56 protein-coding genes and 1 tRNA gene (1 of these 57 running past the window's edge) are annotated in these 54527 nt (G+C 69.3%); 31 read left to right on the plus strand and 26 right to left on the minus strand.

Annotation, left to right across the window (positions count from 1 at the left end):
- The 4 genes from ACT4N3_RS03185 to ACT4N3_RS03200 all read left to right on the plus strand — a co-directional run.
- A partial coding sequence (locus ACT4N3_RS03185) for a TonB-dependent receptor domain-containing protein (RefSeq protein WP_444853758.1) occupies positions 1–1299 on the plus strand: 1299 nt, incomplete at its 5' end.
- Between the two features lie 11 nt (positions 1300–1310).
- Positions 1311–2198: a hypothetical protein gene (locus ACT4N3_RS03190; protein WP_444853759.1), complete on the plus strand. Its 888-nt coding sequence runs from the start codon at positions 1311–1313 to the stop codon at positions 2196–2198.
- A 136-nt stretch (positions 2199–2334) separates the two neighbouring features.
- Positions 2335–2787 (plus strand): response regulator transcription factor, encoded by a 453-nt coding sequence (locus tag ACT4N3_RS03195; RefSeq protein WP_444853760.1) that lies wholly within the window; start codon positions 2335–2337, stop codon positions 2785–2787.
- A 97-nt stretch (positions 2788–2884) separates the two neighbouring features.
- Positions 2885–3418 carry a DUF4199 domain-containing protein gene (locus tag ACT4N3_RS03200; RefSeq protein WP_444853761.1) on the plus strand — a complete coding sequence of 178 codons (534 nt, stop codon included), beginning with the start codon at positions 2885–2887 and terminating at the stop codon, positions 3416–3418.
- On the opposite strand, the gene ACT4N3_RS03205 is transcribed toward ACT4N3_RS03200, so the two are convergent.
- A complete protein-coding gene (locus tag ACT4N3_RS03205; RefSeq protein WP_444853762.1) occupies positions 3419–5035 on the minus strand; it encodes an amidohydrolase family protein in 1617 nt (538 codons plus the stop codon).
- Between the two features lie 111 nt (positions 5036–5146).
- Here ACT4N3_RS03205 and ACT4N3_RS03210 point away from each other — a divergent pair, with 111 nt between their 5' ends.
- From ACT4N3_RS03210 to ACT4N3_RS03225, 4 genes are all read left to right on the plus strand, one after another.
- On the plus strand, positions 5147–5434 hold the full coding sequence (locus ACT4N3_RS03210; RefSeq protein ID WP_444853763.1) for a PepSY domain-containing protein: 288 nt from the start codon (positions 5147–5149) through the stop codon (positions 5432–5434).
- Between the two features lie 91 nt (positions 5435–5525).
- Positions 5526–6194, plus strand: coding sequence for a response regulator transcription factor (locus tag ACT4N3_RS03215; protein WP_444853764.1), 669 nt, complete (start codon positions 5526–5528; stop codon positions 6192–6194).
- Between the two features lie 189 nt (positions 6195–6383).
- Entirely contained in the window at positions 6384–7688 is a 1305-nt protein-coding gene (locus ACT4N3_RS03220) for a sensor histidine kinase (protein ID WP_444853830.1), read from the plus strand.
- 41 nt (positions 7689–7729) lie between these two features.
- Complete coding sequence (locus ACT4N3_RS03225; RefSeq protein WP_444853765.1) at positions 7730–8740, plus strand: polyprenyl synthetase family protein; 1011 nt, start codon at positions 7730–7732, stop codon at positions 8738–8740.
- On the opposite strand, the gene ACT4N3_RS03230 is transcribed toward ACT4N3_RS03225, so the two are convergent.
- Positions 8737–9681 carry a hypothetical protein gene (locus tag ACT4N3_RS03230; RefSeq protein ID WP_444853766.1) on the minus strand — a complete coding sequence of 315 codons (945 nt, stop codon included), beginning with the start codon at positions 9679–9681 and terminating at the stop codon, positions 8737–8739. The two genes, ACT4N3_RS03225 and ACT4N3_RS03230, sit on opposite strands and share 4 nt — an antisense overlap.
- Before the next feature lie 73 nt (positions 9682–9754).
- Here ACT4N3_RS03230 and hrpB point away from each other — a divergent pair, with 73 nt between their 5' ends.
- The 4 genes from hrpB (at position 9755) to msrA (ending at position 14569) form a co-directional block, all read left to right on the plus strand.
- Positions 9755–12205, plus strand: a complete 2451-nt coding sequence (gene hrpB, locus ACT4N3_RS03235; protein ID WP_444853767.1) for an ATP-dependent helicase HrpB — start codon at positions 9755–9757, stop codon at positions 12203–12205.
- Positions 12206–12334: 129 nt separating this feature from the next.
- On the plus strand, positions 12335–12583 hold the full coding sequence (locus ACT4N3_RS03240; protein WP_444853768.1) for a hypothetical protein: 249 nt from the start codon (positions 12335–12337) through the stop codon (positions 12581–12583).
- A gap of 91 nt (positions 12584–12674) precedes the next feature.
- Positions 12675–13976 carry a hypothetical protein gene (locus ACT4N3_RS03245; RefSeq protein ID WP_444853769.1) on the plus strand — a complete coding sequence of 434 codons (1302 nt, stop codon included), beginning with the start codon at positions 12675–12677 and terminating at the stop codon, positions 13974–13976.
- A gap of 5 nt (positions 13977–13981) precedes the next feature.
- Positions 13982–14569, plus strand: a complete 588-nt coding sequence (gene msrA / locus ACT4N3_RS03250; protein WP_444853770.1) for a peptide-methionine (S)-S-oxide reductase MsrA — start codon at positions 13982–13984, stop codon at positions 14567–14569.
- A 5-nt stretch (positions 14570–14574) separates the two neighbouring features.
- On the opposite strand, the gene ACT4N3_RS03255 is transcribed toward msrA, so the two are convergent.
- A complete protein-coding gene (locus ACT4N3_RS03255) occupies positions 14575–15345 on the minus strand; it encodes a hypothetical protein (protein WP_444853771.1) in 771 nt (256 codons plus the stop codon).
- A gap of 216 nt (positions 15346–15561) precedes the next feature.
- On the opposite strand from ACT4N3_RS03255, the gene ACT4N3_RS03260 reads away from it, so the two are divergent.
- Positions 15562–16269, plus strand: coding sequence for a hypothetical protein (locus ACT4N3_RS03260; protein ID WP_444853772.1), 708 nt, complete (start codon positions 15562–15564; stop codon positions 16267–16269).
- On the opposite strand, the gene ACT4N3_RS03265 is transcribed toward ACT4N3_RS03260, so the two are convergent.
- Entirely contained in the window at positions 16266–17591 is a 1326-nt protein-coding gene (locus ACT4N3_RS03265) for an amidohydrolase (protein WP_444853773.1), read from the minus strand. The genes ACT4N3_RS03260 and ACT4N3_RS03265 overlap by 4 nt on opposite strands.
- Before the next feature lie 10 nt (positions 17592–17601).
- Positions 17602–18261: a DUF4893 domain-containing protein gene (locus ACT4N3_RS03270; protein WP_444853774.1), complete on the minus strand. Its 660-nt coding sequence runs from the start codon at positions 18259–18261 to the stop codon at positions 17602–17604.
- A gap of 133 nt (positions 18262–18394) precedes the next feature.
- Here ACT4N3_RS03270 and ACT4N3_RS03275 point away from each other — a divergent pair, with 133 nt between their 5' ends.
- Positions 18395–18874: a hypothetical protein gene (locus tag ACT4N3_RS03275; RefSeq protein ID WP_444853775.1), complete on the plus strand. Its 480-nt coding sequence runs from the start codon at positions 18395–18397 to the stop codon at positions 18872–18874.
- A 3-nt stretch (positions 18875–18877) separates the two neighbouring features.
- Here ACT4N3_RS03275 and ACT4N3_RS03280 read toward each other — a convergent pair whose 3' ends face one another.
- Positions 18878–19633 (minus strand): 3-hydroxybutyrate dehydrogenase, encoded by a 756-nt coding sequence (locus ACT4N3_RS03280; protein WP_444853776.1) that lies wholly within the window; start codon positions 19631–19633, stop codon positions 18878–18880.
- A gap of 92 nt (positions 19634–19725) precedes the next feature.
- Here ACT4N3_RS03280 and ypfJ point away from each other — a divergent pair, with 92 nt between their 5' ends.
- Both ypfJ and ACT4N3_RS03290 read left to right on the plus strand, forming a co-directional pair.
- Positions 19726–20631, plus strand: a complete 906-nt coding sequence (ypfJ, locus tag ACT4N3_RS03285; RefSeq protein ID WP_444853777.1) for a KPN_02809 family neutral zinc metallopeptidase — start codon at positions 19726–19728, stop codon at positions 20629–20631.
- Between the two features lie 64 nt (positions 20632–20695).
- Positions 20696–21568, plus strand: a complete 873-nt coding sequence (locus tag ACT4N3_RS03290; protein ID WP_444853778.1) for an alpha/beta fold hydrolase — start codon at positions 20696–20698, stop codon at positions 21566–21568.
- Between the two features lie 177 nt (positions 21569–21745).
- Here ACT4N3_RS03290 and ACT4N3_RS03295 read toward each other — a convergent pair whose 3' ends face one another.
- The 7 genes from ACT4N3_RS03295 to ACT4N3_RS03325 form a co-directional block, all read right to left on the minus strand.
- Positions 21746–23782, minus strand: a complete 2037-nt coding sequence (locus ACT4N3_RS03295; protein WP_444853779.1) for a TonB-dependent receptor — start codon at positions 23780–23782, stop codon at positions 21746–21748.
- A gap of 321 nt (positions 23783–24103) precedes the next feature.
- Positions 24104–25456, minus strand: a complete 1353-nt coding sequence (locus tag ACT4N3_RS03300) for a cytochrome P450 (protein ID WP_444853780.1) — start codon at positions 25454–25456, stop codon at positions 24104–24106.
- Entirely contained in the window at positions 25449–26015 is a 567-nt protein-coding gene (locus ACT4N3_RS03305) for a hypothetical protein (RefSeq protein WP_444853781.1), read from the minus strand. Before ACT4N3_RS03305 ends, ACT4N3_RS03300 begins: the two co-directional genes overlap by 8 nt.
- Before the next feature lie 23 nt (positions 26016–26038).
- Positions 26039–29479 (minus strand): chromosome segregation protein SMC, encoded by a 3441-nt coding sequence (gene smc, locus ACT4N3_RS03310; protein WP_444853782.1) that lies wholly within the window; start codon positions 29477–29479, stop codon positions 26039–26041.
- A 29-nt stretch (positions 29480–29508) separates the two neighbouring features.
- Entirely contained in the window at positions 29509–30198 is a 690-nt protein-coding gene (locus tag ACT4N3_RS03315) for a thioredoxin domain-containing protein (RefSeq protein ID WP_444853783.1), read from the minus strand.
- Positions 30198–30965, minus strand: coding sequence for a thioredoxin domain-containing protein (locus tag ACT4N3_RS03320; RefSeq protein ID WP_444853784.1), 768 nt, complete (start codon positions 30963–30965; stop codon positions 30198–30200). Before ACT4N3_RS03320 ends, ACT4N3_RS03315 begins: the two co-directional genes overlap by 1 nt.
- Positions 30962–31573, minus strand: a complete 612-nt coding sequence (locus tag ACT4N3_RS03325) for a DUF721 domain-containing protein (RefSeq protein ID WP_444853785.1) — start codon at positions 31571–31573, stop codon at positions 30962–30964. The genes ACT4N3_RS03320 and ACT4N3_RS03325 overlap by 4 nt, the downstream gene beginning before the upstream one ends.
- Between ACT4N3_RS03325 and mutY the strand changes: the two genes are divergently transcribed.
- Genes mutY through ACT4N3_RS03345 form a run of 4 tightly spaced genes read left to right on the plus strand, consistent with a single transcriptional unit; the run spans position 31572 to position 34733 of the window.
- The gene (gene mutY / locus ACT4N3_RS03330; protein WP_444853786.1) at positions 31572–32570 is read left to right on the plus strand and encodes an A/G-specific adenine glycosylase; all 999 of its coding nucleotides are present in this window, start codon (positions 31572–31574) and stop codon (positions 32568–32570) included. The two genes, ACT4N3_RS03325 and mutY, sit on opposite strands and share 2 nt — an antisense overlap.
- Positions 32567–33373 (plus strand): alpha/beta hydrolase, encoded by an 807-nt coding sequence (locus ACT4N3_RS03335; RefSeq protein ID WP_444853787.1) that lies wholly within the window; start codon positions 32567–32569, stop codon positions 33371–33373. The genes mutY and ACT4N3_RS03335 overlap by 4 nt, the downstream gene beginning before the upstream one ends.
- Complete coding sequence (gene nudC / locus ACT4N3_RS03340) at positions 33370–34236, plus strand: NAD(+) diphosphatase (protein WP_444853788.1); 867 nt, start codon at positions 33370–33372, stop codon at positions 34234–34236. The genes ACT4N3_RS03335 and nudC overlap by 4 nt, the downstream gene beginning before the upstream one ends.
- The gene (locus ACT4N3_RS03345) at positions 34233–34733 is read left to right on the plus strand and encodes a CHRD domain-containing protein (RefSeq protein WP_444853789.1); all 501 of its coding nucleotides are present in this window, start codon (positions 34233–34235) and stop codon (positions 34731–34733) included. Before nudC ends, ACT4N3_RS03345 begins: the two co-directional genes overlap by 4 nt.
- Here ACT4N3_RS03345 and ACT4N3_RS03350 read toward each other — a convergent pair.
- Genes ACT4N3_RS03350 through ACT4N3_RS03365 form a run of 4 tightly spaced genes read right to left on the minus strand, consistent with a single transcriptional unit; the run spans position 34669 to position 38393 of the window.
- Positions 34669–35202: a hypothetical protein gene (locus tag ACT4N3_RS03350; protein WP_444853790.1), complete on the minus strand. Its 534-nt coding sequence runs from the start codon at positions 35200–35202 to the stop codon at positions 34669–34671. The genes ACT4N3_RS03345 and ACT4N3_RS03350 overlap by 65 nt on opposite strands.
- A gap of 11 nt (positions 35203–35213) precedes the next feature.
- Positions 35214–35606, minus strand: coding sequence for a cupredoxin domain-containing protein (locus ACT4N3_RS03355; RefSeq protein ID WP_444853791.1), 393 nt, complete (start codon positions 35604–35606; stop codon positions 35214–35216).
- A 37-nt stretch (positions 35607–35643) separates the two neighbouring features.
- Positions 35644–37221, minus strand: a complete 1578-nt coding sequence (serA, locus tag ACT4N3_RS03360; RefSeq protein ID WP_444853792.1) for a phosphoglycerate dehydrogenase — start codon at positions 37219–37221, stop codon at positions 35644–35646.
- Between the two features lie 2 nt (positions 37222–37223).
- Positions 37224–38393, minus strand: a complete 1170-nt coding sequence (locus ACT4N3_RS03365) for a phosphoserine transaminase (RefSeq protein WP_444853793.1) — start codon at positions 38391–38393, stop codon at positions 37224–37226.
- A gap of 125 nt (positions 38394–38518) precedes the next feature.
- Here ACT4N3_RS03365 and ACT4N3_RS03370 point away from each other — a divergent pair, with 125 nt between their 5' ends.
- The 3 genes from ACT4N3_RS03370 to ACT4N3_RS03380 are packed head-to-tail and all read left to right on the plus strand — an operon-like array spanning position 38519 to position 40840.
- Positions 38519–39274 carry a hypothetical protein gene (locus ACT4N3_RS03370; protein WP_444853794.1) on the plus strand — a complete coding sequence of 252 codons (756 nt, stop codon included), beginning with the start codon at positions 38519–38521 and terminating at the stop codon, positions 39272–39274.
- 30 nt (positions 39275–39304) lie between these two features.
- Entirely contained in the window at positions 39305–39946 is a 642-nt protein-coding gene (locus ACT4N3_RS03375; RefSeq protein ID WP_444853795.1) for an extensin-like domain-containing protein, read from the plus strand.
- 9 nt (positions 39947–39955) lie between these two features.
- Positions 39956–40840, plus strand: coding sequence for an LOG family protein (locus ACT4N3_RS03380; protein ID WP_444853796.1), 885 nt, complete (start codon positions 39956–39958; stop codon positions 40838–40840).
- A 19-nt stretch (positions 40841–40859) separates the two neighbouring features.
- Here ACT4N3_RS03380 and ACT4N3_RS03385 read toward each other — a convergent pair whose 3' ends face one another.
- The gene (locus tag ACT4N3_RS03385) at positions 40860–41522 is read right to left on the minus strand and encodes a c-type cytochrome (protein ID WP_444853797.1); all 663 of its coding nucleotides are present in this window, start codon (positions 41520–41522) and stop codon (positions 40860–40862) included.
- A 705-nt stretch (positions 41523–42227) separates the two neighbouring features.
- On the opposite strand from ACT4N3_RS03385, the gene ACT4N3_RS03390 reads away from it, so the two are divergent.
- The 3 genes from ACT4N3_RS03390 to ACT4N3_RS03400 all read left to right on the plus strand — a co-directional run bounded on the left by ACT4N3_RS03390 (position 42228) and on the right by ACT4N3_RS03400 (position 43408).
- A complete protein-coding gene (locus ACT4N3_RS03390; protein ID WP_444853798.1) occupies positions 42228–42707 on the plus strand; it encodes a bactofilin family protein in 480 nt (159 codons plus the stop codon).
- A 2-nt stretch (positions 42708–42709) separates the two neighbouring features.
- Complete coding sequence (locus ACT4N3_RS03395) at positions 42710–43165, plus strand: OsmC family protein (protein ID WP_444853799.1); 456 nt, start codon at positions 42710–42712, stop codon at positions 43163–43165.
- A gap of 168 nt (positions 43166–43333) precedes the next feature.
- Positions 43334–43408: transfer RNA gene (locus tag ACT4N3_RS03400), tRNA-Thr, on the plus strand.
- 17 nt (positions 43409–43425) lie between these two features.
- Here ACT4N3_RS03400 and ACT4N3_RS03405 read toward each other — a convergent pair.
- The 3 genes from ACT4N3_RS03405 to ACT4N3_RS03415 form a co-directional block, all read right to left on the minus strand.
- Positions 43426–43584: a hypothetical protein gene (locus ACT4N3_RS03405; protein WP_444853800.1), complete on the minus strand. Its 159-nt coding sequence runs from the start codon at positions 43582–43584 to the stop codon at positions 43426–43428.
- Between the two features lie 77 nt (positions 43585–43661).
- On the minus strand, positions 43662–44051 hold the full coding sequence (locus tag ACT4N3_RS03410) for a PilZ domain-containing protein (RefSeq protein ID WP_444853801.1): 390 nt from the start codon (positions 44049–44051) through the stop codon (positions 43662–43664).
- An 11-nt stretch (positions 44052–44062) separates the two neighbouring features.
- The gene (locus ACT4N3_RS03415; protein ID WP_444853802.1) at positions 44063–44497 is read right to left on the minus strand and encodes a PilZ domain-containing protein; all 435 of its coding nucleotides are present in this window, start codon (positions 44495–44497) and stop codon (positions 44063–44065) included.
- Positions 44498–44615: 118 nt separating this feature from the next.
- On the opposite strand from ACT4N3_RS03415, the gene ACT4N3_RS03420 reads away from it, so the two are divergent.
- From ACT4N3_RS03420 to ACT4N3_RS03430, 3 genes are read left to right on the plus strand one after another with little or no spacing between them, the layout of a single operon-like run.
- Complete coding sequence (locus ACT4N3_RS03420) at positions 44616–45620, plus strand: threonine aldolase family protein (protein ID WP_444853803.1); 1005 nt, start codon at positions 44616–44618, stop codon at positions 45618–45620.
- A 49-nt stretch (positions 45621–45669) separates the two neighbouring features.
- A complete protein-coding gene (locus tag ACT4N3_RS03425) occupies positions 45670–46623 on the plus strand; it encodes a DMT family transporter (protein ID WP_444853804.1) in 954 nt (317 codons plus the stop codon).
- Between the two features lie 43 nt (positions 46624–46666).
- A complete protein-coding gene (locus ACT4N3_RS03430) occupies positions 46667–47446 on the plus strand; it encodes a transglutaminase-like domain-containing protein (protein ID WP_444853805.1) in 780 nt (259 codons plus the stop codon).
- Here ACT4N3_RS03430 and ACT4N3_RS03435 read toward each other — a convergent pair.
- Positions 47443–47862 (minus strand): DUF6491 family protein, encoded by a 420-nt coding sequence (locus tag ACT4N3_RS03435; RefSeq protein WP_444853806.1) that lies wholly within the window; start codon positions 47860–47862, stop codon positions 47443–47445. The two genes, ACT4N3_RS03430 and ACT4N3_RS03435, sit on opposite strands and share 4 nt — an antisense overlap.
- A 129-nt stretch (positions 47863–47991) precedes the next feature.
- Here ACT4N3_RS03435 and pepN point away from each other — a divergent pair, with 129 nt between their 5' ends.
- Positions 47992–50568: an aminopeptidase N gene (pepN, locus tag ACT4N3_RS03440; protein ID WP_444853807.1), complete on the plus strand. Its 2577-nt coding sequence runs from the start codon at positions 47992–47994 to the stop codon at positions 50566–50568.
- Here the strand turns inward: pepN and ACT4N3_RS03445 are convergent, their stop codons facing one another.
- Genes ACT4N3_RS03445 through ACT4N3_RS03460 form a run of 4 tightly spaced genes read right to left on the minus strand, consistent with a single transcriptional unit; the run spans position 50569 to position 54045 of the window.
- Positions 50569–51147: an ABC-type transport auxiliary lipoprotein family protein gene (locus ACT4N3_RS03445; protein ID WP_444853808.1), complete on the minus strand. Its 579-nt coding sequence runs from the start codon at positions 51145–51147 to the stop codon at positions 50569–50571.
- The gene (locus ACT4N3_RS03450; protein ID WP_444853809.1) at positions 51147–52145 is read right to left on the minus strand and encodes an MlaD family protein; all 999 of its coding nucleotides are present in this window, start codon (positions 52143–52145) and stop codon (positions 51147–51149) included. The genes ACT4N3_RS03445 and ACT4N3_RS03450 overlap by 1 nt, the downstream gene beginning before the upstream one ends.
- Positions 52145–52945: an ABC transporter ATP-binding protein gene (locus ACT4N3_RS03455; protein ID WP_444853810.1), complete on the minus strand. Its 801-nt coding sequence runs from the start codon at positions 52943–52945 to the stop codon at positions 52145–52147. The genes ACT4N3_RS03450 and ACT4N3_RS03455 overlap by 1 nt, the downstream gene beginning before the upstream one ends.
- A complete protein-coding gene (locus ACT4N3_RS03460) occupies positions 52945–54045 on the minus strand; it encodes an MlaE family lipid ABC transporter permease subunit (RefSeq protein WP_444853811.1) in 1101 nt (366 codons plus the stop codon). Before ACT4N3_RS03460 ends, ACT4N3_RS03455 begins: the two co-directional genes overlap by 1 nt.
- A gap of 45 nt (positions 54046–54090) precedes the next feature.
- On the opposite strand from ACT4N3_RS03460, the gene ACT4N3_RS03465 reads away from it, so the two are divergent.
- Positions 54091–54527, plus strand: the 5' portion of a protein-coding gene (locus ACT4N3_RS03465) for an HAD family hydrolase (protein WP_444853812.1). It continues 286 nt past the right edge of the window; the window shows 437 of its 723 coding nt (coding positions 1–437); the start codon lies at positions 54091–54093; its stop codon lies beyond the right edge, outside the window.

Raw genomic sequence — 54527 nt, forward strand, 5'->3', positions numbered from 1 at the left:
GATACGATCGAGCGCCGTCGGGTCAGCCTCGACTGGCGCTACGAGGGCGAGGGCATGATCGATTTCGCCCAGGCCGCCGTCTATTGGCAGGAGAGCGACAATCGCCAGTCCGCCTTCGAGGACCGCAGCACCGCCGCCGACCGCAGCCGGATCAACACGTTCGACAATCGCGTGATCGGCGCCAGCGCGGAGGCGCGCTCGACCTTCGCGACCGGCGCCTTCCGGCACAATCTCGTCTTCGGCGGCGACATTTCCGAGACCCGGCAGGAGGGCATTCGCGACGGCACCGTGCCGCCGTTCGGCGAGACCTTCCCGGCCCGCGCCTTCCCGGTGACCGATTTCACCCTCGCCGGCCTCTTCGTCGGCGACGAGATCCAGCTGCCCGGCGGCCATGTCACCCTCCACCCGGCGCTGCGCTTCGACCATTACAGCCTCGATCCTGAGAACGAGCCATTGCTGCCCGGCTTTGCCGTCGCGCGCCAGGACGGCTCGCGCCTCACGCCGCGCCTCGGCATCGTCGGCCGGCTCGGCGGCGGCTTCAGCCTCTATGGAAACTACGCCCAGGGTTTCAGGGCGCCCTCGCCGACCCAGGTGAACCAGTTCTTCGCCAACCCGGCGCAGGGCTATACCTCGATCCCGAACTCGGATCTCGGCCCGGAGACGAGCGAGACGTTCGAGGCCGGCATCCGCTTCAACCGTGGCATCGTCTCGGCCCAGCTCACCGGCTTCGTCGGCCGCTACGACGATTTCATCAGCCAGCAGCAGGTCGGCGGCAATTTCACGCCCGGCAATCCGGCGGTCTTCCAGTTCGTCAATCTCGACCGGGTCGAGATCGAGGGGATCGAGGGGCGGCTGGCGATCGTTCTGCCGAACGGCTTCAACGCCGACGCCGCCTTCGCCTGGGCGAGCGGCGACATGATCCAGCCGAACGGCACGGAATCGCCGCTCTCGAGCATCGATCCGCTGCGCCTCGTGGTCGGCGCGGGCTGGCGCGATCCGGCGGGGCGGCTCGGCGCCCAGGCCTATGTCACTCATGCCGCGCGCAAGCCGCTCGATCGGACCACCGGCGTCTGCGGGACGTCCGCCTGCTTCCGGCCCGACGCCTCGACGGTGGTCGATCTCACCGCCTTCTGGCGGATCAGCGAGAATTTCACGCTGCGCGCCGGCCTGTTCAATATTTTCGACGAGAGCTACGCTTATTGGGGCGACGTTGTCGGCCTGCTGGCGACCTCGACCGTCACCGATGCTTACACCCAGCCGGGGCGCAATGTCCGCGCCTCGCTTTCCATCCGTTTCTGAGGAGATTTGGCATGATCCGCTTGATCGGCACGATGCTTGCCGCCCTGCTGTTGTTCGCGGCGCCGGCCGCGGCGCAGCCCCAGGGCGATTTCGGCATCCTCGTCATGGCGCATGGCGGCGGCCCGGCCTGGAACGGCCAGGTCGAGGCGATGCTGGAGCCGGTGCGGCGCGATCATCATCTGGAAATCGCCTTCGGCATGGCCTCGCCGGACACGATCCAGGAGGCGGTGCGGCGGCTCGAGGCGCGGGGCGTGCGGCGGATTGCGGTCGTCCGGCTATTCATCAGCGGCGAAAGCTGGCGCGAGCGCACCGAGCAGATTCTGGGGCTTCGCCCCGGCGCTCCGCCGCGGCCCCAGGGCGATGCCCATGGCGGCCATGGAGGCCACGACATGTCGCTGTGGCGGATCGATTCCAATTCCCGCTTCGCGCTGAGCGACGAAGGCCTGGCGAACGCGGCCGAGATGGGCGCGGTGCTGGTCGAGCGGGTCCGGCCGTTGAGCCGCGATCCGCGACGCGAGACCATATTGGTCCTCGCTCATGGTCCCGAGGACGATGCGGAAAACGAGCGCTGGATTCGCGAGATCGACGCGCGGGCCGCCGCGCTGCGGACCCATGCACCGTTCCGCCGGGTCGTTGTCGAGACGCTGCGCGAGGACTGGCCGGAGCGCCGGGCCGCCTCGGAGGCACGCATTCGCGCGATCGCGGCCGAAGCCGCGCGCGACGGCGGTCAGCTGATCGTGCTGCCTTATCGGGTGACCGGCTTCGGCCCCTATGCCCGCGTGCTGGAGGGCGTCACCTATACCGCCGACCGGCAGGGCCTGCTGCCGAGCCCGCAGGTCGAGCAATGGGTGCGCCGCCAGGCAGAGGCGCTCCGCCCGGCCCTGACACCGACGCCCTGAGCGACTTCGACATATTCGCATTGTCACGGGAGAGACATGCGACCGAGCATCCTGATCGCCATGACGCTTGAGCTGGCCCGGGCGATCGAAGAGGCCCGCCGCCTGATCCGAGAGGCGACCGCGCGGCGTTGACCCGATGCTGGCCGGGCGCGCCCGTTTCTGGCAGCTTCCGGGCATGTGGCGGACGATCCTGATCTATGCGCTGGCCTTGGCGGTCGCGGCCGTGGGGCTGGAATGGCTGCGCTACCGCCATGCGGCGCGGGTGCTGCCGACGGAAATCTATGTCGGGCTGATCGCGCTCGGTTTCATCGCGCTCGGCCTCTGGCTCGGCCGCCGGCTGACCCCCTCGCCGCGGCCGCGCGCGTTCGTCCGCAACGAGGCGGCGATCCGCTCGCTCGGCCTGTCCCCGCGCGAATGCGAGATTCTCGAAATGCTCGCCTCGGGCGCCTCGAACAAGGAGCTGGCGCGGGCGCTGGGCATCTCGCCCAACACGGTGAAGACCCATGTCGCGCGGGTCTATGAAAAGCTCGACGTCGACCGGCGCATCCAGGCGGTCGAGGAGGCGCGGCGGCTGGCGCTGATCCCATGATCCGAACGGGCGAAAGCGACGGAATCACCCATCAGGGCGATAGCCGGGGCCGGTTCGGTCCGCTTAGCTGCGGCGCGCGATCAACGGGAGCGGACCCATGAAATATGCCCTGATCTACGGCCTGCTGTCGGGTCTCGTCATCGTCGGCACGATCACCGCGGGGCTGGCGCTCGGGCCGGAGAACAGCATCTTCAGCACGATGTGGTTCGGCTATCTCGTCATGCTGGTGGCGCTGAGCTTCGTCTTCATGGGCGTGAAGCGCTATCGCGACGTCGAGAAGGGCGGGGCGATCCGCTTCATGCCGGCGCTCGGCATGGGCCTCGGCATCGCCGTGGTGGCGGCGCTGGCCTACATCCTGGTCTGGGAAATCTATCTCGCCGCGACCGGTTATCGCTTCATGGACGAGTTCCTTGCCGCGATGGCGCGCGGGCTCGAGGCGCAGGGCAAATCGGCCAGCGAGGTCGCGGCCGAGATGGCCGAATTTCAGTGGATGCGGGACAACTATGGCAACCCGCTGATCCGCATTCCGGTGACCTTCCTGGAGATTTTCCCGGTCGGCCTGATCGTCGCCTTGTTCTCGGCGGCCGTGCTGCGGAATCCGCGGGTGCTGCCGGCGCGGGTCGCGGGCTGATCAGCGCGCCGCCGCTTCCCGCGCCCGCGCTTCGGCCACCATCCGCTCGACGCTGGCGAGCAGTACGGGGGCGTCGTAGACGATGCCGTCCTTGATCGTCCAGCGGACGCCGCCGATCCGCTCGACCTGCTGCGTCTGGGCGTTCAGCCGCATATGGCCGGTGCCGTAGAGCAGCTTGAGGTTGGCGAGCGGGTTGCCGGGGACGATGACCAGATCGGCGAGCATGCCGGCGCGCACGATGCCGAATTCGGGTTCACGGCCCGTCGGCTCGACGAGCTCGCGGGCGCCGTTGATCGTGGCCGCCTGGATGACCTCCAGCGGCGAGAAGCCCGCTTCCTGCAGCATCTCCAGCTCCTGGACGTAAGAGAAGCCCCAGGTCTGGTAGATATAGCCGGGGTCGGAGCCGACCGTGACCCGCCCGCCCATATTCTTGTAGTCGTTCACCAGCCGCATCCAGGGCGTGTAGAAGCGCCGCCAGGCGATCTCGTCGGCGGTCGTCCAGTCCCAGAAATAAGAGCCGTGATGGACCCGGCTTGGCTGGAAGAAGCGTTGCAGCGACGGCAGCGTATAGCGCTCGTGCCATTCGGCGGTGCGCGCGCGCATCACGTCGCGGCCGGCGGAATAGATGTTGAAGGTCGGCGACATGAAGACGCCCCGCTCGCGCAGCCGCTCGAGATAGGCGCGCCATTCCGGGCTTCCCGGCGTCACGATCTGGTCGGCGAGGCGCGCCACCTGGCCGAACCGCCATTGCTCGTCGGCCATGTTGTAGTCGGGCGGGTAGGAGGGGAGGCGCCGGTCGCGCAGCAGGGATTCGAAATGACCGTAGAAATGGGTGACACCGCCCAGCCCCAGCGCCGCGGCGCGATCGGCATTGACCTCGGCGACGCCGCCCTGGCCGAGATGGGCGACAGTGCCGAGCCGCTGCGCGCGGGCCTCGGCGAGCGCCGCTTCGAGCACCGCCGGCGGCTCGCTGTTGAAGAACTTGATCCCGTCATAGCCGGCCTGCGCGGCCCAGCGGACGAAGGCCCGCGCCCGTTCCGGGCTGTTCACTGGGCCGCCGGTCCAGACATCCCCGATCACGACATAAGCGAACAGGCGGGGCGCGACGATGCTGTTGTCGCGGCTGCGCTGCCGGTCGGCGAGCGACATGTCGCCCGCGCCGCCGTAAAGGCCGACGCCGCGCACCGTGGTGACGCCGTGCGCCAGCCAGAGCCGGTAGCCATAGGTCGCGTTCGGCGCCTTGTCGGGATCGCCATTGTGGCCATGGACGTCGACGAAGCCGGGCAGCACCGTCATGCCGGCGGCGTCGATCTCGCGATCGGCGTCGCCCGGCGGGCGATTCTGCGGCTGCGGCAGGCCGGGGTTTCCGGCGGAGCGGATGCTCTCGATCCGGTTGCCCGCGACGACGATGTCGACGGGGCCCCGCGGCGGCGCCCCGCTGCCGTCGACCAGGGTCGCGTTGCGGATGACGAGGCGGCGGTATGGCCCCTCACCCTCGCCCGGCTGACGGTCCGGCACCCGCTCCATCCGGGCGACATCCTGGGCGAAGCCCGACGGCTGGACCGCGAGCGTCGCCAGCAACAGCGCGGCCCAGCCTGCCAAACGCATCAGACGCATCGCGATCCCCCGATAGGTTAAGCCCAGCCTACCGCCCTATTCATGGCCTATTCAATGGCTTCGGCTATTGTGGCTTGCGATTCTCCCGCGAAAGGCCAAACCGTTCCCGCCATGCGTCCGCTGTTGCTCGTCCTGCTTGTTCTCGCCTGCGCGGCGCCTGCTGTCGCGCAGCGGCTGGGCGCGACGCGCGGCGGCGAACAGGACCAGGCTTATCGAGCGATGAATCAGGGCGAGATCCTGCCGCTCGGCGAAATCCGGGCGCGGATCAACGTGCCGGGTGCGAGGTTCATCGGCGTCGAGTTCGACGGGCGCATCTATCGCCTGAAGTTCATGCGCGGCTCCGAGATGATCTGGATCGACGTCGACGCGCGCACCGGCCGGGTGGTCGGCCGCCAATAGCGCGTCGCGCCCGGCATGGCGCTGGACGGCGCTCGCTGCTATCTCCATCTGAACGGCTTCGCGCCCTCGGGCGCCAGGGAAGGGAATGTCTATGCGGGTGCTGATCGTCGAGGACGAACCCAATCTGGGGCGGCAGCTGCGCGCGACGCTGGAGGGCGCGGGCTATGCGATCGATCTCGCCACCGACGGCGAGGACGGCCACTATCTGGGCTCGACCGAGACCTATGACGCGATCATCCTCGATCTCGGCTTGCCCGAGGTGGACGGGCTCACCGTGCTCGACCGCTGGCGCAAGGAGGGGATGAAGGTCCCGGTTCTTGTCCTGACCGCGCGCGACAGCTGGTCGGACAAGGTGGCGGGGCTCGACGCCGGCGCCGACGATTATCTCGCCAAGCCGTTCCAGACCGAGGAGCTGATCGCGCGGTTGCGCGCCCTGATCCGCCGCGCCTCCGGCAATGCCTCGTCCGAACTGATCGCCGGCGACGTGCGGCTCGACACCCGCTCCGGCAAGGTGACGCTGGACGGCGAGCCGGTGAAGCTGACCGCGCAGGAATATAAGCTCCTGTCCTACCTGATGCACCACAAGGGCAAGGTGGTGAGCCGTACCGAGCTGATCGAGCATATCTACGACCAGGATTTTGATCGGGATTCTAACACCATCGAAGTCTTCGTCACTCGCATCCGCAAGAAGCTCGGCCCCGACGTGATCACCACGATCCGCGGCCTCGGCTATTCGCTCGACGAGCCGCGCGCGTCATGAGGCGTTCAGCCCTTTTTCGTCATTCCCGCGAAGGCGGGAATCCATACTGAGTCCGGCGCGGCTCTCCAGTCGCATGGACTCCCGCTTTCGCGGGAGTGACGGATTGGCATGAAGCTGAAGCTCCCCTCACTCCGCCGCTTCTGGGTCCGCCGCGCCGAGCGGCGCTCGTCGGGCTCGCTCACCCGGCGGATGATCGGCATCGCGGCGCTGTGGATCGGGCTTTTGCTTTCGGTCGGCGCCTATGCGCTCGATCGGTTGCTGACCTCGGCGGTGACCGAGAATTTCGACGCCCAGCTCGAGTTCGTGCTGACCTCGATGATCGCCTCGGCCGAGATCGGCCCGGAAGGCGAGGTGCTGTACGCCCGCGAGCCTGCCGACCAGCGCTTCCTGGAGCCTTATTCCGGCCTCTATTATCAAGTCAGCGGCCAGGGGTTCGAGCCCTTCCGCTCGCGCTCGCTCTGGGACCGGCGGCTGACGCCGCAAGGCCATGACGATGGCGAGGCCCATTATTATGACAGCGCCGAGTTCCCCGGCGAAGCGCTGAGGATCATCGAGCGCGACGTGCGCATGCCCGGGTCGCCGATCCGCTGGCGCTTTCAGGTCGCCCAGAATCGCGAGCTGCTCGACGAGCAGATCGGGGTCATCCGCAACACCCTGATCCAGTCCTTCGGCGTCCTCGGCCTTGGCCTGATCATCCTCGCCGCCCTGCAGGCGATCTACGGGCTATGGCCGCTCCGGAAGATGCGGCGCGCGATCGCGGCGGTGCGATCCGGCCAGAAGTCACGGATCGACGAACGGCTGCCGGCCGAGATTCAGCCTCTTACCGAGGAGCTCAATGAACTGCTCGAGCATAATGAGACGCAGGCGGAGGAAGCGCGGCGCCATGCCGGCAACCTCGCCCATGCGCTGAAGACCCCGCTCACCGTGGTCAACAACGCCGCCACCGCGCACGCGCCCGATCTCGCCGATACGGTGATCCGCGAATCGCGGGTGATGCGGCGCCAGGTCGACCATCATCTCGCTCGGGCGCGGGCGATCGGCCGGCGCTCCAGCGCGCAGGCGCGCAGCGCCGTCTGGCCAAGCCTCGAATCGGTCGAGCGCGCGGTGAGCCGGCTCTACGAGAACGTCACCATCGACATCGCCGGCGACAAGCAAGCGGAGGCGCGGGTCGAGCGGCAGGATCTCGACGAGCTGCTCGGCAATCTGATCGAGAACGCCGCCAAATATGGCCAGGGCCGGGTCTTCGTGACCGTGAACGCCACGCCCGAATGGGCGGAGATCGAGGTCGAGGACGACGGCGCCGGCATTCCGGAAAGCGAGCGCGAGACGATCTTCGATCGCGGCGCCCGGCTCGACTCCGGCAAGCCCGGTACCGGCCTCGGCCTCGCCATCGTCCGCGATGTCGCCCAGATCTACGGCGGCTCGATCGCGCTGGAGGAGAGCGAGGATCTGGGCGGCCTGCTCGCCCGGCTGAAGCTGCCCAAGGCGGCCTGACCCTTGCGTTTGCGCGGCGGGACGCGCATCGGCGCCAACGCATGACCGCGACCGTTCACCCCCTGCGACCTGGTGCCGCGCCGTCCCTCGATCCGATCGTCCAGCTCGTCGCCGCCGACTTGAACAAGGTCAATGCAGTGATCCTGGAGCGGATGCAGAGCGAGGTGGCCTTGATCCCGGAGCTTGCCGGCCACCTCATCGCCGGCGGCGGCAAGCGAATGCGGCCGATGCTGACGCTCGCCTGCGCTGCCCTGGTCGATTACCAGGGCGCGCGGCATCACAGGCTCGCCGCCGCGGTCGAGTTCATCCACACCGCCACCTTGCTCCACGACGACGTGGTCGATGGCTCCGGCCTCAGGCGCGGCCGGCGCACCGCGAACATGATCTGGGGCAATCCGGCGAGCGTGCTGGTCGGCGACTTCCTGTTCAGCCGCGCCTTCGAGTTGATGGTCGAGGATGGTTCGCTGAAGGTGCTCAAGATCCTGTCGCGGGCGTCGAGCGTGATCGCCGAAGGCGAGGTCAGCCAGCTCACCGCCCAGCGCCGGATCGACACCGGCGAGGACCATTATCTTGAGATCATCTCGGCCAAGACGGCGGCCCTGTTCGCCGCCGCCTGCCGGATCGCGGCGGTGGTCGCCGAGCGCGAGGAGGAAGCCGAGGCCGCGCTCGACGCTTATGGCCGCAACCTCGGCATCGCGTTCCAGCTCGTCGACGATGCGATCGACTATTCCTCCGACGCGGCGACGATGGGCAAAAGGGTCGGCGACGACCTCAGGGACGGCAAGGTGACGCTGCCCGTCATCCTCGCTTATGCGCGTGGGAGCGAGACGGACCGCACCTTCTGGCGCGAGGCGATCGCCGGCGGCGCGGCCGAGCCCGACCTCGCCCGCGCGACCGACCTGCTCGAAGAGACGGGCGCGCTCGCCGACACGCTGGAACGGGCGCGCCTGTTCGGCCGGCGGGCAATCGACGCGCTCGGCGCCTTTCCGGCCGGCCGGGCCAAGGCGGCGCTGGTCGAGACGGTCGAGTTCGCGATCCAGCGCGCTTATTAGTCCAGCCGCTGCCCGCTCTCTTCGGCGATGAAGCTCAGCAAGGCGGCCTCAAGCGGATCGAGGTCCGGCTGGGCGGCGAGGCGCGCCCTCAGCCAGTCGGCCTCGGCCGGATCGATCGCCCGCGCGGCAGCCTGAAGCGCGGCGCGATCCGGCTCCGACGGGCCGGCCGCGGCGGCGGCTGAGAAACCCGAAAGCCCCGCGGCGGCCATTCGGCGGAAGAAGCCGCCGATATGCGGCTGGTTGTCGTCCACGAACGCTTCGAGCCGCGCCGCCTCGTCGCGGGCGAGCGGGCGATAGCTGTTATAGGCCATCAGATGGTTGCCGACCGCCTGCACGAACAATTTGTCCCATTCGGGCGCGTTGACCGCGCCGAGCGACAGATCCTTGATACGGAACAGCATGTCGGCCTCGGCGCGGCTGATGCAGGCCGGACCATCCCCGGCCTGGGCAAACAGGATGCGCCGCAACAACCTCGCTTCGGCGGCGTTGACGGAGCCGGGCTCGAGGGCCTCGCCATCGCGCGTCGGCCCCGCGCCGGTCAGCACGGCCGCTTCGATTTGCGACAACGCGTAATCTTTCAGGCCATCGGGCACATTGGTCGCATCTTCGAGGACTTTGACGAGCAATTCGAGCTCGCCAAGGGAATCGACGCGGCCGTCTTGGTCGATCCGCGCGATCAGCCAGCGCGCCTTGGCGTCGTCGACATAGCCGGCCGGCGCCGCCTGGTGAACGACATAGTCGCTCATCGCCTCGACGAAGAATTCGACCCATTCGCGATTCGCTGACTTCAGCCCTTCGTTGAGGTCGAAGATCGCTTCCGCCTCGGCCGGATCGACCCGGCCGTCGGGCCAGCAAATCCGACGCAGCGACAGGATATCGGCGGGCGCGAGAGCGGCCTTCGCCTTGAGCTCGGCAGCGAGCGACAGAAAGGGTGCGGTCATGCGTGTTCCTTGATGCGCGCGGCACCTTAGCAGCGGGGCTTTAACGGCTTCTTACAAAGGCTAAGGAGGCCGCGTGAGCGCGCTCCCCATTGCCTCCGTCCTCCCCGCGCTGCTCGCGGCGCTGCGCGAGGGGTCGAACGCTGTTCTGGTCGCGCCGCCGGGGGCGGGCAAGACGACGGCGGTGGCGCCGGCCCTGCTCGGCGAGCCGTGGTGCACTGGCGAGATCCTGCTGCTCTCGCCGCGCCGACTCGCCGCGCGGGCGGCGGCGGAGCGGATGGCGGAACTGGCTGGCGAAACTGCCGGCGGGCTGATCGGCTATGCGACCCGGCTCGACAGCAAAAGATCGGCGCGGACGCGAATCACGGTGCTGACCGAAGGGATTTTCCTCTCCCGCCTTCAATCCAATCCCGAGCTGAAGGGCGTCTCCGCCGTCTTGTTCGACGAGGCGCACGAGCGCAGCCTCGACGGCGATTTCGGCCTCGCGCTGGCGATCGACGCGCAGTCGGGATTGCGGCCGGACCTCAGGCTTCTCGTCATGTCGGCGACGCTCGACGGTGCCCGCTTCGGAACCCTGATGAACGATGCGCCGGTGGTCGAGAGCGAAGGCAGGGCGCATTCGGTCGAGATCGTCCATCTCGGCCGCGCCGCCGAAGCGCGGATCGAGGCGGCGATGGCGAGCGCGATCCGCCGCGCTTTTGCCGAGCGGCCGGGCGACCTGCTGGCCTTCCTGCCCGGCGTCGCCGAGATCGAGCGGACGGCGGAGCGGCTGAATCTGCCGCCGGACGTGGACTTGCATCGCCTGCACGGGACGCTCGACCCCGCCGCGCAGCGCGCCGCGATCCGCGCCGCGCCGCCCGGCCGGCGCAAGATCGTGCTCGCGACCTCGATCGCCGAGACCAGCCTGACCCTGGACGGGGTGCGGATCGTCGTCGATTCCGGGCTCGCGCGGCGGCCGCGCTACGACCGTGCCGCCGGCCTCACGCGACTGGTGACGGAGCGGGCCAGTCAGGCTGCGGTCGCGCAGCGCGCCGGCCGCGCGGGACGGCAGGCGCCGGGCGCCGTCTATCGCTTGTGGGAAGCGGCCGCGACGGCAAGCCCGCCGCGCTTCGATCCACCGGAAATCCTGGAGGCGGACCTGTCGGCGCTGCTGCTCGATTGCGCGCTCTGGGGCGTCGCCGATCCGCGCGCCCTGCGCTGGCTCGATCCGCCGCCTGAGGCGGCGGTGACGGAGGCGCGCCGGCGGCTGGCCTCGTTGGGCGCGATCGACGAGGCGGGCAGGCCCACAGCGCATGGGCGGGCCATCGCCGCCTTGCCGCTCCCGCCCCGCCTCGCCCATATGATGATCGAAGCCGAAGCGCGGGGCTGGGGCGTGACGGCGGCCGAGGTCGCTGTGCTGCTGTCGGAACGTGGGCTGGGCGGCAGTGACGCCGATCTGGAGCTGCGCCTGCGCCGCTGGCGCGGCGATAAGGGCAGGCGGGCCAAGGCCGCGCGGGGATTGGCGCGCAACTGGCTCAAGCTCACCAGCGCGTCTGCGGCGAAGCTCGTCGCTGCCGGTGGCGAAATCGGCGCCTGCGTCGCGCTCGCCTTCCCGGATCGGGTGGCGAGGCGGCGCGACGCGACCGGCGCGGACTGGCTCAGCGTTGGCGGGCGCGGCTTCCGGCTCGATCCGGCCGATCCGCTCGCCCGCAATGCCTGGCTGGCGGTCGCCGAGGTGAGCGGCGCGGCCGGCGGCGCGCGTATCCTCGCCGCCGCGCCGATCGATCAGGAAGCCGTCGAATCGCTGTTTGTCGTGCGGATCGAGACAGGCGCGAAGGTCGATTTCGATCCCGCCACCGGTGCCGTTCGCGCCAGTCATGGCCGCCGTCTCGGGGCGATCACCCTGTCCGGCGGGCAGGACAGCCGCGCTGAGCCGGCCGCGATCGAGGCGGCATTGCTGGACGGCGTGCGCACGTACGGCGTCGATTTGCTGCCATGGGGCGAGGCGGCGCGGTCGCTGCGCGTTCGGGCCGGCTTCGCGCGGCGGCACGAATCGTCGCTTCCCGATCTCTCCGACCCGGCGTTCATCGCCGATCTCGATCAGTGGCTGCCGCCGCTGCTCGCCGGCCTTCGGCGGCTGGACGGGATCGATGCCGGCGCGCTGACCGCGGCGCTGGAGGCACGGTTGGGCTGGCCCGGCCGGCAAGAGGTGGAGCGCATCGCGCCCAGCCACTTCGAAACCCCGGCCGGCAGCCGCCACCCGATCGACTATGACGCCGAGGCCGGGCCGACCGTCACCGTCCGGGTGCAGGCGCTGTTCGGGATTGCGGAGCATCCGACGGTTGGCGGCGTTCCGCTCGTCCTCTCGCTCACCTCGCCGGCCGGACGGCCGATCCAGACGACGCGCGACCTGCCCGGCTTCTGGCGCGGCAGCTGGGCCATGGTCGCGAAGGAGATGCGCGGCCGTTATCCCAGGCATCCCTGGCCGGACGATCCGGCCGCCGCGCCGCCGACGCTCAGGACCAAACGCGCCGACCAGGCACGCTGACGCAAGGCCGATCAGCGATTCGGCAAGCGCGATCAACAAGTTCGCAGCACCGGTCAGTGCCTCGCGACGTTATATTCTCCTAATACAGCGGAGGCGCCGCTTCGGCGCTTCGTGAAAAGGAGTCCAGGGATGCGCAAGACCATCCTGCTGTCCGTCGCCGGCGCGATCACGCTCGGCCTGTCCGTCCCCGCCAGCGCCAGCGACGACAATGCCCGCGCGGCGCGTGACGCCGCTGTGCCTCAGACCACCGCGTCGAACGATGCCGACCGGCAGATCTGCGTCCGCGCCCAGCTCACCGGCTCCAGACTCTACCGGCGTATCTGCCGCACCGCGCGCGAATGGGAGGCGCTGGAAGGAGGGCTGCCCAACGAGCGCTGAGGCCCGCTGAAAGCCGACGCCCGGCCAGATTCCGGTTCGCCTTCGTGCCTCGCCGCGCTAGAGCGGCGCCGGGCGAAGACGGAGATAAGGGATGCGGCGGCTGGCGGCGCTTGGCCTGATGCTTTTGCTTGGCCTGCTCGGCGCGCCCGCGTCGGCCCAATCCGACGATCTCGACGCCATCGCGCGCGATTATGTCCGGCTCCAGCTCGAGATCGGCGCCCGCGACGACGGTTATATCGACGCATATTACGGCCCGCCCGAAATCCGCGCGGCCGCCACCGCCAATCCGCGCGGCCTCGACGAACTGGCGCGTGCCGTCGAGGGACTGAGAGGTCGGCTCCGGACCGTGCCGCCGAACGGAGGTCTTTCGCAGCGGCGCGGCGCTTTTCTCGAGGCCCAGCTCAACGCCGCCAGTCACCGGCTGCGCATGCTGCGCGGCGAGCGGCTGAGCTTCGCCGAGGAGGCGCGCGGGCTCTATGGCGTTGAGGTGGAAGGGCTGCTCCACCCGCTCACACACTACGACCCGGTCCTCGCCCGGATCGAGCGCCTGGTGCCGGGCACCGGGCCGCTGCCGGAGCGGGTCGAAGACTTGCTCGCCCGCTTCACGATTCCGCGCGAGCGCCTGGAAGCGGTGATGCGCGCCGCGATCGCGGAGTGCCGGCGGCGAACCATTGCCTATCTTCCGCTGCCCCGCGACGAGGCGTTCACGCTGGAGTTCGTCACCAACCAGCCCTGGTCCGGCTACAATTGGTATCAGGGCAATTACCGCAGCCTCATCCAGGTCAACACCGATCAGCCGGCGCGGTTGAGCCGGGCTGTCGATCTTGGGTGCCACGAAGGCTATCCCGGCCATCACGCCTATAACGTGCTGCTGGAGCAGGCTCTCGCGCGCGGCCGCGGCTGGGTCGAGTATCAGGTCTATCCGCTTTACTCGCCGCAGAGCCTGATCGCCGAGGGCAGTGCCAATTACGGCGTTCCGCTCGCCTTCCCGGGCCGCGATCGGCTTCAATTCGAGACGCGCGTGCTTTACCCGCTCGCCGGCCTTTCGACGCGAGGCGCGGCCACCTATCTCGCGCTGCAGCAGGCGATGGAGGCGCTGTCCGGCGCGCGCTTCACGATCGCGCGCGAGCTGCTGGAAGGGCGGATCACGCGCGAAGAGGCGATCGCCCTCGCCCAGCGCTATCAGCTCATGACCCGCTCCCGGGCCGAGCAATCGGTCCGCTTCACGGAGCGCTACCGCGCCTATGTGATCAATTACGGCCTCGGCCGGGACATGGTCGCGGCCCATATCGAGAGGCAGGGCCGGACGCCGTACGTCCGTTGGATGGCGATGCGGCGCTTGCTGTCGGAGCCGGTGCTGCCGGTTGACCTTCTGCCGCGCGCCCCCAGATGAATGCCATGACGCTTCGCACCGCCTTCGCCGTCCTGATCGCCGCCGCCCTCGCCAGCGCCTCGGTCGCGCAGGGCAGCCGGACCGAACGCGCGATCTTCGCCGGCGGCTGCTTCTGGTCGACCGAGAATGACATGGAGCATGTGCCGGGCGTGAGCTCGGCGGTGTCCGGCTTCACCGGCGGCACCGTCGCGAACCCGACCTATGAGCAGACCAGCGCCGGCGGCACCGGCCATGTCGAGGCGGTGGTCGTCGTCTTCGATCCCGCGCGGATCAGCTATGCCCAGCTCGTCCGCCGCTTCCTGAGGACGATCGACCCGACTGACGATGGGGGCCAGTTTTGCGATCGCGGCCCGGTCTACCGCACAGCGATCTTCGCGATCGGCGACGCGCAAAGGCGCGAAGCGCTGGCCGCGGTGGCAGAGGCGAACCGGCAGCTGGGCGGCCGGGTGGTGACGCCGGTGCGCGCCGCCAGCCGCTTCTACGGCGCCGCGCTCAATCACCAGGATTATGCGCGGCGCAATCCCGAGCGTTACGCCGCCTATCGCCGCGGCTGCGGCCGCGACGCGGCGCTGCGCCGGGTGTGGGGCGGCTAGGCGGCTCAGCCGCGCGTGATATTTTCGATGCGCCGTATATCGGCGATGGTCACCCCGCCACGCTCATCCACGATGCGCACGACATCGCCCAGCCGCTCTGCATTGCCGTAAAGAGAATAGCCGCCGGTAAAGCGAACGGCCCGGGCCATCGTGTCCTCGAGGTGCGCTGGAATGATCTCGGCGACGTCGCTGTTGTCGATCAGCATCATGCCGTCGGCGGTTTCGAGGTGCAGAAAACCATCGCCGCGCGAGCAATTGTCGAAGGCGATCGATTGGCCTGAGGCGCGGATGAGCAGGCCAAGCGAATCGCCGCAATTGTCGGCATCGTTCGCGGCGGCGACCATGGTGAGGGCGACCAGCTCAGCGGCCAACCACTCCACCTGCCCGCCCGGCAGACGGATGCGATAAAAGCCGTCCCGGATCTCAAGAACCTGCACGAACAGGTTGCGCTGAATGTGGACTCTGCTCGTGCCATTTGCGGAGCTGATGGCGACCCCGCGGCTTGGTATGAAGCCCCTCAGCGCGGCAACCGGCACTCGTCCGCCATTGACGAATTCGTAGATCGTACCGCCTTCGAGCACGCCTACGGCTTCACCTTGGGCGATAAGCCTGCCGCCGCCAAGCTCCAGCCTCGCGATCGGTTCGAAGCCGGCGCGGATCAGCCCGCCGCGTTCGATTGTCAGCGCTGCCGTGCGCGTTCCGCCGGCGGTCACTTGCTGGAGCGTCTCGCTGATCACGCCTCTTCGCGCAGCAGCGCTGATCAGCGGATCCGACACGAGAACGCGAGAGGCGCCGGCCCGAATGGCAGCGCCGCGCGCCACTGCCCCCGCTGCGCCTCTCAGCGCCAGGGAACCGGCGGCACCGGCCAGACAGCCGCTCAGCAGCAAGCACAAACATGCACCGGCAACGGCTCGCCGTCCCGGCCGGACTCGAACGCCACGTTGCGGAAGAGCCATCATGTCTTCGGTCCAGAAAGGCATTATAGCACAATCGTGAGATCAGCGCGCGCAATTCCTGTTCTTCATTTGGCAACGCTAGCGGCGTTGCTTGGCTGCAGCGCGCGCGATTATCCTGCGGAGCTGAACGCAGCGAACGCGCAGCTACAGGCGCAACAGGCTGCGCTTGATGAAGCGGAGCGAAACCTCAACGCCCTGCGAGCTCGGGTGGATGAACTTGAAGCGCGGGGCGACCCGATCCACGATCTTCGTCTTTCTGTTACTGTCCGATGCCGAGCGTTGTCCGTCCGGCCGCCGGAACGTTTTCGGGCGGGAACCGTCCTGGAATTGATCCAGGCCGGCGGCGGCCACTGGCGGATGAGCGATGATCCGACTTCGGTGGCGACCGTGGCTGAGCTTGGAACCGATCTCTATGCGGTGACATTCACCTATCAAGCGCGGCCCGGTGAACCGCAGACCGTCCTAGGCCAGGATGTCCGGGATCTCACCCAAGTCAGCGCGCTCCGGGTCAGACTGGACAGCGTCCTCGCCGCCTTCGGGCTAGAAATAATGCCGGACGGTAATGCCGGTGTGAGCGTCGCTGTAAACGGACTGACACTTGTTGACGTTCAAAACGTCGGCGCACCGTCTACCCCGGACCAGAATCGGTCACGGTCGCTGGACGTCTCCTCGCATTTCTCTTCCGTGCCGGACACCTATCGGGCGAGAATGCGCCAGGCTCACCGGGGTCAAATCGTCCGCTAACGCCGCGCCAGCACGTCGAGCGCGGCCACCGTCATCGCCTCCACCGCGGTCGAGATCGTCGGGTCGGGCTCCGGGGCCCAGAAGGGGCTGTGCAGCGAGGGCAGGACGGTGCCGTCGCGCTGCGCGGCGTCGTAGCGCGCCTGCGGCACGCCGCCGACCCAGAAGATCAGGCTCTGCAGCTCCGGCTGCGCGATCCGGAAGCGGCCGAAATCCTCGCCGGCCATGACCGGGCGGATCTGGCGGACCCGCGCCTCGCCGAAATGGGCCCGGAAGCGGGCGGCCATGCTTTGGGTCAGCGCTTCGGTGTTCAATGTCGCCGGGGTCGATTCACCCTCGCGCACCGTCACCTGCGGCATCCGGTCGTCGGGAACGCCGGCGGCGATCGCCTCGCCCCGCGCGATGCGGGCGATCCCGTCGAGCAGCATCCGGCGCACCTCGGGCGTGTAGCTGCGCACGGTGAGCAGCAGCCGCGCCTCGTCCGATATGATGTTGTGCTTGGTCCCGGCCTGGAAGCTGCCGACGGTGACGACGGCGCTGTCGAGCGGGTCGAGCTCGCGGCTGACCAGGGTCTGCAGCGCCATGACGATGCGGCTGCCGAGGACGATCGGGTCGCGCGTCGTGTGCGGCGCGGCGCCATGGCCGCCGACGCCGCGCACCACCATGTCGACGCTGTCGACATTGGCCAGCGCCGGCCCCGGCGAGAAGCCGATCATGCCCGCCGGCAGCGTCGCCGAATCGTGGAAGGCGATGGCGTGGGTCGGGCGCGGGAAGCGGGTGAAGAGGCCCGCCTCCAGCATCGCCCGCGCGCCCTGGCTCGTCTCCTCGCCGGGCTGGGCGATCATCACCAATGTGCCGGACCACTGGCCGCGCAGGGCGACCAGCCGCCGGGCGGTGCCGATCCAGGCGGTCATATGGGTGTCGTGGCCGCACGAATGGGCGATGAAGGTGTCGAGCCCTTCGCGGGTCTGGCCGCGCGCGCGGCTGGCGAAGGGGAGGCCGGTCCGCTCCTCCATCGGCAGCCCGTCCATGTCGGCGCGCAGCATCAGCACCGGCCCCGGCCCGTTCTCCAGCACCGCGACGATGCCGGTCCCGCCGACCCCGGTCGTGACGGTGAAGCCCAGCCGCCGCGCCTCCGCCGCCATGATCCCGGCGCTCCGCGTCTCCTGCATCGACAGCTCGGGATTGGCGTGCAGGTCGCGGTAGATGTCGAGCAGCGCCGGCATGTCGGCGCGGATCGCGGTGCGCAGCTCCTGCGCCTCCAGGGGAGCGGCGGCGATCATCGCGGCGGCCGACAGCAGGGCGGCAAGCAGTTTGCGCGGCATCGCGGGCTCCTCATCGGCGGGGTGTGAGCTCGATCACGTCGAGCAGGGATTCATGGGCCGGGCGGGGCAATACGAGGCGCCAGCGCCGCTCGCCGATCCGCTGGACCAGGCCGATCAGGTCGCGGTCGCGGTCGACGCCATACTGATAGGCGCGCGCCTCGTCGGTGAGCTGGAGCGTGCCGAGGAAGACGAGCCTCAGCTCATTGTCCGGATAGAGCCGGCCGATCGGCCGCTGCCCGCCGCCGAGTCGGGCGAAGGTCATCCGCGCATCGATCGCGCCGACCCGGCAGGGCGCCGCCGCTTCCGCGGAGAAGGACGGAACGAGGCCCGGCTCGCGGCTGCCCAGCTTGATCGTGCGGCAGAGATAGTCGCCCGGCGGCAGAGCCGGGTCGTCGACGGCGAGGTCGGGATCGAGCAGCGCACCTTCGGCGGCGATCGCCGCCTCGTGACCTTCGCCGCGCGCCTGGGCCAGCGCCTCGACCCAGGCGTCGCGCCAGTCGCGCAGCCGGCGCCGGTCCGCCTCGGTCGCGATCCGGCGCCAGTTGGGCCGCGCCGGCAGGCATGCGGGCGGCGCATCGCGAACGAATGGCGCCGGCTGAGCCGGCGTCGCCTCGCCTTGCGCGGCGCAGGGCTGGGCCGCGAGCGCGGCGGCGAGGAGCAAAGCGGCCATCGCCAATCCTTGCGCCAGAACGGCCGCGCCCGGCAAGGGCGCGCGGAAGCCGTTGCGCCCGGCCCTGTTTCATTGCACGACCGGCATGGGCGCCTCGGCGTCCTGGGCTCGGTTCAGATCAAGGGGGTTCGTCATGGATATCGCACGCACGCTCGCCGTCTTCACTGCCGCCGCCATCGGCTGCGCGGCCGTTCCCGCCGCCGTCGCGCAGGACGTCAATGGGGAGCCCAATTACGGGACGGTCAGCCTCCGCTCCGGCTTCCTGCCCGATCCGCATGTCATCCCGCTCCAGTCCGGCGGCGATATCGATGTCGGCCGGCTCAACGCGAACTGCCGCGGCTTCATCACCAACGCCCCGGACGTGCGGCTCAACTACACGGCCGGGACGCTGCCGCTCTACATCTCGGTCGATTCGAGCGCCGACACGACTTTGGTCGTCAATGGCCCGGACGGCGAATGGTATTGCGACGACGACGGCGGCACGCGCGGCCTCAACCCCTCGATCCGCTTCGAGACGCCGCAGAGCGGTCGCTACGAAATCTGGGTCGGCACCTATGGCAGCGCGACCTTGCGCAACGCCCGGCTGAACATTTCGGAGCTGTACAGCCAGTAGGCGTCAGGCGGCCGTCCAGCCGCCGTCCATGCTGAGGTTCGCGCCGGTGATGCTGGCCGCCTCGTCGCGGCAGAGGAAGAGGGCGAGCGCGGCGACCTGATCGACGGTGACGAACTGCTTGGTCGGCTGGGCGGCGAGCATGACGTCGTTGATCACCTGCTCGCGGGTCAGGCCGCGCGACGCCATGGTGTCCGGGATCTGGTTCTCGACCAGGGAGGTCCAGACATAGCCGGGGCTGATGCAATTCACCGTCACGCCGGCCCGGGCGACCTCGAGCGCGACCGTCTTGGTGAAGCCGGCGATGCCATGCTTGGCGGCGACATAGGCCGACTTGTTCGGGGACGCGACGAGGCTGTGCGCCGAGGCGGTGTTGATCACCCGGCCCCAGCCCTTCGCCTTCATCGTCGGCAAGGCCAAGCGGGTGGTGTGGAAGGCGGCGCTCAGGTTGAGCGCGATGATCAGGTCCCATTTCTCCGGCAGGAAGGCGTCGACCGGCGCGACATGCTGGGTGCCGGCATTGTTGACCAGGATGTCGATCGGGCCCGCCTCGGCCATCATCGCCTCGATCGCCGCCGGATCGGTGAGGTCGGCGCCCGAATGGGTCGCGTTGAGCTCGTCGCACAATCGAGCGATCTCGTCCGCCGCGCCGAAGCCGTTCAGGATGACGCGCGTCCCCTCACCGGCGAGCGCGCGGGCGATGGCGAGGCCGATTCCGGAGGTGGAACCGGTGACGAGCGCAGTCTTGCCTTGAAGGAACATCATTGGCCTTTCGAGTGTCTGGAGATTAAGTCTGCTCTGACCAGCGGCGGCGTGCTTGGCAACCGTCCGGTCTCTTGAGGGAGAATGCCGCCATGCGCTTCGGGGATCGCCAGACCAGCGACAACGTCGAGAGCCAGCGCGGCCAGTATTCGGGGGGCGGCGGTGGTGGCCTCGGCGGCGGCGCGGGCATGCTGATCAGCCTGGTCGCCAGCCGCTTCGGGATCGGCGGCGTCCTCGTCCTCATCGTCCTGTTCCTGATCTTCGGCGGGCTGGGCAGCCTGACCGGCGGCGGCGACCGCGTCGCCGGGCCGGCGCAGCAGCCGGGCCAGCCGCAGGCGCAGACCGGCAATGTCTGCCAGTCCGATCCGATCACCCGTTTCTCCTGCCAGGTGCTGCGCTCGACCGAGGAGCGCTGGACCGAGATGTTCCGCGAGACGGGCCGGCAATATGAGGTGCCGCGGATGGTGCTCTATACCGGCGGTGGCCGCTCCGGCTGCGGCGCCGCCAACGCGCAGATGGGGCCGTTCTACTGCCCCGCCGACCATCGCATCTATCTCGACACCAGCTTCTTCCAGGAGCTGGAGCGGCGCTTCTCCGCCCCGGGCGACTTCGCTCAGGCCTATGTGATCGCGCACGAGGTCGGCCATCACGTCCAGACCATCACCGGCACGTCCGATCAGATCCGCCGCGCCCAGCGCGCCGTCGGCGAGAGCGAATCGAACGCGCTTCAGGTCCGGATGGAATTGCAGGCCGATTGCTATGCCGGCGTCTGGGCGGCGCGCGAGCGGGTCGCGCTCGAGCCGGGCGACATGGAGGAGGGGCTGCGCGCCGCCTCGGCGATCGGCGACGACACGCTGCAGCGCGCCGGCGGCGGCGCGGTGGTGCCGGAGAGCTTCACCCATGGCAGCGCGGCGCAGCGCCAGGAGGCGCTGATGCGGGGCTTCAACGGTGGCGGCAACCCGCAGGTCTGCGCCACCTACACGCAGGGGATTCGCTAACTGTATTAGCGTTGTAATACGGGCGGAGGCGAGCCAGACGCGCGCCATCTACGGGGAGAAGGTCATGATTCGCGCGTTCGCCTTGCTGCTTCTGCTGATCGCCGCGCCCGCCGCCGCGCAAGGAACCTTCACCAGCGAACGGATCGGGGTGAGGGTGCAAGGCTCGGGGCCGGACGTGATCCTGATCCCCGGCCTCACTTCGTCGCCCGATGTGTGGGCGAGCACGGTCGCCGCGGTGCCCGGCTATCGCTACCATCTCGTCCATGTCTCCGGCTTCGCCGGCCGGCCGGCCGGGGCCAATGCGAGCGGACCGGTGGTTGCTCCGGTCGCCGAGGAGATCGCGCGCTACATTCGCGAACAAAGGTTGAACCGGCCCGCCTTGGTCGGCCATTCGATGGGCGGCAGCTGGGCGATGATGGTCGCCGGCCGCCATCCCGAACTCGCCGGGCGGGTGATGGTCGTCGACATGATGCCGTTCATGGCGGCGATGTTCGGCGGCCCGGGCGCGACGCCGGACAGCATCCGTCCGATGGCCGAGCAGATGCGGGCCGGCATGGCGAGCAGCCAGGGCGCGGCGAGGCGCCAGCGCATCGAGCAGACGATCGCCTCCATGGCCCGCACTGAATCGGAACGGCCGGCTCTCGTCGAGCAGGGCATGACCAGCGATCCCGTGGTCGGCGCCCAGGCCATGTATGACCTGATCGTCACCGATCTTCGCCCGGAGGTCGCGCGCATCCGGGTGCCGTTCACCGTGCTCTGGGTGCGGCCGCCCAACGCGCCGGTGACCGAGGAGCAGATGACCGGCTTCTATGCCATGTCCTATGCCGGCGCGCCGCATGCTGTGGTGCGGCGGGTACCCAATTCCTACCATTTCATCATGCTGGACGAGCCGGAAGCCTTCCAGCGCGAGCTTCGGGCGTTCCTGACAGCGCGCTGAGCGCCGAACCGCCTTGCTGAAACGAAAAGCGCCGGCGTGGCGGCTGCGTGCCACGCCGGCGCGGATGGACGCGCAATTGGGGAGAGCCGCCCATCTTGAGCGGCGCGCAGTGACGCAGCGCGCCGTTCGATTCAGCAATGTCACTGCTGCGAATGATTTGCAATAGCTATTCGTGCATCAGAATCGGACCCGCACCGTACCGCGCGCCGCGATCGGCGCTCCGGTCGTGATGTTGTTGTCGTTATGCGCGGTCGGGAAATAAGTCTCGTCGAACAGGTTCTCGACGTTGACCTGCGCCTCGATGCCCTCGCCCAGCTGGACGAACAAGGCGGCATCCACCCGCGTGTGGGAGGGCAGGACGACGGTGTTGCTGATCGAGGCGTAGCTCTCCGACTGATGATGCACGCCGAGGCCAACGCCGATCAGCGGGCTGAAATCATAGCGCGTCCACAGCGAGACCTGATGTCTCGGCACCTGCGCCACCTCGCGTCCGGCCGGGGCAGCGGCGGTGGCGCGGCGGATCTCGGCCTCCTGCAGCGCGTAGCCGAAGCTCAGCTGCCAGTTGCGCGCGATCTGGCCGGCGGCTTCGAGCTCGATGCCGCGGCTGCGTTGCGCGCCGGTGAGCACCACCTCGCCCGGATTCGCCCCGGCCGCGCGCGTGTTGGCGCGGTCGAGCTGATAGGCGGCGGCGGAAACAAGAAGGCCCGGACGCGGTTCCCATTTCACGCCGACCTCGTAATTGTCGAACCGCTCGGGCTCCAGATTGGCTCCGGTCACGTCGAGCGAGTTGAACTGGTCGCCCGATTGGGGGAGGTAGGACCGGCTGAAGCTGCCATAGATCGACACCTGCTCCACCGGGTGGAAGACGATGCCGAGCCGCGGCGACCAGAGATTGTCGGTGCGCGCGGTGTTGACGCCGGTGATGAAGTCCCGAACCCTGATGTCGAAGCGGTCGTAACGCAGCCCGGCGATCAGCTCGATCGGCCCGATCTCGATCTGATCCTGGATATAGAATGCCAGAATGTCGGCGTCGCTCTCGGTCGCGCGTTGGCCAGTGCCAGGTCGGAACGTGATCGGCGGGATCGCGATCGGATCGGCGAGATTGACCGTTGTGCGGCGACCGCCCTGGGTCGTCGGCACGCCGGAATCGAAAAAGCCGTTGAGGCGCTGGTTGCCTGTATCCTGCTGCCCATACTCGAAGCCGGCGAGAATGGTGTGGCGCACCGGGCCGGTCGCTACCTCCCAGATGAGGTCGGTCTGGCTGAACAGGTTCTCGCGCTGGAAGGCATCGAAATAGGCTTCGATACCGACCTGACGGACGCCCAGCGCATTGGTGGTGACCGATGTCGCCGCGAACGCGTTGCGGTAGAATTTGTCATAGTCGGCATAGAGCAGCCGGCTGACCAGGGTGAGGTCCGGTGTGAAGCGGTGCTCGATCGTACCGCGCAGGACGTGGCCTTCGAAGCCGAGATCGTTGACGCCGCGCGCGCCGAAGAAGGTGTCGCGAAAGCCGGCGAGCGGTGGCGCGGGATCGGCGAGAGTGCCGGCGCGCGCCGACGGAATGCCACGGTCCACCACCCGTTCGTCATCGACATATTCGTAGGACAGATTGATCCCGGTGTCCGGGCCGGGAAGGAAGCGTAGCGCCGGATTGGCCGCGATCAGGCGGCCCTCATAGACGTCGCGATGGTTCGCGAACTCCTCGTAGACGGCGTTGAGGCGGGCGGCGACATTCCCTGCAAGCGGCTGGTTGAGGTCGGCGTCGACATGCCAGGCGCCGAACGTATCCAGTGAGGCGCTGGCGCCGATGGAGGTCTCGAATAGCGGCACCTTGGTGACGCGATTGATGACGCCGCCGCCGCCGCCGCGGCCGAAGATCATCCCATTGGGGCCGCGCAGCACCTCGACCCGCTGCAAATTATAGAGCGGGCGGTAATATTGGATGTCGTCGCGCATACCGTCGACGAAGAAGTCGGCGGTCGAGTTGTTGCCGCGCAACGTGACCTGGTCGCGATGGCCCTCGCCCTGGCCGATCATCGTGCCGGGGATATAGCGCAGCACATCCCCGATCGAACGCATCGCCTGGTCGTCGATCTGGCGTTCGGTGACGACGCTAATCGCTTGCGGGACGTCGCGCAGCGGGGTGTCGGTTCGAGTCGCGGTGCTGGTCGAATCCGCGCCATAATTGTCGCGGGTGCCGGTAACGACGATCACGCCCCCCACTGAGCCTTGCTGATCAGCGGAGGCACTCACGGCCGCATCGCCAACCGTTGTCGAGTTACCTGTGGCGGCGAAGGCCGGGGTCGCCAGAGCCCACGCGAGTGTGAGACAGGAAGCGGAACGCACGAGCATTTGGGGAACCCCTTATTGTCTTGCAACAGGCCGCCTAGTGCTGTTGCGAATTATTCGCAATATACTTCGTAACGGACGAAGGATGAGGGAGCGCTGGTCGTGATGTGGCTGCGGAGCCGCGGCTGGCGCGCGGTACTGGAGAGGAAGCGCAAGGCGAAGCTGACGCCGCAGCCGGCGGAATGATCAGCGCGGACTGAGGACGAGCGGCAGTCCGCCCTTCGGCCTGAGCGTCACCATGCCGGACAGCCGAACGTCGCGGCCCGGCGTCGGCGCGAAGCGCCAGCGGACGAGCCAGTGGGCGAGCACGGTCAGCGCCTCGGCCATCGCGAAACGCGCCCCGACGCACAGCCTCGGGCCGCCGCCGAACGGGAGATACTGGAAGCGGTGGCGATTTGTCTCAGGCTTGAAACGATCGGCGTCGAAGCCGTCGGGATCGTCCCACAGCGCCTTGTGGCGATGGATCAGCCAGGGCCAGATCGAGATGATGTCGCCGGGCCCGACCTCGGCCTCGCCCAGCCGGTCCGCCGCCACCGCCTGCCGGTCGAAGCGCGGCACCGGCGGACAGAGTCGCATCGATTCCTCGATCACCCGGCGCAGCAGCGGCAGCCGTTCCGGGAGATCAGTATCATCCTCGCCGGCGGCGAGCGCCTCCCGCGCCTCGACGGCCACCTCGTCCTGCAGGTCCGGCTGCTCGGAGAGCATGAACAGGGTCCAGGTGATCGCATTGGCGGTCGTCTCGTGGCCGGCCAGGTAGAAGGTGGCGGCATTGTCGACCGCGAGCTCGAACGCCTCGCCGGTCTCGAAGCGCTCGTGGAGCGCGCGGATCAGACGCCCGAGGAAATCGTCCGGCCCACCGCCTGGGAGACGGTCGCGCACGACCGCTGCAAGAGTCCCGCGCAGAAAGTCGCGGCTTCTGCGCGCCCGCCGGCCTCGCAGGCTCCACGGCATCAGCGGCAGGCCGAGCAGGGCCTGGAGCCTTTGCTCGCTCACCCCTTCGAGCGCGGCGGCGATATGGTCCATCGCCGCCTGGGTGGTCAGCCGCCCATCGCCCGCGAACAGCGCGTCGGCGATGATCCGCATCGTCGTCGCGGTCGCCTCTGCCGCCATGTCGCGGCGCTCCGCCGCCCAGTCTTTCGCCGCGCGTTTCGCCGCCGCGGCGAAGACCGGGATCAGCGCATCGACCGCCCCTGGCGCGAAATTCGCCGCGACGATCTTCCGCTGCTCCCGCCACAAGTCGCCGTCGGAGGAGAGCAGGCCGCGGCCGATGGTCGGCTTCAGCAGCGTCTTGACGATGTCCGGCTTCACATAATTGGCCGCGTTGTCGAGCAGCACCCGGCCGACAGCCTCCGGCGTCAGCGGAATATGGACGTTGTAGCCGAACACCTTGCGCCGCATGTAGGGCAGGGTGAAGGCAAGCTCCGACCAGCCATAAACGGCCGTCCGCGCCCGCTCCCCGACGAACCCGCGCCACACCGGCACCGGCCCGGTCGAGCGCGGCGGATGCGGCGGGACGAAGCGGGTGGCGGGTTCAGTCACGCGGCCGAAAGGTCAGCATCTCGACGATGTCCGGTGGATCAGCATCGAAACGGCGCAGCGCGGCAAGCAGGCTTGCGTGATCAGGGAAGCGGCAGTCGAACAGATCGTCCTCCTGCCGGCGGAATGGGGTCGCGCCGGCCGCTTGGGCGATTTCCGTCGTCGGCCCCGGCACGCAGGCCGGTACGCTCAGGCGGAAGGTGCCGTTGGCTTCGCGCACGAGGACCGCATAGGCATTGCGCCCGCCGCTGCGATCGTAATGAAGCGCGCGGACGATCCAGGCGACGAACCTGTCGCGGCTGTCGGGCAGCGGCGCGAAGCCCAGGACCATGACCGTGGCCACGCCCGGCTCCGGCGATTGTTCGGTAATCGTGGTGAGGCCGTCCGGCCGGATTGCCACCTGGACGACGCCGTTCTGCCGTGGCGCGTTCGGCCCTTCCGTGAAGGTGAAATCATAACCCCCCGCCGGAATCGCGGGCACTGCATCGGCGGGCTGGTAGAATGGCCCGCCCGTCCAGCAGCCCGCGAGCAGCAGAAGGCCACAGAGAAGAAGGGCGCGCATCGGGCGCGACGATAGCCGGACGGTCACTCCGCCGCCAGCAGCCGCTCCGCGCTGCCCAGATCGACCGAAACCAGCCGGCTGACGCCTTTCTCGATCATCGTCACGCCGAACAGGCGGTGCATGCGGCTCATCGTCACCGCATTGTGAGTGACGATCATGTAGCGGGTCTCGGTCTCGCCGGTCATCCGGTCAAGCAGGTTGCAGAAGCGCTCGATATTGGCGTCGTCGAGCGGTGCATCGACCTCGTCGAGAACGCAGATCGGCGCGGGATTGGTGAGGAAGAGCGCGAAGATGAGCGCGATGGCGGTCAGCGCCTGTTCGCCGCCGGAGAGCAACGTGAGGGTGGCGAGCCGCTTGCCCGGCGGTTGCGCCATGATCTCGAGGCCGGCTTCCAAGGGATCGTCGGATTCGATCAGCTCGAGATGCGCCTGCCCGCCCTCGAACAAAGTGGTGAACAGGCTGCGGAAGTGGCGGTCGACCTCCTGGAAAGCGGCGAGGAGACGGACCCGGCCCTCGCGGTTGAGGCTGCCGATCGAGCCGCGCAGGCGGTTGATCGCCTGGCCCAGCTCCTCGCGCTCGGCCTGGCTGGCGATCCGGCCTTCCTCCAGCTCGGTCAGCTCGCTCTCGGCGACCAGATTGACCGGGCCGAGCCGTTCGCGGTCCTGCGTGTGCCGCTCCAGCCGGGCGGATTCGGCCGCGACTTCGGCGATCGAACCGGCGTCGAAGCCGGCGCGCTCGGGGAGCGAAGGCGGCGGGCATTCGAACTTCTCGCCGGAAATGCGCGCCATCTCGATCCGCCGCGCGTCCTGCGCTTCGGCCCGCGCCGCCGCGCCGGCCCGCGCCTCGCGCGCCGCGGCCAAGGTCTCGGCGACCTCGGCGAGCCGCGCCTCCGTCGCTTTCAGCTTCCCCTCGCCGGCGCGCTCGTGCGCGGCGGCGGCCTCGGCGGCCTCGGCGGCGGCGGTCGCTTCGCCGGTCAGGCTCGCGATCTCGCCGTCGAGCCGCTCCGGCGCCGCAGCGAGCGTCTCGGCCTCCTGCGCTGCCTCGTCGATTCGCCGCGTGACCTCCGCGTGGCGGGCGGTCGCGCGCTCGGCGCGGGTCTTCCAGTCGGCCTGCTCGGCGGTCGCGGCCTCGGCGCGCTCGCGATCGGCGGCAACGGCGCGGGCATGGGTCGCGGCTTCCGCTCGAACTTCGGCGAGCGCTTCCCGCGCGACCTCGGCCTCTTCGCGCCGGGTGGCGACAGTCGCCGCGCTTGCCTCGGTGTCGGGGAGGGCGTCGACGGCCGCCTGCGCTTCGCTGAGCGCCTGCGCCGCCTCGGTACGATCCGCCTCGATCTGCTGGGTGCGCTCGGCGAGCGCGGCGCGGCGCAAGGCCAGCCGTTCGATCTCCATGCCGGCCTGATCCTCGGCGCGCTGAGCGTCCCGGATCGCGGCGGTCGCCTCGGTCTCGGAGCGCCGCGCCGCTTCACCGGCTGCGCGCGCCGTGTCGGTTGCCGTGCGCGCCTTTTCGCTGCGATCTTCGGCGTCGGCGACCTTTGCTTCGGCCCCTGGCAGCGCCTGCTCGATCGCAGCGAGCCGGTTGACGCGCACCAGCCGCTCCGCGGCGGCGGCGCCGAGCCCGTGCGCGACATAGCCGTCCCAGCGCCTCAGCCTGCCGTCGCGGGTCACCAGCCGCTGCCCGACCGCGAGCGCAAGGCGGCCGTCATCCGCTTCGACGACGCCGATCTGGGCGAGGCGGCGAGCGAGCGCGGCAGGCGCCCGGACATGATCTCCAAGTCGCTCGCAGCTCGGCGGCAGCGTAGGATCGCTCGCATGCGCCTGGGCTCCCGCCCAGCGGCGCGGTCCGTCGCCGGCGAGGTCGGCGTCGAGATCCTCACCCAAAGCAGCGGCAAGCGCGCGCTCATAGCCCGGATCGGCGACGACGTGGTTGAGCGCCCGGTCGCCGCTCTGCCGGTCGAGGGCCTCGGTCAGCGCCTTCGCCTCGGACCTGAGCGCGGCGAGCGCGGCGCGGGCGGCAGCGGCGTCGCTCTCCGCCGCGTCACGGGCGGCGGCGGCGGCCTGGCGCTCGGTCTCTGCCTTGGCGAGCGCATCGGCCGCGGTCGCGAGCTGCGTTTCGGCCTGCTCGCGCGTGCGCCGTGCATCGGCCAGCGCGCGTTCGGGATCGGCCTCGCCGCCAAGCTCGACCGTCTGGGAGGCGAGCCGCGCCGCCCCTGCCTCGGCGCGTTCGTGGCGCTGGCGGGCGGCATCGCGGGCAGCGGTCGCGACGCGAGCCTGCGCCAGTTCCGCCGCCTCGACCGCGCGCGCCTGGCCGAGCGCCGTCTCGGCGACCTGCGCCGCGCTTTCCGCCTCGACCGACCGGACGTCGATCTCGCCGCGCCGTGCCGTCGCCTGATCCAGCCGCGCCTGAATCGCGACCAGCTCCGCTTCGAGCCGCGCCATTGCGGCCGATGCGTCCTCGCTGAGTTGCGCCTCGCGCGCGAGATCGGCGCCGAGCGTCTCGCGCCGCGTCGCCAGCTCGGCGATCCGCCGCGCCACGCTATCGCGTTCGGCGCGCAGGGCGGCGAGCTTGTGGCCCAGCCCGGACGCATGCTCGCGCGCCGCTTCCGCCGCCTTGCGCGCGGTGGCGAGCTCGGCGGCGGCGTCGGCCTGGTGGGCGGCAGACGCCCGCTGCGCCTCGCCGGCGGCGGCGACCGCCTGCTCGGCCGCCTCGGCCTCGCGCCGCGCGGCCTCGGCCGCCTCGGCCGCCTCGCGCCAGCGGGCGAAGATCAGCCGGCCTTCGGCAACCCGGATCTGGTCGGACAATTTGCGATAGCGATCCGCCGCCCGCGCCTGGCGGCGCAGCGCCGAAGCGCGCAGCTCGGTGTCGGCTAGCAATTCGTCGAGCCTGAGGAGATTGGCCTCGGCGGCGCGGAGCTTCTGCTCGGCGTCCTTGCGCCGGACATGCAAGCCCGCGACGCCCGCCGCCTCCTCCAGCAGCAGCCGGCGCTCGGTCGGCTTGGCGGCGATCACCGCCGCGATCTTGCCCTGGCTGACCAAAGCCGGGCTGTGCGCCCCTGTCGCCGCGTCGGCGAACAGCAGCGCCACGTCCTTCTGCCTGACGTCCCGGCCGTTGACGCGATAGGCGGAGCCCGCGCCGCGCTCGATCCGGCGGGTGATCTCGATCTCGCCGACCGATGCGACCGATGCGTCGCCGCCGATATCCCCCGCCTCGCGCTCGGCGAGCAGCGAAACCTCGGCGAAGTCGCGCGCGGGCCGGAGCGCCGTGCCGGCGAAGATCACGTCGTCCATGCCGCCGCCGCGCATCGACTTGGGCGAGCTTTCGCCCATCACCCAGCGGATCGCCTCCAGCACGTTGGATTTGCCGCAGCCGTTCGGGCCGACGACGCCGGTCAGGCCGGGCTCGACCGTCAGCTCGGTCGGCTCGACGAAGCTCTTGAACCCGGAAAGCTTGAGCCGTCTGACCTTCACCTAATCTCTCATGCCCCCGTTCGCGCCCGCTATCGGCCGCGCAGCAGCGGCTCCAGCGACGCCCAGTTGTGGACGCTGCCCGCGATGCGGCCGTTGATCGCGAAGGTCGGGGTGCCGGTGACGCCGTAGTTCGTGCCCGCCTGCTGCATCTGCAGCACCCGGTCGAGCCCGGCCTGGTTCGAGAGGCAGGCGCGCTGCTGCGCCGGCGTGATGCCGTGGCGCGCGGCGATCGCGTCGAGGCCCGCAGCGGCGACGACCCGGCGCATCGTCTCCAGCGGCGGCTGGCCGTCCATCGCCTGCTGCTGCGCCGGGGTCAGCGCCTGCATCCGCCCGACCCACTGGCCCTGGCTCGCCAGGATCGCATGGGTCAGCGGGAAATAGCTTTGCGGGCTGGCGCAGCGGCTCAGGAAGGATGCGGCGAGGTCCAGCCCGTTGAGCACGAAATTGCGATATTCGAGGCTGACCCGGCCGCTGCGGACATGGTTCATCAGCTGCGGCGTTCCGGCCTGCGAGAATTCGGCGCAATGCGGGCAGGTCAGTGACAGGAACTCGACGATCCGGATCGCCGCCTGTGGATTGCCCATCCTGAAGCCGCCCTCCGGCGTCTGGCTGACGACCTGCGTCCAGTCGCGCTGCGCCGGCCGTGCGGTGCCCAGCGCCGACGCGGCGGCCGGCACCGCAAGCACCCGCGAGGCGAGCAGGGCGGCCAGTGCGCGCATCAGCCGCCGATCGCCGCGCGCAGCCGCTGCTCGATCGCGGGCCACGCGTTTACGTCGAGCATCTCGCCATTGAGCACGAAGGTCGGCGTGCCGGTGATCTGCATCGGGCCTGGCGCCGCGGCGCGGTTGGTGATCTCGGTCAGCTGCTGCACCGCGGCCTGGTTCGAAACGCACTGGTTGAAGCCCGCCGCCGGCATGCCGCGGCGGGCGAAGAAGGCCTCGAGGTCCATCGCCCGGGCGAGCGGCGGGATCACCTGCTCGGGGGGCAGCGCCGAAAGCTGGCGCTGCTCGTTCTCGTCGATCGCGGACAGGAACTGTCGCTGCTGCGCGTAGATCTGCTCGACCGTGCCGAAAAAGCCGCCGTCCGGCTGGCAGCGGGCGAGGATCGAGAGCGCCATGTCCGGCCCGTTGAGCACGAAGTTCCGGAACTCCCAGCTCACCTGGCCGGAGCGGACATAGGTGTCGCGCAACGTCGCCGTCGCGGCTTCCGAAAATTCGGCGCAGTGCGGGCAGGTGAGAGACGCATATTCGACGAGGCGCACCGGCGCGTTCGGATTGCCCATCCGGTAGCCGCCCTCCGGCGTCCGGCTGACGATCTGCGTCCAGTCGCCATTATTGGGCGCCGCGATCCGGTTGAGCGGCGCCGAATTGGCCGCGCTCTGGCTGGCCGCCTGATTGGCCGCCGCGTTGAGGTCGCCGCCGGGCGAGCCGCAGCCGGCAAGGGCCAAGGCGAATGCCGAGGCGGCGAGGAAACTGCCTGACTTCATCTCTTCTTCTCTCCACCTATTCTGCCGACGAGCGGAATCGTCGTCACGGACGGAACGGCCCCTTCGCCGCTGCCAAGCCCGCGCGCAAGCGATTCCAGACAGGCGCGCAGCTCCGGATCGGCCACCGCCCGAAGCGAGTCCCCGAGCTCGGCCGGCACCGGCCGCAGCGAGGCTGGTGCGGCTCGCGGCTTCGCCCGCGCCGGCTGAACCAGACCTTGCCGGAACTGCACCCGCTCGATCGCCGCATAGCCGAAGAAACGGTTGACCCGCTCGACGATCTCCGGCGCGACATGCTGCATCAAAGTGGCGTGCGCGCCCTCGACGACGAGCAGCAGCGCGCCGCCGCTCTTGCGGCCGGGCGGGAAGCGGATCGCCTCCGGCGCCGAGACCGACGCGTAGCGCGGCCCGACGATCTCCCGCCAGCGGCTCACCACCGCCGACTGGACGAAGCCGAAACGGCGAAAGGCGGCGCCGCCGGCCGCGGGGACGAGCTCGCTCACGGCGCGCATTCGCTTCGCCCGCGCCGGCGCGGCCGCCTTTTTCGCTCTCGAACCCGTTCTGGTCACGCCTGTTTCACCTTGAGGCCGTGCATGGCATAGGCGGGGCATGGCCGCCAATGCCTCGCGCGCGCTTTTGTGTTGGTATGCTGTGCATAAGCGCGACCTGCCGTGGCGCGCGAGGGCCGGCGAGACGCCCGATCCCTATCGAATCTGGCTGTCGGAGATCATGCTCCAGCAGACGACGGTCGCGGCGGTGAAACCCTATTTCGCCGCCTTCACCGGGCGCTGGCCGGCCGTCGAGACGCTCGCCGCGGAGGCGGATCAGGAGGTCATGCGCGCCTGGGCCGGGCTCGGCTATTATGCCCGGGCGCGCAATCTGCTCGCCTGCGCGCGGGCGGTCGTGGCCGAACATGGCGGCGATTTTCCGGCGGACGAAGCGGTCCTGAGGAAGCTGCCCGGCATCGGCGCCTATACCGCCGCCGCCATCGTGGCGATCGCCTTCGGTAGGCGGGCGGTGGTGGTCGACGGCAATGTCGAGCGGGTGATCGTCCGGCTCCACGGGCTTGAGGAGCCCTTGCCGAAGGCTCGGCCGTGCATCCGCGCACTCGCCGACGCGATGACACCCGACGAGGGCGCCGGCGACTTCGCCCAGGCGATGATGGACCTGGGCGCGACGATCTGCACGCCGCGCAACCCCGATTGTGGGAATTGCCCGCTCACTGGCCATTGCGCCGCTTATGCCAGCGGCGATCCGTCGCGCTATCCGGTCAAGGCCGCGAAAGCGGCGCGCCCGCATCGCGAGGGCGTGGCCTATTGGCTGGAGCGGAGCGGCAAGGTGCTGCTGGTGCGCAGGCCGGCAAAGGGGCTGCTTGGCGGCATGCTGGCCCTGCCCGAAGAGCGTCCCGCCGAGGCGGCGTGGCGCGATGCGGGCGCGGTGGACCATGTCTTCACCCATTTCAGCCTGACGATGCGGCTCCGCTGCGCGGAGGCGGATGCGAATATGGATGGCGTCTGGTGGCCGGTCGAGCGGATCGGCGAGGCTGGGTTGCCGACCCTGTTCGCCAAGCTCGCCGCGCGCGGTCTCGCCTGGCGGGAGGCGGCATGAGGCTGCTCGCCTTCCTCGCGCTGCTCCTCCTCGCCGTTCCCGCGGCGGCGGAAGCGGAGGAACGCGCCTACGGCCCCGATCCGCGCCAGCGGCCGGATTACACGCCGGCCGCGCGAAGCGGCGCGCCGCTCGTCATCTTCATCCATGGCGGCGCCTGGAGCTTCGGCGACAAAAGCGCCGCCGCGCATATGGCGCCTTATTTCCACAATCTGGGCTATGCCTTCGCCGCGCTCAACTATCGGCTCGTGCCCAACGCCACCGTCCGCCAGCAGGCGGAGGATATCGCCGCCGCCGTCGCCCGGCTCCGCCGCGACACCGGCGCGCGGCTGTTGCTGCTGATGGGCCACAGCGCCGGCGCCCATCTCGCCGCTCTGGTCGCCACCGACCCTGACTATCTCGCCGCGCATCGCCTCACGCCGGCCGTGATCGACGGCGTCGTCCTGCTCGACGGCGCCGGCTACGACGTCGTCGCCCAGATGCACGGCGCCGGACCGTTCCTGCGGCGCATGTACCGGAACGCCTTCGGTGACGATGAGGATCTCCGGGTCCGGCTGTCGCCGATCAGCCACAGCTTGGCGCCCAATGCCGGCGAGTTCCTGATCCTCCACGTTGCGCGGCGGGACGATTCGCGCGAGCAGTCGGTCGGCCTGATGGCGGCGCTGCGCGCCGGCGGAACGCCCGCGACCGTTGAGGCGGTCGACGACAGCCATTCCTCGATCTTCCGCCAGTTCGGAACGGCCGGCCACCGCGCCACGGCGCTCGTCGGCGCCTTTGCCGCACGGGTGCTGGAGTCCCGGCGATGACCGGCTTCACCGGCGCCGGGCTCGATCGGGCCGATCACCTGCGCTTCCGGCCCGGCGAGGTCGCGGCGCTCGCCGGGCGCGAGGATGCGCGCCTGCTCGATCTGGCGCTGCTCGATCCGGTGCTGGACGAGGCGGATCGGCTGAGCTGGTCGGCGTTCAATGGCGCCGGCGAGACGATCTTCCTCGGCTTCGCGGATGGCGTTCCGTTGTTCGCGCCTTTGGTGTCTGACGCGCCGCCCGGCCGCCGCGCCTGGAGCATTTTCGGCCTGCTCGGCCGGATGGAGCGACGCGACGCGGCGATCTGGGCGACCGCGCGCAGCCTCAACGAATGGCATTCGGGCCATCCCTGTTGCGCTCGCTGCGGCGCGCCGACGGAGCCCTTCCGGGCCGGCTGGGGCCGCAAATGCGGCGCCTGCGCGGCCGAGCATTTCCCGCGCGTCGATCCGGTCGTGATCATGCTCGCCGAGCATGAGGGGAAGGTGCTGGTCGGCCGCCAGCACCAATATCCACCGGGCCGCTATTCGGCGCTCGCCGGCTTCGTCGAGCATGGGGAATCGATCGAGGAGGCAGTGCGGCGCGAGTTGCTGGAGGAAGCGGGCGTGGCGGTCGGCGAGGTTCGCTATGTGGCCAGCCAGCCCTGGCCCTTTCCCGGCTCGCTGATGATCGGCTGCCACGCCTTCACCGCGTCGGATGCGTTGACGCTCGATCCCGCCGAGATCGAGCATGCGATCTGGGTCGATCGCGGTCAGGCGCGCGCGGCGCTGGCCGGCGACGCCGACGCCGTGTTCCAGGCGCCGCCGCCTTATGCGATCGCCCATACGTTGCTGGCCAAATGGGTCGAGGAAGAAGGAGAGAGAGGATGAAGGCGGTTTGGGGCGCGGCCGCGACGGCCGCCTTGCTGGGCGCCTGCGCCGGCGGGCCGGGCATGCAGCGCGCCGTGCTGGGCGTGTCGATGACCGGCATCCAGGAGGTTCCCGGCCCGGGCGATCCGGACGGCAACGGCACGGTCGAGGTCCGCGTCGATCCGCGCACCGGGGAAGTTTGTTGGAATCTTTACGCCCGCCAGATCGATCCGGCGACCGCCGCCCATATCCATCGCGGCGCGGCGGGCGTCACCGGCCCGCCGGTGCTGACATTGACCACGCCCGACGCGGCGGGGCGCAGCCAGGGCTGCCAGCTCGCCGAGCTTGGCCTGGCGCGCGAGATCGGGATGCGCGGCTACGATTTCTATGTGAACGTCCACACCGCCGCGCAGCCGGCCGGGGCGATCCGCGGCCAGCTGCGCGGCGAGGGGATCATTCGGGAGCGGTCGCCGCGCCGCCGGGGCGGCGTGACCGGGCCGGGCCCGACCGAGCGCTAGGCTTCCGGCTTTTTGCCGGCGCCTTCCGGGCCGGTTTGGCCTTGCTCGCCGGTGTCGCCTTGGCGGCGGGCTTGGCCGCCGCTTTCGGCTTGCGCGCCACGGCAGGCTTCGCTCCCGGCTTGCGGGCGGCGCTTCTCGCCGAGGCCGCGCGCGCGGGCTTTGTCGCGGGCTCGCGCCGGGCCTGCTCAAAGCCTTCGACGAAGCGCCGCGCCCCTTCGATCGCGGCGGCGCGCAGCATGTCGCCGAGATCGAGCGCGTCGAGCGTCGCCTTGCGCTGCCGGTCGCCCGCCGCGCGCAGTTCGGCCGAGGTGCGCTCGACCAAAGCCTCGGCCGCGGCGGTGAGGCCGGCGACGGCGAAATCGCGCACGACCGGCCCGTCGACCAGCTTCAGCGCCTTCTTCGCCTGCTTGCGGACCTTCTTCGGCAGCTTCATGCCGCCCACCCGCTTCGGCACCTTGGTCTTGGCCATCTGTTTCCCTTTCATTCAACGATGATCAGCGCCCGCATGCCGAGCGCCTGTTGGGCGAAATTATAGCTGCGCACCGGATAGCGGCCGCGCGCTGGAACGAGCGCGATCGTGCGCCGCTCGCCCGGCGCGAGCCGGAAGCGGCCGGTCATGACCAGGTCCTCGTCGCCGCGCCGCAATCGTGCCTCACGAAAGAAACGAGGCGCGAAGAAGCTATGCGTCGCACGCCCCTCATTGACGAAGCGCAAGCGCACCGCGCGCCCGGCCTCGAGGCGGATCGTGCGCGGCTCATAAGCGAAGGGGCGCAGCAGCACGTCATATTCGGGGGCGGTGCGCCATTCAGGCTCGCGCTGCGCCGCGGCCGGCGCGGCGGCGAGGACAAGGACAAATGCAAGCAACGCACGCATCGGCGACCCTTTCGGCCGCCGTCCTAACACGTCCGAATCAGAAACGCAGCGGCTGAACCCTTCTCACGCCCGGCATGGCCGCGAGCCGGTCGACCAAAGCGGCGTCGATATGGCCATCCACCGCCACCAAAGCGACCGCCTCGCCGCCCGCCTCGCGCCGGCCGAGATGGAAGGTGGCGATATTGACCGCCGCCTCGCCCAGCGCCGTTCCCGCCCGGCCGATGAAGCCCGGTCTGTCCTCGTTGACGAAATAGAGCATCTCGCCGTCCAGCTCGGCCTCGATCGCGACGCCGAACATGTCGACAAGACGTGGCGCGGCATTGCCGAACAGGGTGCCGGCGACGGTCCGCTCGCCGTCCGGAGTCATCACCGTGACCCGGACGAGCGTGTGATAGTCGCCCTCGCGGTCGTGGCGGATCTCGCGCAGGTCGAGCCCCCGCTCACGCGCCAGGAAGGGCGCGTTGACCATGTTCACCGTGTCGGAATAGGTCTTCATCAGCCCGGCCAGCACCGCGCCGGTGATCGGCTTCTGGTTGAGCTCCGCGGCCGCGCCCTCGACCTCGACCGAAACGCCGCTGATCCCTTCGCCCTCGACCTGGCCGACCAGCGATCCGAGCTTTTCGGCCAGCTCCATATAGGGCCTCAGCTTCGGCGCTTCCTCGGCACTGAGCGAGGGCATGTTGAGCGCGTTCGAGACGCCGCCGCGGATCAGATAGTCGCTCATCTGCTCGGCGATCTGGATCGCGACATTGACCTGCGCCTCGGTGGTCGAGGCGCCGAGATGGGGCGTCGCGACGAGATTGGGCGCGCCGAACAAGGCATTGTCCTTCGCTGGCTCGTCGACGAACACGTCGAGCGCCGCGCCGGCGACCTGGCCGCTCTCAAGAGCCGCCTTCAGCGCCGCTTCGTCGATCAGCCCGCCGCGTGCGCAATTGACGATGCGGACGCCGGGCTTGGTCCTGGCCAGATTGTCGGCGGAGAGAATGTTGCGGGTCTGGTCGGTGAGCGGGGTATGGAGGGTGATGAAGTCGGCGCGCGCCAGCAGCTGGTCGAGCTCGACCTTCTCGACGCCGAGATCGAGCGCCCGCTCCGGCGTCAGATAGGGATCGTAGGCGATCACCTTCATCCTCAGGCCGAGCGCCCGGTCGGCGACGATCGACCCGATATTGCCGCAGCCGATCAGGCCGAGCGTTTTCGAGGTCAGCTCGACGCCCATGAAGCGGTTCTTCTCCCACTTGCCCGCCTGGGTGGAGGCGTCCGCCTGCGGCAGCTCGCGTGCCAAGGCGAACATGAGCGCGATGGCATGCTCGGCGGTGGTGATCGAATTGCCGAGCGGCGTGTTCATCACCACGACGCCGCGCGCGGTGGCGGCCGCTACATCGACATTGTCGACGCCGATTCCGGCCCGGCCGATGACCTTGAGGTTCGGCGTGGCGGCGAGCAGATCGGCGGTGACCTTGGTCGCCGAGCGGATCGCGAGCCCGTCATATTCGGGCAGGATCGCCTTCAGCTCGTCCTTTGACAGGCCGGGCCGCTCGTCGACCTCGACACCATTGGCGCGGAAAATCTCGACGGCGTTCGGATCCATCCGATCCGAGATGAGAACCTTGGGCATGTTCAGGCGTCCTGGCTTTGGATGGCGGTATGGAAGGCCCAGTCGAGCCAGGGGCCGAGCGCCTCGATATCCGCGCTGTCGACGGTGGCGCCGCACCAGATGCGAAGGCCGGGCGGGGCGTCGCGATAGGCGTTGATGTCGTAGGCGGCGTCCTCGGCCTCGAGCAGCGCATCGATCCGCTTGCCGAGCGCGCGGCGGCCGGCGTCGTCCAGATCGTCGACCGCTCCTTCCGCGAATTTGAAGCAGACGCTGGTGTTGCTGCGCGTCGCCGGATCGGCGGCGAGATGCTCGGCCCAGGCGCTGCGTTCGGCCCAGTCCGACAGCACGGCGGCATTGGCTTCGGCGCGCTCGATCAGAGCATAGAGCCCGCCCTGCATCTCGGCCCATTCGAGCGCCCAGATATAGTCCTCGACCGCGAGCATCGACGGCGTGTTGATCGTCTCGCCCTTGAACACGCCTTCGATCAGCGCGCCGCCTTTCGTGAGCCGGAAGATTTTTGGCATCGGCCAGGCTGGCGCGTGGCTTTCGAGCCGCTCGACCGCGCGGGGGCCGAGGATCAGCATGCCGTGGCCGCCCTCGCCGCCCAGCACCTTCTGCCAGGAGAAGGTCGCGACATCGATCTTGTCCCACGGCAAATCGGTCGCGAAGGCGGCCGAGGTCGCGTCGCAGATCGTCAGCCCCTCGCGATCGTCGGCGATCCAGTCGCCGTCCGGCACGCGCACGCCCGAGGTCGTGCCGTTCCAGGTAAAGACGATGTCGCTCGCCGGATCGACCGCCGCGAGATCGGGGAGCTGGCCATAGTCGGCGCGCAGCACCTTGGCGTCCAGCTTGAGCTGCTTCGCCACGTCCGTCACCCAGCCCTCGCCGAAGCTCTCCCAGGCGAGCAGCGTGACGGGCCTCGGCCCGAGCAGGCCCCAGAGCGCCATCTCCACCGCGCCGGTGTCGGAGGCGGGAACGATCGCGATCCGGTGCCCCGCCGGCACCTTCAGCACGTGCCGGGTCAGCTCGATCGCATGGGCGAGCCGCGCCTTGCCGAGCTTTGAGCGGTGCGAGCGGCCGAGGCTGCCGGTGGCGAGCTTTGATGGAGACCAGCCCGGCGGCTTCGCGCACGGGCCCGAGGAAAAATAAGGACGCGCCGGTTTCACCGCCGGCTTCGGCAACAAGTCAGTCATCACGTCTCTCCTTCCAGAGAGACCGCACCGCGTTGGGGCGGCGTGGCCCGTGGACGGGCTTAAGGGCAGTGCCGCCGCGGCTCAACCCCTTGCGTCGGTGCGGCACATCGGGTGATCATCGGGGCATGGCAATCGTTCGCGATTTCGGCCTCGCCCTGGCAATCGGCTCGACCCTGGGCTGGGCGTTACCCGCCGATGGGCAGCGCTTTCCTTCGATCATACCTCAGGGCTCCGAGACGATCCGGTTTGAGGCGGAAAGGATCATCGCCCGGCCGAGCATCTCGGTCCGCAGCTTCATCCTCACCGGTCTGGTGATCCCGGCGGAAGGTCGAAACCTCTCGTTGCGCTGTTCGCTGGGTCGAGAACTGGGCGGCGTGGCGGTGTGCGATGTCCCGGGCCGGCAAGGCGATATCGAACAGGCGGCCGCCGAGCTGGCCGAGCATTACCGGTTTCGGCTGGACGAGCGCCTGCAGGACTCTGCCTCCATGCTTGTCGTCGTGATCCCGGAGCACATTTCACCCGCCGATATCCGAACAGCAACGGCCAACTTGCCGCTGATCCCGCTGGCCCAGATCCATTTCGAACGTAGAGCCTCGGAAGATGAGCTGGGCGAGCTGTATCCGCGCCACGTTGGCCATCGCGAACTGACGCCGACGGTGAGGATGGATTGCGAGATATTGCCGGACCTCGCTCTGCTGTGCGTCGATCCGGAGGTCTCAGGCCTCGATCCCGACGACCCGGCGTATCGGGCCTTTCAGCTGGCCGGGCTCCAGGCCACCGGCTTCTTCCGCCCGTCGGCCACGTTGACGAGCGGGGCGGCCGCGCCCGGCCATCGGTTCAGAATGGCGTTTCGTTTCCAGCCGCCATCCTTCGCGAAATAGCCCATCGTGGATGACGGCGGCGCAAGACTGATGCCTGCCCGGTCGCAGGTGGTCATTGTGATCCTCGCGCTCGGTGTACTTGCCGCCTGCATCCCGCGCGGCGACCGGCCCGAGCCGCCGCGGCCGGACATCCGCAACCCGGTGACGACGCAATGCACCGTCGATCTCGCCCGCGAGCGGGTCGGCTTTCGAGTGCTGCCGGACCGAAGGTTCGGCGGCGGCTGCTCGGCGCTCGGCGCGGTCCAGCTCACCGAGATCGGCACGCCGGTGACCAATCTCGGCGCGATGACCTGTCCGGTCGCCCGCGCTTTCGTCCAATGGACGCGCGCGGAGGTGCAGCCCGCCGCGCGCCGCTTCCTGCGGACCGCGGTGCGGCGGATCGAGACGTTCGGCACCTATTCCTGCCGCGGGGTCAACGGCGATCCCAATGCCCGCCTGTCCGAGCATGCCTTCGCCAATGCGGTGGACGTCTCCGCTTTCGTCCTCGCCGACGGGCGGCGGATCACGGTGCTGGACGGTTGGCGCGGCGGGGATGGGGATGTCCGCCGCTTCCTGCGCGCCGTGCATCAGGCCGGCTGCCGGCGTTTCACGATTACGCTGGGGCCGGACGCGAACCGGCTCCACGCCAACCATTTCCATTTCGATATGGGCCGCGGCCCTTATTGCCGCTAATCGGCGGCGATGACCGATCCGAAACAACCCAAGACCGGCTTCCGCTCGGCCCATGTCGAGGCGCGCGCCGCCGAGCAAGTGACGGAAAGCCCGCAGACGCTGGACCCCGCCTACCGGCTCGCCTTCCAGGACACCGAATTCCTGCTCCGGCCGGACCTGAGGCCGGTGCGCTTCCAGCTCGAATTGCTGAAGCCCGAATTGCTGCTCGACGAGGCCAACATCGCCACCACCTTCGTCTTCTACGGCTCCGCGCGCATTCCCGCGCCGTCAAAGGCGGAGGCCTTGATCGAGGTCGCCGCGACGGACCAGCAGCGGCTGATCGCCGAGCGGCTGAAGGCCAAGGCGCATTTCTACGACGAAGCGCGAAAGCTGGCGCGGAAGGTCAGCCGGATCCCGCCCGACGCGGACGGGCGGCGGCAGTTTGTGGTCTGCTCGGGCGGCGGCCCGTCGATCATGGAGGCCGCCAATCGCGGCGCGGAGGACGAAGGGCAGGAATCGATCGGCCTCAACATCGTCCTGCCGCACGAGCAGGCCCCGAACGACTATGTGACGCCAAGCCTCAGCTTCCGCTTCCACTATTTCGCGCTCAGGAAGATGCATTTCCTGCTGCGGGCGCGGGCAGTGGCGGTCTTTCCCGGCGGCTACGGCACGTTCGACGAGGCGTTCGAGCTGCTGACGCTGGTCCAGACCGGCAAGGTCAGGCCGATGCCGATCCTGTTCTTCGGCCGCGAGTTTTGGGAGCGGGTGGTGAACTTCCCCGCTTTGGTCGAGGAAGGGGTGATCTCGGCCACCGACCTCGATCTCTTCACCTTCTGCGAGACGGCCGACGAGGCATGGGACGCGGTCTGCCGCCATTATGCCGGCAGCGAGGAAGATCCCCTGATCGGGTGCTGAGCCGCGATCGACCCGGCCGCTACTGCTTGTTGTTCGTCGCGATCTGATTGGCCTGCGCCGCAGCGGCGTTGGTCGCCTCGGCCGCGCCGTTGCTTGCGGGCGCCGCGCCATTGCCCGCGGGGGCCGCGGCATTGCCCTCGGCCGCGCCGGCGGCGGGCGGCGGCGGGACCTGTAAATTGCCGCCATTCTGGTTGAGATAGAGGAGGATGTCGGCGCGGTCCTGCGGGTCGGACAGGCCGGCGAAGGTCATCCGCGTCCCGGCCGCGAAGGTGCGTGGGGACCGCAGCCACTGGCTCATCGTCTCCCAGTCCCAGGTCCCGCCATGAGCGCGGAGCGGCTCGGAATAATTGAACCCCGGCGCATGCCGGGCGACGCCGGCGCCCATCACGCCGTAGAGGTTGGGCCCGAGGCCGGCGGCCCCGCCCTGGTTGATCGTGTGGCACGCCTGGCACTTGCCGAAGATCGCCTGGCCGCGGGTCGCATCGGCGGTCTGGAGATAATGGGCGATCGGCTGCTCGGCGGCCGCGCCGCCCTCGCCTTCCTCGACCACGCCGTTGATGGGATAGCCCATATGCTCGGGTCGCTCGGCCTTGAAGATTTCGCCGGTCACGAGCGTTGCGCCGAGCAGGACGATGCCGGCGCCGAGCGTCCATCCCGCAATGGTGTTGAACCGATCGTCCATCCCTGTTCGAACCTTTCGCGCGCACCCCTCCGCCTCACCGGCGGTCGCTGCGCGCTCCTTTATGCGGCCATGGCGCGGGCCGCAAGCCGGGCGTTGGGGGCGCGCGCTTATGCCCGTTATCCTCATTATCCACAGCGCGAATCCGCTTGGCGCGACTCGTGCGGCATGACAGCTTCCCTGCTGTGGACGGGGCGGAAGGCCGGCGACGGCGGACCGCCCGGGACACGGCCAGAACGGTCAGGGCGGCGCTCTTCGGAGCGCAGGCCGGATCGGGACGGCGGGGCGGCTGACGAAGCCGCCGCCAGGCGGATGCAGCGGGCTCGTCCCTCTCGCGGAAGCGAAAGCGGCGATGCTTCGTGAGCCCCCATCCGGACCCAAGGAGCCTTCGGGCGACAAAGGTCCGGATGGCGAGCCGCCGGGATCTCGGTCCCGGGCCGGCGCGCCAACGGGCAAACCCGGATGGAGCTTGCTCCTGACGGGAGTCCGGAAAGTTCGAGGCGAACCCCCGGTTCGTCGCGGCTTTCGAAATCGCCCGCTTCTTGCGGCCCCGCCTCCCAGGTACGGGCCACCAGGGAACGGGACAGTGGGGGCCGGCGGCAACGCCGGCCCCCATTCGCTTTTGCGGCCACCCGCGCCTGGGGCGCGCCGGACCCAGCTTGATCTCGCGCAAGCCAGCGCCGATAGTCGCCGGCAGAAGGGGGCCTCATGTTCTCACGCAAGCAAGCTGCCGCCGGGCCGCCCGCGCGGCCGAAAGCGAAGGCCGGCGCGGCGGGCCTGTCGCTAATCGGCGCCGAGGTGACGATCGGCGGCGACGTGACCAGCGAAGGCGCGCTGCATCTGGATGGCCGGATCGACGGTCATGTCCGCTGCGCCAGCCTCTGCCAGAGCCAGAGCGGGGTGATCACCGGCGACATCATCGCCGAGGAGGCGCGGATCGGCGGCCTGGTCGAAGGCACCGTCGCCGCCCGCAGCGTCGTCATCGAGGCAAGCGGTCGCGTCGCCGGCGACGTCGCCTATGACACGATCACCATCGCCGCGGGAGCGCAGGTCGAGGGACGGCTGGCGCGGCGCGCGGCGCTGGCGGGCGGCGCCGCCGATCTTCTCATCGCGACGGCAAGGAACGATGGCGAGCCGGCTGCAAGCACGCTCTTCTCGGGCCAGCCGACCCAGGTCGCGGCGGACTGACGATGCCGGGTCATCGCGCGACGGTCGAGTGGCGCTCGGACGGCGGGTTCGCGAGCGGCCGCTACAGCCGCCGCCACGAATGGCGGTTCGACGGCGGCGCGACAATCACTGGTTCGTCCTCGCCGGATGTCGTGCCGGTGCCGATGTCGGATCCGGCCGGCATCGATCCGGAGGAGGCGCTGATCGCCTCCGCCTCGTCCTGCCACATGCTCTGGTTCCTGTCGCTCGCCCAGGCCGAAGGGCTCGACATCGCGTCCTATAGCGACAATGCGGAAGGCGCGATGGGCCGGCTTGGGCTAGGCAAGATCGGGATGACGAAAATCACGCTGAGGCCCGCGATCAGCTTCGCGGGACGGGCGCCGGACGCGGCGTTGCTCGACCGGCTCCACCATGAGGCGCACGAGCGCTGCTTCATCGCCAATTCGCTGAAGACCGAGATCGTCGTCGAGCCGCGCTAGCCGCCCTTCGGCTTCTGGTCCTTCGCCTCGCGCGCTTGCTCCTTGCGGCGTTTCAGATTCTCGCGCAACGCCGCGGCCAGCCGTTTCTCACGCTCCTCGTCCTTGCTCATGACGCCCGCCTTGACACCCCGAGGGGCCAGCGGCCATAGCGCCGCGTCCCGCGACAATGCTGCCGTAGCTCAGTGGTAGAGCGCATCCTTGGTAAGGCTGAGGTCGTGAGTTCAATCCTCACCGGCAGCACCAGTCGCCCGACGCTAGGGCTATTCTTCGGCGTAGCGTTCGGGGGGCTGGGCGGCCTTGGCGGCGAACATCATCGCCAACTCGTCATGCCGGCAGCGCGCGGCGTCGGTGACGGCGCGGGCGGCGCGATGCCGCTCCTCCGCTGCACGCCGGCTATAGTAGCGAAAATCCGACTCCATATCGGTCGCCTCCCACACCCGATTCGCGCTGCTTAACACAGCATCTGTGATTCATCGAATCCACCCGATCGCGGCGCTCATGAGAGGGTCGGGCACCCTCCCGATCGCGCGATGATCATCGACAGCACCGCCGGATGAAGCGGCCGATCGAAGGCGCAGCCGGCGCAATGCCCGTCCACCCAGGCAACATGGGCCGGCGTCGCCTCCAACCCCGGCAGGCGCAGCCAGATCTGATTACCAACCTCCAGTGACAAATGGGTGTCGATCCTGAAGCCGTGGGTGGAAAGATCGAGGATTTGCACGGAAACGGCGCTGGCGCCGCGTTGCCGCAGGCCGGCGCGAAGGGCGACCGGCATCCGGTCCGCGTTGCGCGCGCGCGCCGGCTTCAGCGCGGAGCCGAAAGACAATTCGCCCTGGATCGCGCCTGGCGGATCATTCGTGCCGGGACCGGGCTGAAAGGCGTCCATCGCCGGCTCCGTCAGCCGTCTTTCTCAGGCAGGTTCAGGCCGACCGCGACGCTCCACGCCTGTGCCAGGCGGCGATCCTGGGTGGACATGCCGCGCATGATCCCGGGCCGGATATAGCTGCTTGGGCCGCTCGGGGCGGGCTGGGCCCGGCCGATATGGATGAGCAATTCGCTTTCGTCGATCGGATGATCGAATTCGATTCCGATGCGAGGGCCCGTCGCCCAGGCGACGGTGGCGGGCACGCGACTCGCGCCGCGCTCGAACGTGACCTTCATTCCGGCATTCACGATCGCCGGCGATTCGATCAGCGCGCCATGGCGCGACAGGTCGCGCAGCCGGGCGTCGGAAATGCCGGCCGGCGTGTGCAGCTTGGCGGCGAGAAGCACGCGCGCGCGTCGCGACGCCCGCTTGCCGGCCTCGACGGTCTCGAAGGGTTCGACGCCCATCCTGCTTCCCGAATCTCCAGTTCCACGTGCGGGCATAGTCGAGGAGACCGAAATTTTCGTAAACGACGTCGTCGCCGATCCGATTGACGCGCGCCACGGCGCCTTTCATGGCCGCGTCATGCGGTTTTTCTCGGACAATGCGGCGCGCGCCTGCCCGGAGGCGCTGGCAGCGATATCGGACGCGAATCGGCTCGACACCGCCTATGACGGCGACGCCTGGAGCCAGCGGCTTGACGGTGCGCTGTCGGCGCTGTTCGAGACCGAGGTGGCGGCGCTCTGGGTGTCGACGGGCACGGCGGCGAACGGCCTCGCGCTCGCCGCTTTGTGTCCGCCGCACGGCGCGGTCCTCTGCCACCGAGACGCCCATATCCAGGTCGACGAGTGCGGCGCGCCCGAATTCTACACCCACGGCGCCAAGCTGCTGCTCGGCGACGGGGCGGGCGCGAAGCTGGCGCCGGCGACGGTGGCGGCGCTGGCCGCGACGATCCGCGACGATGTCCACCAGATGCAGCCCGCCGCGCTGTCGATCACCAACGCGACCGAATATGGCCTGGTCTACACGCCGGAGGAGACGGCGGCGCTGGGCGAGCTGTGCCGCGCGCGCGGACTCGGTTTCCATCTCGACGGCGCGCGCTTCGCCAATGCCGTCGCGCGGCTGGGCTGTGCGCCCGCCGATCTCACCTGGCGGGCCGGCGTGGACGCGCTCTCCTTCGGTTTCACCAAGAATGGCGGGCTCTCGGCCGAATGCCTGGTCTTCTTCCGCCCCGAGCTGGCGGCGGCGACGCGCTACCGGCGCAAGCGCGCCGGCCACCTGCTCTCCAAGGGCCGCTATCTGGCCGCGCAGATTCTCGCGATGCTCGAAGGCGACGTGTGGTTGAGGAACGCCCGCGCCGCCAACCAGGCCGCGACGCGTCTCGCCGAAGCGGCCGGCGGTGACCGCCTGATCCACGCGGTCGAGGCGAACGAAATCTTCGTCCGGGTGACGGTCGAGGAGGCGGCGGCGCTCCGGGCGCGGGGCTTCGATTTCTACGATTGGGGGCTAGGCGAGGCGCGGTTCGTGACCAGCTGGGACAGCGCCGGCGCCGATGTCGACGCGCTCGCCGCGGCCATCCGGGCGCTCTGAATTTCAACCTCCTTGACTGACATATAAAGACTTCTTTATATCTGCATATATGGCCCGAGGATCGCAGCAGGAAACGGGGTTTCGCGATCCGAAAGTCCTGTTGCCTTTCCTCCTGATCACCCTGATCTGGAGCTCGACCTGGATCGTCATCAAGGACCAGCTGGGCCCCATCCCCTCGGAAGCTGTCCCGCCGCCCTGGTCGGTCGCCTATCGCTTCCTCATCGCCGCCGCGGCGATGTTCGCGCTGGCGCGTTTCGGCGCCCTGCGCCTCGGCCTCGACGCGGCGGGGCATCGGCTCGCGGCGATGACCGGCCTGTTGCAGTTCGCGCTCAACTACAATCTGGTCTATGCCGCAGAACTCTCCATCACCTCGGGTCTGGCGGCGGTCGTCTTCGCCTTGCTGGTGCTGCCCAACGCCGTGCTGGCGCGGATCTTCTTCGGCGAGCGGGTGACGGCCGGCTTCGTGCTGGGATCGGCGGTGGCGATGGCCGGCGTCGCCTTGCTGTTCGTCCAGGAGGCGCGGCAGGCGACCGTGCCGCTGGCGGGCGTATTGACCGGTCTCGGCCTCACCGTGCTGGCCGTGCTCGCGGCGTCGATTTCGAACGTGATGCAGCTGTCCGACGGCATGCGCGCGCGCTCGATCGCGGTGATGCTCGGCTGGGCGATGCTCTATGGCGGGATCATCAATGCCGCCTTCGCCTGGGCGGTGTCCGGGCCGCCGGTCGCGGAGGCGCGGCCCGGCTACTGGCTCGGCCTTCTCTACCTCAGCGTGATCGCCTCGGCGCTCGCCTTCTGGCTCTATTATCGCATCATCCGGGCGGTCGGCGCGGCGCGCGCGGCTTATTCGAGCGTCCTGATCCCGATCGTGGCGATGCTGATCTCGACCGTGGCCGAAGGCTATCGCTGGTCGCCGCCGGCGCTGGCCGGAGGAATGCTGGGCATCGCCGGGCTGATCATCGCGCTGCGCTCGCGGCGGGCCGTGCCGCCGCCGCCGGCCGACTGAATCGCCGGCTGGACGACGCGCCGGCGGCAGGCGAAAGGGACACATGCGGCTCGAGATCGACGTTGTGCTGGATTATCATGTGCCGGAGCGGGCCGACATCCTGCTCGCGGTCGAGGTCGCGCAGCTTCCCGACCAGATCCTGATCGGGGACCGGCTGACGGTGGACGGCTCCGGGCCGCTCGCGCCGATCGCCGGCGAGGAGGGGATCGGGCAGCGGACCTGGCTGACGGCCGAGGGGCGCCTCAGGGCGACCTATCGCGCGATCGTCGATCTGAACCGGCCGGCGGTCGATATCGCCGGCCTCGCCGCTGCGCCCAAGGCCGATCTGCCGCCGCTCGTCGTCCCCTATCTCCTCGCGAGCCGCTATTGCGAGGCGGACCGGTTCGAAACGTTCGTCGAGCGCCATTTCGGCGCGTTCGAAGGCGGCGCGAAGATCATGGCGATGGCGGACTGGATCGGCCGCGAGATGACCTATGTCCCCGGCTCGACCGACGCCGAGACCACCGCCGCCGACGCCTTCGTCGCGCGCGAGGGCGTGTGCCGCGATTATGCTCATCTCATGGCCAGCTTCGCTCGCGCCGCGGGCATCCCCGCGCGGCTCGTCTCCGGCTATGCGCTCGATCTCGATCCGCCCGATTTCCACGCCGTCGTCGAAGTCTGGCTGGAGGACGGCTGGCATCTCGTCGATGCCACCTCCCTCGCGCCGACCGCCAACGTCGCCCGCATCTGCGTCGGCCGCGACGCCACCGATATCGCCTTCATGACGATCTTCGGCACTGCCGAGCTGATCGAGCAGAGCGTGAAGGTGACCCGGGCCGACTAGCGCCGGATGCGCCGCGCCGCCTCGATCTCTTCGGGCGACAGGCGCCTGACCTCGGTGACCGCGCAGCGCTGCAGGCCGGTCGGACTCGGCACCAGCAGCTCGGCGTCGAGGCCGGCACAGATGAACGACGAACCGCCGCGGGTGCGCAGCGCCACGCTGAGCGACCAGTCGACGTCGGGGCAATAGCCGACGAGGGTCAGGCGATATTGCCGGTTGCGGCTCACCGTCACGTCGACGGCCTCACGGCCGACCGGGCGGAAGCCGTTGACGGTGCGGGCGGAGAAGCAGTCCCGCGCCGGCCGCGATTGCTTCGCGGCCGATGGCCCGGATTCCGGCGTCGCGGTCGTCGCCGGCGCGCCGAGCAGGAAGCCGGCGGCGAGGATCGCAACGATGGCCCAGGCGCGTGACATGCCCATTCAACGCCTGTCTGGCGGATTCGTGCCGGCGCGTCGAGGGTCCAGGCCCATAACCGGCCGCCGCTTCGCGGCCTTCTCCGGGCGATCCCGGCCATTGCCGGTCATGGGCCTGGACCCTAAAGGGCCGTCATGCTCGACGCCCAGAACGCTCCCGCCGCGCCGGCCACGATCCGGCGTGAGGATTATCGTCCGCCCGACTGGCTGATTTCCGAAATCGACCTGGACGTTCAGCTCGACGCGGAACGCACCGTCGTCCGCGCGACGCTGAAGGTTGGGCGCAAAGGGGCGCATGATCTGCCGCTCGTGCTCGATCTGGACGAGCTGGAGCTGCTCGGCGTGAAGGTCGATGGCGCGGCGGTCGAGGTCGAGCGTCACCCAGATGCGATCCTTGTCCCGGTCGCCGGCGACAGCGCGACGATCGAGACCGAGGTCGCGATCGCGCCGCGCGCCAACACCAAGCTCATGGGCCTGTACGAATCGGGCGGACTGCTCTGCACCCAGTGCGAGGCCCAGGGCTTCCGCCGGATCACGCCCTTCATCGACCGGCCGGACGTTCTCTCGACCTATCGGGTGCGGATGGAGGCGGACAGGGCGCTTTATCCGGTGCTGCTCGCCAATGGCGACCCGGTCGGCTCGGGCGAGCTCGCCGGCGGGCGGCACTGGGCCGAGTGGCACGATCCCTTCCCCAAGCCCTGCTATTTGTTCGCGCTCGTCGCCGGCGATCTGGTCTGCAATCGCGACCGCTTCGTCACCCGCGCCGGCCGCGAGGTCGAGCTCGGCATCTGGGTCCGCGACGGCGATCTGCCGCGTACCGAGCATGCGATGGCGAGCCTCAAGGCGGCGATGCAGTGGGACGAGGAGGTCTATGGCCGCGAATATGACCTCGCCGTGTTCAACATCGTCGCCGTCGCCGATTTCAACTTCGGCGCGATGGAGAATAAGGGGCTGAACATCTTCAACAGCCGCTACATCCTCGCCGATCCCGACACCGCGACCGACGCCGATTATGACGCGATCGCGGGCGTCGTCGCGCACGAATATTTCCACAATTGGTCGGGCAACCGCGTCACCTGCCGTGACTGGTTCCAATTGTCGCTGAAGGAGGGCTTCACCGTCTTCCGCGACCAGCAGTTCAGCGCCGACATGGGCAGTCGCGCGGTGAAAAGGATCGAGGACGTCCGGATGCTGCGCGCCGCCCAGTTTCCCGAGGATGCCGGTCCGCTCGCCCATCCGGTGCGGCCGGATTCCTATATCGAGATTTCGAACTTCTACACCGCGACCGTCTACAACAAGGGCGCCGAGCTGATCCGGATGATGCACACCATCCTGGGCCCAGAGAAGTTCCGCGCCGGCTGCGACCTCTATTTCGCGAGCCATGACGGCGAGGCCGTGACCTGCGAAGATTTCGTCCGCGCGATGGAGCGGGCGAGCGGGATCGATCTTGCGCAGTTCCGGCTCTGGTATTCGCAGGCCGGGACGCCGCGGGTGCGGGCGCGGCTGTCGGACGACCGCAAGGCGCTGCTGCTCGAGCAGGAGATGCCGCCGACGCCGGGCCAGCCGGTCAAGCAGCCGATGCCGATCCCGCTCAAGCTCGCCGTGCTCGACGAGGAAACCGGCGCGAAGGCGGAGGAAAGGCTGTTCGTCTTCGATTCCGTCAGCGCCGAGCTGCCGCTCGCCGGCGCGCCCACGCGGCCGGTCGTCTCATTGAACCGCGACTTCTCGGCCCCGATCGTGCTGGAAACCGATCGCGGCGCCGATGCGCTCGCCTTCCTCTCGGCGCGCGACGACGATCCCTTCGCCCGCTACGAGGCGATGCAGCAGTTGATGCTCGACACTTTGATCGCCGCGATCGGCGGCGCGGCGGACCATCGGCCGGTGATCGAGGCGGTGCGGCGCACCCTGATGGACCAGGCGCTCGACCCGGCCTTCGTCGCCGAGGCGGTGCTGCTGCCGAGCGAGGCCTTCATCGGCGACCGGATGGAGCGCGTGGACCCCGAGGCGATCCACGCCGCGCGCGAGGCGCTGCGCCGCGATCTCGGCAGCGAGCTCGAGTCACTGTGGCGCGACGCCTATGGAGCCCATTCCGCTAACCGCTACGCCTACAATCCTGCCGCCAAAGGCGCCCGCCGCCTGCGCACGATCGCGCTCGGCTATATCATGGCGGCGGAAGCGCGCGACGCCGCCTGGCTGGCGCTGACCCAATATGACGAGGCGGACAATATGACCGACCGGCAGGGGGCGATGGGCGTGCTGGTCAACACCACCGCGCCGGAGCGCGGCCGGGCGCTGCAGGCCTTTTACGATCGCTACAAATCGGACGCTTTGGTGATCGACAAATGGTTCACGGTCCAGGCGCTCGCGACGCGCGACGACACGCCCGAGCGGGTCGAGGCGCTCGCCCGCCACGGCGATTTCACCCTCGCCAATCCGAACCGGCTGCGGTCCCTGGCCGGCGCCTTCTCGGCCAACCAGCGTGCGTTCCACGACGCCTCCGGGCGCGGCTACAAGTTCCTCGCCGACATGATCCTCGCCGCCGACAAGCTCAATCCGCAAACCGCGGCGAAATTGGTCCCGCCGCTCGGCCGCTGGCGCCGCTTCGACGACAAGCGCGCGGCGCGGATGAAGGCCGAGCTCGAGCGGATCGTCGGCACGTCCGGCCTCAGCAAGGACGTGTTCGAGCAGGCGAGCAAGAGCCTGGCTGCCTGACTAGCCGCCGCCGACCCAGGCGGCGACCTGTTCGGCCGCCTGGTTCGCGGCCTGATTGAGCGCAGGGGCAACCGCGGCCGGCGTGGCTTCGGCGACCGGCACCCTGGCCTCGAAGCGATTGGTGACGATCCCGGCCCCACGCGGCATCGTCGCGTCATAGACGACGACCGCTTCCATCCGCGCCGGATCGAGCCCGAAGCGGTGCAGCTGGCCGGTGATCCGCGTTCCGGGGTCTTGCGAATATTGGCGCGCGTCGAGCACGACGCGCCCGGTCCTCACCGCGATCGTCTCGCCGAGCAGCCGCCCGAACAGCACGCCGGGATTCTCGACCCAGGCCGCGTCTTCCAGATACTGGATCGTCGTGTCGCTGACATAGACCGGGATTCGCGTCGTCCTCAGCGCCTGCGGCACGGTCGGGTCGACGACGGTGATCGCCGCGCCCTGGCCTGCGCTTTGCGGGCTCGCGGCGGGCCGGCTCTGGCTCGGCGTCAGGGTGAGCAGCTGGCTCGGCGCGCCGCCGCCGAAGCAGCCGGCGAGCGCGAGCAAGGCCGCGGCGGGAAGAGCCAAGCGAATAGGCATCATCGTCCTCGTCTCCCGGGCCGGTAGTTCGGCAGGCGCGGGCCGCCGATGACGCCGCCGACACCCTGCTGGTTCAAGCGATCGGTGATTTCGCGCAGCGATTCGCTCGTTGCGCGCAGATCGCGGGTGAGCTGGCCCACCTCAGGCAGCGTCTGGTTCGAGAAAGCGCGCAGACCTGGCCTCGCGTCGCTGATCGCGGCCTGCATTTCCTGAATCGATCGGTCGGCCGTGCTCAGCGTCCGGCGCAGATCGGCGACCAGCGGGCGCCCGTCGCGGTCGAGCATCTGCTGGGTGCTCCCCGCAAGCTGGCCGATCTGTTCAGCCGCAGCGCCCGCCTGACGGATCGCGGTCCGCGCCTCGGCGAGGGTCGCGGCGATCTCCGGCGACCGCTCGGCGAGGTTGCGGCTGACCTCCTCGAGATTGTCGAGAATGCCGGCGATCGATTCCTGGTTGCGGTCGGTGAGCAAGGCGGTGAGCCGTTCGGTCAGGCGCGAGACCCGTTCGAGCAATTCCGGCGCGCTGTTGAGCAGGGCCGCGATGCCGCCCGCCCGGGTCGGGATTACCGGATGGCCATAAGGGCATTCGGATTGCGGGTTCTGCTCGGGACAACGGATTTCCTCGCGCGCCGCCGTCCGCGCGTCGGCCTGCTGCTCGGGCGGATCGAGCTGGATCTGCGAGACGCCGGTGAAGCCGACGCCGCGGATCGTCGCCGTGGTGCCCTGCAGGATCGGCGTGTCCTCACTCACGGAAACACGCACCCGGATGAATTGGGGGCTGTTCGGCTCGAGGTTGATCGATTCGATCTGGCCGACGGGGACGCCGCGGAAGGTGACGCCCGAGCCTTTGGCGAGGCCCTCGACCGATTGCTGGAAGAAGACGTCATAGGTCTTCTGCCCGCCCTCGCCCAACGAGGTCAGCCAGATCGCGAACACCACCAAGGCGGCGATCAGGCCCAGCACGATGCTGCCGACCAGCACCTGGTTTGAACGCGTCTCCATCAGGCCTCGACTTCCTGGTGCTTACTGAGCCCCGCCGCGGCGGCCCGGCCGCGCGGCCCGTTGAAATAATCCTGTATCCATTTGTGGTCCAACGCCAGCAATTCCGGGATCGTGCCGACCGCGATCACCTTCTTGTCGGCGAGCACCGCGACCCGGTCGCAGATCGCATGCAAGGTATCGAGATCGTGGGTGATCAGGAAGACCGTGAGGCCGAGAGCGTCGGAAAGCTCGCGGATCAGTTCGTCGAAGGCGGCGGCGCCGATCGGGTCCAGGCCGGCGGTCGGCTCGTCGAGGAACAGCAATTCGGGATCGAGGCTGAGCGCCCGGGCGACGCCGGCGCGCTTGCGCATGCCTCCGGATAGCTCGGACGGATATTTCTCCCCCGCGCTCGCCGGCAGGCCGCTCATCAGGATCTTGTAGCCAGCAATCTCGCGCAGCAGCTCGTCGTCGACGCCGGGGAAGAATTCGCGGATCGGAACCTCGATATTCTCGGCGACGGTGAGGGTGGAAAAGAGCGCGCCGCCCTGAAACAGCACGCCCCAGCGGCGGCGGACATGCTTCGCGTCGTCCTCGTCGCGGCCCACCATCGGGACGCCGAATACCTCGATCTCACCGGCGAGCGGGGTCTGGAGGCCGATGATCGAGCGCATCAGCACCGATTTGCCTGTGCCCGATCCGCCCACGACGCCGAGCACCTCGCCGCGCCTGACGTCGAGATCGAGCCCGTCATGAACGATCTGGTCGCCGAAGCCGTTTTTCAGACCCCGGACACAGATGATCGCTTCCTCGTCCGCCGCCATCAGGTGAAGCCGATCGCGGTGAAGAAGACGGCGAAGAAGGCGTCGAGGACGATCACCAGAAAGATGCCCTGAACGACCGCGGTTGTGGTTCGAAGGCCGACCTCCTCGGCATTGCCCTTGACCTGCAGCCCCTGATAGCAGCCGGCCATCGCGATGATCATGCCGAACACCGGCGCCTTGATCAGCGTCTGCAAGAGGTCCTCCATCGGCACGACCTCGCGGATGCGCTGGATGAAGGTGATCGGCGGGATTCCGAGGCTGAGCCAGCAGAAGATGCCGCCGCCGGCGATGGCAAGGATCGCGGCGTAGAAGCCGAGCAATGGCATCATCAGCACGGTGGCCAGCACCCGCGGGATGACCAACGCCTCCATCGGCGACACGCCGATGGTGCGCATCGCATCCACTTCCTCATTCAGCTTCATCGTGCCCAATTGGGCGGCGAAGGCGGAGCCGGAGCGGCCGGCGACCATGATCGCCGTCATCAGCACGCCCAGCTCCTTCATCGCCGAGCGACCGACCAGATTGATGGTAAACACCTCGGCGCCGAACTGGCGCAGCTGCACAGCGCCCTGCTGGGCGATGACGATGCCGACCAGGAAGCTCATCAGACCGATGATGCCGAGCGCATGGACGCCGACCACCTCGAAGCGCATCACCACCGCGTTGAAGCGGAAGCGGCGCGGGTGGCGCATGATCCCCCAGAGCGAGATGCAAAGCTGGCCGAAGAAGCCAAGCAGGCCAAGCATGGTTTGGGCGGCGAGCTGGGTCGCGCCTCCAACCCGGCCGACGATCTCCTCGATCACCGGCTCCTCGTCCTCCTCGGTCGGTATCGGCCGGTCGGCCTTGGCGACCTGGTCGATCAGCGATTGCTGATCCGCGGTCGCGTTGATCACGGTCGCGCCGCGGTCGCGCACCAGCTTGTGGATCAGCCAGGCGCCGACCGTGTCCATCGCGTCGACCTCGGCGAGATCGACGGTGATCCGCTCGGCGGTGATCTCGTCGATCTCCTCGCTCAGCCGGCGCGCGCGCAGCAGCGACAGGTTGCCGCGAAACCGCAGCACGCACGCGTCGTTCTCCATGCTCGGGCTGAGCTCGGTCATCACCTTGACCGTGCTTCAAAAAGGGGCGAGCGGCAAGGAGGGATGGTGAGGAGCGACGCTTCGATGTCCGTGCGGCAAACCTTGATCCAGGCGCTGGCGATCTACGACATGGACCGGACGGTGACCCGCGGGCCGACCTATGGCCCATTCCTGTGGTTTGCGATGACCCGGCTGGCGCCGTGGCGCGCGCTGCTCGCGCCGATTTCGTTGCTCACCACGATCCTTTACGGCCTGCGGATCATCGATCGCGGGCGATTGAAGGAATGGAATTACCGGCTGCTGATCGGCCGGCCGCGGCCCGAACGGCTCGAGCCGGTCGTGCAGCGCTTCGCCGAACGGCAGGTGGCGACCAACATTCTTACCGGCGCCCGCGCCCGCCTGGCCGAGGACAAAGCCGCTGGCCGCCGGTTGGTGATGGCGACCGCGTCCTACGGCCTTTACGCGGCGGCGATCGCCAAACGGCTCGGCTTCGACGACGTGAT

It is taken from the genome of Sphingosinicella sp. (assembly GCF_052388015.1).
Taxonomy (GTDB): domain Bacteria; phylum Pseudomonadota; class Alphaproteobacteria; order Sphingomonadales; family Sphingomonadaceae; genus Allosphingosinicella.

Coding starts and splice junctions, on each gene's coding strand:
- ACT4N3_RS03190 (WP_444853759.1), top strand. CDS start 1,311: ATGATCCGCTTGATCGGCACGATGCTTGCCGCCCTGCTGTTGTTCGCG.
- ACT4N3_RS03195 (WP_444853760.1), top strand. CDS start 2,335: ATGCTGGCCGGGCGCGCCCGTTTCTGGCAGCTTCCGGGCATGTGGCGG.
- ACT4N3_RS03200 (WP_444853761.1), top strand. CDS start 2,885: ATGAAATATGCCCTGATCTACGGCCTGCTGTCGGGTCTCGTCATCGTC.
- ACT4N3_RS03205 (WP_444853762.1), bottom strand. CDS start 5,035: ATGCGTCTGATGCGTTTGGCAGGCTGGGCCGCGCTGTTGCTGGCGACG.
- ACT4N3_RS03210 (WP_444853763.1), top strand. CDS start 5,147: ATGCGTCCGCTGTTGCTCGTCCTGCTTGTTCTCGCCTGCGCGGCGCCT.
- ACT4N3_RS03215 (WP_444853764.1), top strand. CDS start 5,526: ATGCGGGTGCTGATCGTCGAGGACGAACCCAATCTGGGGCGGCAGCTG.
- ACT4N3_RS03220 (WP_444853830.1), top strand. CDS start 6,384: ATGATCGGCATCGCGGCGCTGTGGATCGGGCTTTTGCTTTCGGTCGGC.
- ACT4N3_RS03225 (WP_444853765.1), top strand. CDS start 7,730: ATGACCGCGACCGTTCACCCCCTGCGACCTGGTGCCGCGCCGTCCCTC.
- ACT4N3_RS03230 (WP_444853766.1), bottom strand. CDS start 9,681: ATGACCGCACCCTTTCTGTCGCTCGCTGCCGAGCTCAAGGCGAAGGCC.
- ACT4N3_RS03240 (WP_444853768.1), top strand. CDS start 12,335: ATGCGCAAGACCATCCTGCTGTCCGTCGCCGGCGCGATCACGCTCGGC.
- ACT4N3_RS03245 (WP_444853769.1), top strand. CDS start 12,675: ATGCGGCGGCTGGCGGCGCTTGGCCTGATGCTTTTGCTTGGCCTGCTC.
- msrA (WP_444853770.1), top strand. CDS start 13,982: ATGACGCTTCGCACCGCCTTCGCCGTCCTGATCGCCGCCGCCCTCGCC.
- ACT4N3_RS03265 (WP_444853773.1), bottom strand. CDS start 17,591: ATGCCGCGCAAACTGCTTGCCGCCCTGCTGTCGGCCGCCGCGATGATC.
- ACT4N3_RS03270 (WP_444853774.1), bottom strand. CDS start 18,261: ATGGCCGCTTTGCTCCTCGCCGCCGCGCTCGCGGCCCAGCCCTGCGCC.
- ACT4N3_RS03275 (WP_444853775.1), top strand. CDS start 18,395: ATGGATATCGCACGCACGCTCGCCGTCTTCACTGCCGCCGCCATCGGC.
- ACT4N3_RS03280 (WP_444853776.1), bottom strand. CDS start 19,633: ATGTTCCTTCAAGGCAAGACTGCGCTCGTCACCGGTTCCACCTCCGGA.
- ypfJ (WP_444853777.1), top strand. CDS start 19,726: ATGCGCTTCGGGGATCGCCAGACCAGCGACAACGTCGAGAGCCAGCGC.
- ACT4N3_RS03290 (WP_444853778.1), top strand. CDS start 20,696: ATGATTCGCGCGTTCGCCTTGCTGCTTCTGCTGATCGCCGCGCCCGCC.
- ACT4N3_RS03305 (WP_444853781.1), bottom strand. CDS start 26,015: ATGCGCGCCCTTCTTCTCTGTGGCCTTCTGCTGCTCGCGGGCTGCTGG.
- ACT4N3_RS03315 (WP_444853783.1), bottom strand. CDS start 30,198: ATGCGCGCACTGGCCGCCCTGCTCGCCTCGCGGGTGCTTGCGGTGCCG.
- ACT4N3_RS03320 (WP_444853784.1), bottom strand. CDS start 30,965: ATGAAGTCAGGCAGTTTCCTCGCCGCCTCGGCATTCGCCTTGGCCCTT.
- mutY (WP_444853786.1), top strand. CDS start 31,572: ATGGCCGCCAATGCCTCGCGCGCGCTTTTGTGTTGGTATGCTGTGCAT.
- ACT4N3_RS03325 (WP_444853785.1), bottom strand. CDS start 31,573: ATGCCCCGCCTATGCCATGCACGGCCTCAAGGTGAAACAGGCGTGACC.
- ACT4N3_RS03335 (WP_444853787.1), top strand. CDS start 32,567: ATGAGGCTGCTCGCCTTCCTCGCGCTGCTCCTCCTCGCCGTTCCCGCG.
- nudC (WP_444853788.1), top strand. CDS start 33,370: ATGACCGGCTTCACCGGCGCCGGGCTCGATCGGGCCGATCACCTGCGC.
- ACT4N3_RS03345 (WP_444853789.1), top strand. CDS start 34,233: ATGAAGGCGGTTTGGGGCGCGGCCGCGACGGCCGCCTTGCTGGGCGCC.
- ACT4N3_RS03350 (WP_444853790.1), bottom strand. CDS start 35,202: ATGGCCAAGACCAAGGTGCCGAAGCGGGTGGGCGGCATGAAGCTGCCG.
- ACT4N3_RS03355 (WP_444853791.1), bottom strand. CDS start 35,606: ATGCGTGCGTTGCTTGCATTTGTCCTTGTCCTCGCCGCCGCGCCGGCC.
- serA (WP_444853792.1), bottom strand. CDS start 37,221: ATGCCCAAGGTTCTCATCTCGGATCGGATGGATCCGAACGCCGTCGAG.
- ACT4N3_RS03365 (WP_444853793.1), bottom strand. CDS start 38,393: ATGACTGACTTGTTGCCGAAGCCGGCGGTGAAACCGGCGCGTCCTTAT.
- ACT4N3_RS03370 (WP_444853794.1), top strand. CDS start 38,519: ATGGCAATCGTTCGCGATTTCGGCCTCGCCCTGGCAATCGGCTCGACC.
- ACT4N3_RS03375 (WP_444853795.1), top strand. CDS start 39,305: ATGCCTGCCCGGTCGCAGGTGGTCATTGTGATCCTCGCGCTCGGTGTA.
- ACT4N3_RS03380 (WP_444853796.1), top strand. CDS start 39,956: ATGACCGATCCGAAACAACCCAAGACCGGCTTCCGCTCGGCCCATGTC.
- ACT4N3_RS03385 (WP_444853797.1), bottom strand. CDS start 41,522: ATGGACGATCGGTTCAACACCATTGCGGGATGGACGCTCGGCGCCGGC.
- ACT4N3_RS03390 (WP_444853798.1), top strand. CDS start 42,228: ATGTTCTCACGCAAGCAAGCTGCCGCCGGGCCGCCCGCGCGGCCGAAA.
- ACT4N3_RS03395 (WP_444853799.1), top strand. CDS start 42,710: ATGCCGGGTCATCGCGCGACGGTCGAGTGGCGCTCGGACGGCGGGTTC.
- ACT4N3_RS03405 (WP_444853800.1), bottom strand. CDS start 43,584: ATGGAGTCGGATTTTCGCTACTATAGCCGGCGTGCAGCGGAGGAGCGG.
- ACT4N3_RS03410 (WP_444853801.1), bottom strand. CDS start 44,051: ATGGACGCCTTTCAGCCCGGTCCCGGCACGAATGATCCGCCAGGCGCG.
- ACT4N3_RS03415 (WP_444853802.1), bottom strand. CDS start 44,497: ATGGGCGTCGAACCCTTCGAGACCGTCGAGGCCGGCAAGCGGGCGTCG.
- ACT4N3_RS03420 (WP_444853803.1), top strand. CDS start 44,616: ATGCGGTTTTTCTCGGACAATGCGGCGCGCGCCTGCCCGGAGGCGCTG.
- ACT4N3_RS03425 (WP_444853804.1), top strand. CDS start 45,670: ATGGCCCGAGGATCGCAGCAGGAAACGGGGTTTCGCGATCCGAAAGTC.
- ACT4N3_RS03430 (WP_444853805.1), top strand. CDS start 46,667: ATGCGGCTCGAGATCGACGTTGTGCTGGATTATCATGTGCCGGAGCGG.
- ACT4N3_RS03435 (WP_444853806.1), bottom strand. CDS start 47,862: ATGGGCATGTCACGCGCCTGGGCCATCGTTGCGATCCTCGCCGCCGGC.
- pepN (WP_444853807.1), top strand. CDS start 47,992: ATGCTCGACGCCCAGAACGCTCCCGCCGCGCCGGCCACGATCCGGCGT.
- ACT4N3_RS03445 (WP_444853808.1), bottom strand. CDS start 51,147: ATGCCTATTCGCTTGGCTCTTCCCGCCGCGGCCTTGCTCGCGCTCGCC.
- ACT4N3_RS03450 (WP_444853809.1), bottom strand. CDS start 52,145: ATGGAGACGCGTTCAAACCAGGTGCTGGTCGGCAGCATCGTGCTGGGC.
- ACT4N3_RS03455 (WP_444853810.1), bottom strand. CDS start 52,945: ATGGCGGCGGACGAGGAAGCGATCATCTGTGTCCGGGGTCTGAAAAAC.
- ACT4N3_RS03460 (WP_444853811.1), bottom strand. CDS start 54,045: ATGACCGAGCTCAGCCCGAGCATGGAGAACGACGCGTGCGTGCTGCGG.